45 protein-coding genes and 3 pseudogenes (1 of these 48 only partly in view) are annotated in these 43,090 nt (G+C 69.5%); 10 read left to right on the forward strand and 38 right to left on the reverse strand.

What is annotated here, in order from left to right; translation table 11 throughout:
- The 7 genes from ACFQLX_RS08310 to ACFQLX_RS08340 all read left to right on the forward strand — a co-directional run.
- On the forward strand, window positions 1-499 hold the 3' portion of the coding sequence (locus tag ACFQLX_RS08310) for an ATP-binding protein (protein ID WP_386413456.1). It extends 206 nt beyond the left edge of the window; 499 of the gene's 705 nt are visible here — the last part of the coding sequence; its start codon lies beyond the left edge, outside the window; the stop codon is at window positions 497-499.
- Window positions 500-616: 117 nt separating this feature from the next.
- A complete protein-coding gene (locus ACFQLX_RS08315) occupies window positions 617-1,183 on the forward strand; it encodes a WhiB family transcriptional regulator (protein WP_386413457.1) in 567 nt (188 codons plus the stop codon).
- The gene (locus tag ACFQLX_RS08320) at window positions 1,180-2,247 is read left to right on the forward strand and encodes a DUF2637 domain-containing protein (RefSeq protein WP_386413458.1); all 1,068 of its coding nucleotides are present in this window, start codon (window positions 1,180-1,182) and stop codon (window positions 2,245-2,247) included. The genes ACFQLX_RS08315 and ACFQLX_RS08320 overlap by 4 nt, the downstream gene beginning before the upstream one ends.
- A 102-nt stretch (window positions 2,248-2,349) precedes the next feature.
- Window positions 2,350-2,574 carry a hypothetical protein gene (locus ACFQLX_RS08325; protein WP_386413460.1) on the forward strand — a complete coding sequence of 75 codons (225 nt, stop codon included), beginning with the start codon at window positions 2,350-2,352 and terminating at the stop codon, window positions 2,572-2,574.
- On the forward strand, window positions 2,571-3,236 hold the full coding sequence (locus tag ACFQLX_RS08330) for a MobC family plasmid mobilization relaxosome protein (protein ID WP_386413461.1): 666 nt from the start codon (window positions 2,571-2,573) through the stop codon (window positions 3,234-3,236). Before ACFQLX_RS08325 ends, ACFQLX_RS08330 begins: the two co-directional genes overlap by 4 nt.
- Complete coding sequence (locus tag ACFQLX_RS08335) at window positions 3,236-5,008, forward strand: relaxase/mobilization nuclease domain-containing protein (protein WP_386413462.1); 1,773 nt, start codon at window positions 3,236-3,238, stop codon at window positions 5,006-5,008. Before ACFQLX_RS08330 ends, ACFQLX_RS08335 begins: the two co-directional genes overlap by 1 nt.
- Before the next feature lie 109 nt (window positions 5,009-5,117).
- Complete coding sequence (locus ACFQLX_RS08340) at window positions 5,118-5,522, forward strand: hypothetical protein (protein WP_386413463.1); 405 nt, start codon at window positions 5,118-5,120, stop codon at window positions 5,520-5,522.
- A gap of 128 nt (window positions 5,523-5,650) precedes the next feature.
- Here the strand turns inward: ACFQLX_RS08340 and ACFQLX_RS08345 are convergent, their stop codons facing one another.
- The 5 genes from ACFQLX_RS08345 to ACFQLX_RS08365 all read right to left on the reverse strand — a co-directional run bounded on the left by ACFQLX_RS08345 (window position 5,651) and on the right by ACFQLX_RS08365 (window position 8,599).
- On the reverse strand, window positions 5,651-6,832 hold the full coding sequence (locus tag ACFQLX_RS08345) for a Shedu anti-phage system protein SduA domain-containing protein (RefSeq protein WP_386413465.1): 1,182 nt from the start codon (window positions 6,830-6,832) through the stop codon (window positions 5,651-5,653).
- Window positions 6,833-7,142: 310 nt separating this feature from the next.
- Entirely contained in the window at window positions 7,143-7,379 is a 237-nt protein-coding gene (locus ACFQLX_RS08350; protein WP_386413467.1) for a MarR family transcriptional regulator, read from the reverse strand.
- Window positions 7,380-7,481: 102 nt separating this feature from the next.
- A complete protein-coding gene (locus ACFQLX_RS08355; protein ID WP_386413469.1) occupies window positions 7,482-7,793 on the reverse strand; it encodes an esterase in 312 nt (103 codons plus the stop codon).
- 95 nt (window positions 7,794-7,888) lie between these two features.
- Window positions 7,889-8,101: a hypothetical protein gene (locus tag ACFQLX_RS08360; RefSeq protein ID WP_386413470.1), complete on the reverse strand. Its 213-nt coding sequence runs from the start codon at window positions 8,099-8,101 to the stop codon at window positions 7,889-7,891.
- Between the two features lie 150 nt (window positions 8,102-8,251).
- Complete coding sequence (locus ACFQLX_RS08365; RefSeq protein ID WP_386413472.1) at window positions 8,252-8,599, reverse strand: SPDY domain-containing protein; 348 nt, start codon at window positions 8,597-8,599, stop codon at window positions 8,252-8,254.
- A 218-nt stretch (window positions 8,600-8,817) separates the two neighbouring features.
- Between ACFQLX_RS08365 and ACFQLX_RS08370 the strand changes: the two genes are divergently transcribed.
- Window positions 8,818-9,081, forward strand: coding sequence for a hypothetical protein (locus ACFQLX_RS08370; RefSeq protein ID WP_386413474.1), 264 nt, complete (start codon window positions 8,818-8,820; stop codon window positions 9,079-9,081).
- Window positions 9,082-9,484: 403 nt separating this feature from the next.
- On the opposite strand, the gene ACFQLX_RS08375 is transcribed toward ACFQLX_RS08370, so the two are convergent.
- The 11 genes from ACFQLX_RS08375 to ACFQLX_RS08425 form a co-directional block, all read right to left on the reverse strand.
- Complete coding sequence (locus ACFQLX_RS08375; RefSeq protein ID WP_386413476.1) at window positions 9,485-9,763, reverse strand: hypothetical protein; 279 nt, start codon at window positions 9,761-9,763, stop codon at window positions 9,485-9,487.
- A gap of 242 nt (window positions 9,764-10,005) precedes the next feature.
- Window positions 10,006-12,363, reverse strand: a complete 2,358-nt coding sequence (locus tag ACFQLX_RS08380; protein ID WP_386413477.1) for an nSTAND3 domain-containing NTPase — start codon at window positions 12,361-12,363, stop codon at window positions 10,006-10,008.
- Window positions 12,360-13,196 (reverse strand): hypothetical protein, encoded by an 837-nt coding sequence (locus ACFQLX_RS08385; protein WP_386413479.1) that lies wholly within the window; start codon window positions 13,194-13,196, stop codon window positions 12,360-12,362. The genes ACFQLX_RS08380 and ACFQLX_RS08385 overlap by 4 nt, the downstream gene beginning before the upstream one ends.
- Window positions 13,197-13,368: 172 nt before the next feature.
- Window positions 13,369-13,509 (reverse strand): hypothetical protein, encoded by a 141-nt coding sequence (locus tag ACFQLX_RS08390; RefSeq protein ID WP_386413480.1) that lies wholly within the window; start codon window positions 13,507-13,509, stop codon window positions 13,369-13,371.
- Window positions 13,510-14,039: 530 nt separating this feature from the next.
- Window positions 14,040-14,990 carry an SPDY domain-containing protein gene (locus ACFQLX_RS08395; protein ID WP_386413482.1) on the reverse strand — a complete coding sequence of 317 codons (951 nt, stop codon included), beginning with the start codon at window positions 14,988-14,990 and terminating at the stop codon, window positions 14,040-14,042.
- Between the two features lie 114 nt (window positions 14,991-15,104).
- Window positions 15,105-15,956 (reverse strand): winged helix-turn-helix transcriptional regulator, encoded by an 852-nt coding sequence (locus tag ACFQLX_RS08400; protein WP_386413483.1) that lies wholly within the window; start codon window positions 15,954-15,956, stop codon window positions 15,105-15,107.
- Window positions 15,957-15,980: 24 nt separating this feature from the next.
- Entirely contained in the window at window positions 15,981-16,733 is a 753-nt protein-coding gene (locus tag ACFQLX_RS08405; protein ID WP_386413485.1) for a large ATP-binding protein, read from the reverse strand.
- A 71-nt stretch (window positions 16,734-16,804) separates the two neighbouring features.
- Window positions 16,805-17,470 (reverse strand): hypothetical protein, encoded by a 666-nt coding sequence (locus tag ACFQLX_RS08410; protein WP_386413486.1) that lies wholly within the window; start codon window positions 17,468-17,470, stop codon window positions 16,805-16,807.
- Window positions 17,467-17,943, reverse strand: a complete 477-nt coding sequence (locus ACFQLX_RS08415) for a hypothetical protein (protein WP_386413487.1) — start codon at window positions 17,941-17,943, stop codon at window positions 17,467-17,469. Before ACFQLX_RS08415 ends, ACFQLX_RS08410 begins: the two co-directional genes overlap by 4 nt.
- Window positions 17,940-18,719 carry a glycosyl hydrolase gene (locus tag ACFQLX_RS08420; RefSeq protein ID WP_386413488.1) on the reverse strand — a complete coding sequence of 260 codons (780 nt, stop codon included), beginning with the start codon at window positions 18,717-18,719 and terminating at the stop codon, window positions 17,940-17,942. The genes ACFQLX_RS08415 and ACFQLX_RS08420 overlap by 4 nt, the downstream gene beginning before the upstream one ends.
- Complete coding sequence (locus tag ACFQLX_RS08425) at window positions 18,716-19,315, reverse strand: DUF4913 domain-containing protein (protein ID WP_037882112.1); 600 nt, start codon at window positions 19,313-19,315, stop codon at window positions 18,716-18,718. The genes ACFQLX_RS08420 and ACFQLX_RS08425 overlap by 4 nt, the downstream gene beginning before the upstream one ends.
- A 986-nt stretch (window positions 19,316-20,301) precedes the next feature.
- On the opposite strand from ACFQLX_RS08425, the gene ACFQLX_RS08430 reads away from it, so the two are divergent.
- On the forward strand, window positions 20,302-21,138 hold the full coding sequence (locus ACFQLX_RS08430; RefSeq protein WP_386413489.1) for a hypothetical protein: 837 nt from the start codon (window positions 20,302-20,304) through the stop codon (window positions 21,136-21,138).
- Between the two features lie 143 nt (window positions 21,139-21,281).
- On the opposite strand, the gene ACFQLX_RS08435 is transcribed toward ACFQLX_RS08430, so the two are convergent.
- From ACFQLX_RS08435 to ACFQLX_RS08530, 20 genes and pseudogenes are all read right to left on the reverse strand, one after another.
- Complete coding sequence (locus ACFQLX_RS08435; RefSeq protein WP_386413490.1) at window positions 21,282-22,232, reverse strand: hypothetical protein; 951 nt, start codon at window positions 22,230-22,232, stop codon at window positions 21,282-21,284.
- Between the two features lie 345 nt (window positions 22,233-22,577).
- Complete coding sequence (locus ACFQLX_RS08440) at window positions 22,578-23,933, reverse strand: tyrosine-type recombinase/integrase (protein WP_386413491.1); 1,356 nt, start codon at window positions 23,931-23,933, stop codon at window positions 22,578-22,580.
- 210 nt (window positions 23,934-24,143) lie between these two features.
- Window positions 24,144-24,659, reverse strand: coding sequence for a DNA cytosine methyltransferase (locus tag ACFQLX_RS08445; protein ID WP_386413518.1), 516 nt, complete (start codon window positions 24,657-24,659; stop codon window positions 24,144-24,146).
- A 43-nt stretch (window positions 24,660-24,702) separates the two neighbouring features.
- Window positions 24,703-24,969 (reverse strand): annotated as a pseudogene (locus tag ACFQLX_RS08450) (hypothetical protein); the annotation flags it as partial.
- A pseudogene (locus ACFQLX_RS08455) lies at window positions 24,966-26,138 on the reverse strand (DnaB-like helicase N-terminal domain-containing protein). The pseudogenes ACFQLX_RS08450 and ACFQLX_RS08455, both read right to left, overlap by 4 nt.
- Window positions 26,135-26,365, reverse strand: a complete 231-nt coding sequence (locus ACFQLX_RS08460) for a hypothetical protein (protein ID WP_165684135.1) — start codon at window positions 26,363-26,365, stop codon at window positions 26,135-26,137. The pseudogene ACFQLX_RS08455 and the gene ACFQLX_RS08460 overlap by 4 nt, the downstream one beginning before the upstream one ends.
- Window positions 26,362-28,150 (reverse strand): annotated as a pseudogene (locus tag ACFQLX_RS08465) (type IV secretory system conjugative DNA transfer family protein). Before ACFQLX_RS08465 ends, ACFQLX_RS08460 begins: the two are co-directional and overlap by 4 nt.
- Window positions 28,151-28,245: 95 nt before the next feature.
- Window positions 28,246-28,911: a hypothetical protein gene (locus ACFQLX_RS08470; protein WP_386413492.1), complete on the reverse strand. Its 666-nt coding sequence runs from the start codon at window positions 28,909-28,911 to the stop codon at window positions 28,246-28,248.
- Window positions 28,912-29,002: 91 nt separating this feature from the next.
- A complete protein-coding gene (locus ACFQLX_RS08475; protein ID WP_386413493.1) occupies window positions 29,003-29,728 on the reverse strand; it encodes a hypothetical protein in 726 nt (241 codons plus the stop codon).
- Window positions 29,729-29,886: 158 nt separating this feature from the next.
- Window positions 29,887-30,384: a hypothetical protein gene (locus ACFQLX_RS08480; protein ID WP_361706957.1), complete on the reverse strand. Its 498-nt coding sequence runs from the start codon at window positions 30,382-30,384 to the stop codon at window positions 29,887-29,889.
- A 25-nt stretch (window positions 30,385-30,409) separates the two neighbouring features.
- A complete protein-coding gene (locus ACFQLX_RS08485) occupies window positions 30,410-31,171 on the reverse strand; it encodes a hypothetical protein (protein ID WP_386413494.1) in 762 nt (253 codons plus the stop codon).
- A 97-nt stretch (window positions 31,172-31,268) separates the two neighbouring features.
- A complete protein-coding gene (locus ACFQLX_RS08490) occupies window positions 31,269-31,832 on the reverse strand; it encodes a hypothetical protein (protein WP_386413495.1) in 564 nt (187 codons plus the stop codon).
- Between the two features lie 129 nt (window positions 31,833-31,961).
- Complete coding sequence (locus tag ACFQLX_RS08495; protein ID WP_386413497.1) at window positions 31,962-32,654, reverse strand: hypothetical protein; 693 nt, start codon at window positions 32,652-32,654, stop codon at window positions 31,962-31,964.
- A 32-nt stretch (window positions 32,655-32,686) separates the two neighbouring features.
- Entirely contained in the window at window positions 32,687-34,192 is a 1,506-nt protein-coding gene (locus tag ACFQLX_RS08500) for an ATP-binding protein (RefSeq protein WP_179499989.1), read from the reverse strand.
- Between the two features lie 26 nt (window positions 34,193-34,218).
- Window positions 34,219-34,671, reverse strand: a complete 453-nt coding sequence (locus tag ACFQLX_RS08505; RefSeq protein ID WP_386413499.1) for a DUF6238 family protein — start codon at window positions 34,669-34,671, stop codon at window positions 34,219-34,221.
- 25 nt (window positions 34,672-34,696) lie between these two features.
- The gene (locus ACFQLX_RS08510) at window positions 34,697-36,163 is read right to left on the reverse strand and encodes an SCO6880 family protein (RefSeq protein WP_386413501.1); all 1,467 of its coding nucleotides are present in this window, start codon (window positions 36,161-36,163) and stop codon (window positions 34,697-34,699) included.
- Window positions 36,164-36,297: 134 nt separating this feature from the next.
- A complete protein-coding gene (locus tag ACFQLX_RS08515; RefSeq protein ID WP_386413503.1) occupies window positions 36,298-37,704 on the reverse strand; it encodes an SCO6881 family protein in 1,407 nt (468 codons plus the stop codon).
- 28 nt (window positions 37,705-37,732) lie between these two features.
- Entirely contained in the window at window positions 37,733-38,413 is a 681-nt protein-coding gene (locus tag ACFQLX_RS08520) for a hypothetical protein (RefSeq protein ID WP_386413504.1), read from the reverse strand.
- Window positions 38,413-38,721 carry a DUF6112 family protein gene (locus ACFQLX_RS08525; protein ID WP_011029048.1) on the reverse strand — a complete coding sequence of 103 codons (309 nt, stop codon included), beginning with the start codon at window positions 38,719-38,721 and terminating at the stop codon, window positions 38,413-38,415. Before ACFQLX_RS08525 ends, ACFQLX_RS08520 begins: the two co-directional genes overlap by 1 nt.
- 86 nt (window positions 38,722-38,807) lie before the next feature.
- Window positions 38,808-39,953, reverse strand: coding sequence for a C40 family peptidase (locus ACFQLX_RS08530; protein ID WP_386413507.1), 1,146 nt, complete (start codon window positions 39,951-39,953; stop codon window positions 38,808-38,810).
- A gap of 580 nt (window positions 39,954-40,533) precedes the next feature.
- Between ACFQLX_RS08530 and ACFQLX_RS08535 the strand changes: the two genes are divergently transcribed.
- A complete protein-coding gene (locus ACFQLX_RS08535; RefSeq protein WP_383292434.1) occupies window positions 40,534-41,280 on the forward strand; it encodes a DNA-methyltransferase in 747 nt (248 codons plus the stop codon).
- A gap of 99 nt (window positions 41,281-41,379) precedes the next feature.
- On the opposite strand, the gene ACFQLX_RS08540 is transcribed toward ACFQLX_RS08535, so the two are convergent.
- Window positions 41,380-42,315 carry a DUF5655 domain-containing protein gene (locus ACFQLX_RS08540; RefSeq protein WP_386413519.1) on the reverse strand — a complete coding sequence of 312 codons (936 nt, stop codon included), beginning with the start codon at window positions 42,313-42,315 and terminating at the stop codon, window positions 41,380-41,382.
- A 79-nt stretch (window positions 42,316-42,394) separates the two neighbouring features.
- A partial coding sequence (locus tag ACFQLX_RS08545) for an ISAs1 family transposase (protein WP_386413509.1) occupies window positions 42,395-43,090 on the reverse strand: 696 nt, incomplete at its 5' end.

Here is a 43,090-nt window from a genome sequence, read left to right on the forward strand (position 1 = left end):
GTGGGTCCGGAAGGTCACCGACGCGGCCGTCGCCCCCAGCCGAGGAGTCCGACGACAGGTCACCACCGGCCCTAGCTTGCTGATGGCCGGGGTCGTCGGCGCGGGCAAGACGCACCAGGCGTACGGCGCGGTCCGAGCGCTGGTGCAGAGCGGGGTCGGCGCGCGCTGGCGGGCGACCACCGCCGCCGACCTCTACGCCGATCTCCGCCCCCGGCCCGGGGTGGACAGTGAGCGGGAGCTGGCGGCCGTCAGCCGGTGCCCGCTGCTGATCATCGACGACCTCGGCGCGGCCAAGGCCAGCGAGTGGGTCGAGGAAGTGACGTACCGGCTGATCAACCGGCGGTACAACTACGAACTCCCCACGCTGATCACGACCAACCTGGCGATCAAGGACCTGCGTTCCTACCTCGGGGACCGAGTCGCCAGCAGGCTCGCGCAGATGACCACCCGAGTCGAGTTCGAGGCCGTCGACCGCAGACGCCACAGCGCCGCCGCCTGACCCTCCACAGGCCACCCCGCCGGACCGCGCCCTCGCACCGCCGTCCCCCGGGCACCTACCGCCAGCGCACATCTCCGCCGACGCCCCTGCGCGCGGAGAGCGATCGGAGCACCCCGCATGACCAGCACGATGAACGGCCCCGCCCAGCACCGTCAGCTCGGCGACCAGACCTGGCAGGCCGACGCCGTCTGCCAGAGCACCGAGTACAACTCGGTGGACCCCGAAGTCTTCTTCCCCGAACCCGACGAGACCGCCAAGATCGCCACGGCCAAGGCCCTGTGCGGCCAGTGCCCGGTCCGGCGCACCTGCCTGGACGCCGCTCTCGAAGGGGGTGACACCGACGGAATCCGTGGCGGCCTGACGGAAGAGGAGCGCGGGCCGCTGCACGACAAGCTCGCCAGCCGCCTCGACTACAGCCGCGTCAATGCCACCATCGCCGGACGCGACGTGCACCTCACCCATACGGAGCGCCGCGCGGTCGAGTACGCGGCCTACCGCCACGGGGTGAGCGAGCAGCGCCTGGCCTGGCTTCTGAAGGTCACCGAGGAGCACGCCAAGAAGCGGTACCGCGAGATCCGCCGGGCCGAGCGCAACCGAACCCTGAACCAACCCACCACGAACACCACACCCCCCGAGACCAGCGGCGAGCGCCTGATCCGCGACGACTTCGGGACGGCGGCATGAACATCGCAAGCGCGTCGAAGACGGCGCACATATCCGGGTGGGACCGCGCGGCTGTCGTGGCGCTCGGGGGCGCGGGGTGCGCGCTGTCGTACGACGCCCTGCAGCAGATGGCCGTGGCCATCCACATCCGAGGCTTCCTTACCTACCTGTTCCCCCTGGTGATCGACGGGTTCATCGCCTACGGCATCCGAGCCCTCCTGGTCCTGCGCAACGCACCACTGCGCGCCCGGCTCTACGTCTGGACGCTCTTCGGCACGGCCACCGCCGCCAGCATCTGGGCCAACGCACTCCACGCGGTGCGCATCAACCAGGACACGGTCGCCGGCACCGGCCTCCAACTCGGTGACGCGGTGGTCGCGGTGCTCTCCACCATCGCCCCGCTCGCACTGGCCGGAGCGGTCCACCTCTACATCCTCATTGCCCGGGGCCCGGTCGAGGACTCTGGCCGGCAGAACCTCGGTCAGCCCGGTCACCTCGGTGAGACCGACCGCAGCGACGCTATCGAGGTCACCCGGACCGACCGAGCCGGTCAGCAGCGGTCAGCGGCCGGTCAGGTCAAGTCCGGTCAGTCGGTCACCGCTCTGACCGACCGGCTGCCACTGTCCCCGGCCGACGAGGACACCGCCGCCCGGTCAGTGACCGGAGACTCGACCCCGGCGACCAGCGGCCAGTCGGTCACCGACCACCACAACCGCAGCCACGGTGCCCCTGACCTGCCGGGACAGGCGGACAAGGGCCGGAGGGTCACTGACCGCCCCAGCAGTACGGCCCCGGTCGGTGATGACCAGGACAGCCCGGCGGCGGTCAGTGCCCGGCCGGTCACCTCGCCGCCGGTCACTGACCGGGCCGCTCGGTCGACTGGTGACCGGCGTCCTGACCCGGACACCGAGGAGCTGCTGGCGATCGCCCGGTCGGCGGTCAGGGCCGAGGACAAACTGACCCGCAAGGTGGTCGCCCAGGCGATCCGAGGTCAGCAGATCCCGCTGTCCAGCGACACCCTGACCGCGCTGATGGCTCAGCTGCGCGAGCAGCACCGCCAGCCGGTCACTTCCTCCCGGCCCTGACCGAACCTCCACGGGGTGGGTGACCGAACCGGTCAACCCGGCCGGTCACCCACTCCGCATGTCACCGACACACCCCGCCACAGCAGAAGCGGAGAGCACCCGATGCGCACTCACTCGGCCACGCCCGCCGAAGTCGACTCCTGGCTGACCGTCCTGCACCAGCACGGACACCTCCACCGCGCCCAGTCCGGCCCCGACACCACCTGGATCGTGCAACGCGAGCAGCATGACCGGCCCTGGACCCTGCACCACCCCGTCCTGGCCATGGACTGGATCGAGGAACTCGTCCGCGAAATCCAGCAGCAGAACCCGGAGACGAGCCGGTGAACACCAACGACCCGGTGGCCACCTCCGCTGGACAGCAGCGTGACCCCACCACGGCTCCTGGCGGAGCAAGCTATCGCGTACGACGGTCCTACGGCCCGACGTACGCACTTGCCCCCGCCCAGGAGGGCGGGGGAAGCCCGGCTGGTCCCCGAGCGAGGGCGCACGGGGACCAGCCGGGCAACCGGCACCAGGGGGCGCCGGTCACCGGGGGAGAAGCCGACTGCGACGACCACCGCGAGCAGCCGCGCCCGAGCACGCCCGCCTACCCCGACCGCAAACCGCGCCGCCGCACCCGCAACCCCAGCGAGCGCACCCGCAAGACGACCACCCGCCTCTCCGACACCGAGAAGACCGAGATCGCCGAGGCCGCCACCAAGCGCGGCGTCACCGTCGCCCGCTTCCTCGCCGTCTCCGGCCTGAGCGCCGCCCGCGGATGCGCCGCCGTGCACAGCAACGACCAGCTCGACACCGCCATCGACGAACTCGCCGCTCTGCGCACCGCGCTGGCCCGCATCGGCAACAACATCAACCAGATCGCCTTCGTCCTCAACAGCGGTGGCCAGCCGCGCGCCGGTGAACTCGAACACGCGCTGGGCGCGCTGACCGGACTTCTCGCCCGCGTCGATGACGCGGCGAACGACCTGGTGACCCGGCGGCTGTGATGGTTCCCGACATCGGACGCGGCTCCCGCACCCACGGCCTCCTCGTCTACCTGTACGGCCCCGGACGGCGCGAGGAGCACACCGACGCACACCTCGTCGGCTCCTGGGACGGCTTCGCCCCCGACCCCGGCCGCGACACCGGCCTCGACCCCGATCCGAAGGTCACCCTCGCCCGGCTCACCGCCGCCCTGGACCTGCGGGTCAAGCAGGCCGGCGACCGCGCGCCCGCCAAGCACGTCTGGCACTGCTCGGTCCGCACCGCCCCCGGAGACCGACGGCTCGACGACGGGGAGTGGAACGCCGTCGCCCAGCGCATCGTCCACGCCACCGGCATCGCCCAGGATGGAGACCCCGACGGCTGCCGGTGGATCGCCGTCCGCCACGCGGAGGACCACATCCACATCGTCGCCACCCTCGTACGCGGCGACCTGCGCAATCCGCGCCTGAACTACGACTTCAACAAGGCCCAGGCCGAATGCCGCCGCATCGAGAAGGAGATGGGCCTGCGGCGCCTGAACGCGGGCGACGGAACCGCAGCGAAGAATCCCAGCAGCGCCGAGAAGTTCAAGGCCGAGCGCACCGGCCGCCCGGAGACCTCGCGCGAGACGCTCCGCGAGGCCGTTCGTCGAGCCGTGGCGGGAGCGGATTCGGAAGAGGAGTTCTTCACGCGGCTCCGAGAAGCGGGGGTACGGGTGAAGCTGCGGCACGCACCGTCCGGTGACGCGCTCGGCTACAACGTGGCCCTGCCCGGCGACCGCAACCGCGACGGAGACCCGGTCTGGTACCCCGGCTCCAAACTGGCCCCCGACCTCTCCCTTCCGAAGATCCGACTACGCCTCACCGACGGGGCCGCCGAACCGAGCGCGCCCGCGGTCGGCGCTGACCGGACGAACTGGTCACCGCCCGCCCGTCAACGACGCAACGCCACCCTCATCGCAGAGCGCTCGGCCACGCTCCTGGAACGCGACGACGACGGCGAGGCCGCCCCCCAGCTCGTCGGCGTCGGAGAACTCCTCGACGCAGTGGCCCAGACCTCACCGGTCACCACCCGCACCGAGCTGGCCGCCGCAGCTCGCGCCTTCGAACGGGCAACCCGCAGTCATGTCCGCGCCGAACGCGCCGACACCCGGGCCCTCCGCTCGGCCGCCCGAGGCATTGTCCAGGCCGGCGGGGCGCTCGGCCGAGGCGAGGACGGCGGCACCACCGCCATGCTCGTCTCCACCCTCGTCCTCGTCACCCTCGCCGCCGCCCGCTGGCACTCCGCCCGCGGACACGCCCAGCAGGCCCACGCCTCCCGACAAGCCGCCGCGCATCTACGCACCGCCTACCGCCAGGCCGCCGCCACCCCGATGCGCATGCTGCACGACCAAGGCCGCGCCCTTCCTGACGCCCAGCGCATCATGCACGAGGCCACCCTTCGCGCCGTCCTGCCCGAGAAGGTCGTACGGGCAGGAGGCACGGAAGCGAGGACCGACGCCTTGGTCGCCACCCTCGCCCAGGCAGAGCGGGCAGGCCATGACTCCGAAGCCCTCCTGCGCCAGGCCATCGACATGCGCGAACTCGACAGCGCCGACGACGTGAACGACGTCCTGGTCTGGCGCCTGCGGCGCATCGCCCAGCTCCCGGCACACCCGGGTGACGGTGCCCGTCGTCCGCAGGCCGCCACCCGCCAGGCCATCGCGCCGAGCAGCCGCACCAGTGAACGAAACGCGACGGCGGCCGTACCGCTCGGGACTGCTCAAGACCCCAATCGCCGCTCGCCAAGTCGCTGACCACGTCGAACCGGACGTAGACCACCACCGTCCGAGCGGACGCCGCGAAATGTATGGACAGCCGGTTCCACCGGCTGTTACGGATGAAAATAGGACCGACAACCGGGAGATGACGCTCGTGCTCAGAACCACCACCCGCACCACGGAGCCAGCACCCGTCCTGCCCGTCGTCCCCACTGGTAACGACCCCCTGCTGCAGCTCCAGGCCGAGACTCGGTCGGCCGACGGCCCCGGGGCAATCCGCTGCGTCGGCCACTCACGCGAACTCGCTCTCGGCGGCATCCCCGTGATGTGCTCCGCCTGCCGTGCCCGACGCGACTGGCTGCTCATCAACCACGGGCGCAACGTCTGGGTCCGCTGCCGGTGCGGCAACCAGTGGCTCGAGCCCGAGATCGGCCGCGCCGACTTCGATGCCCTGGTCGGCGGCCCGCACGGGACGACCTACCCGAGTGTCGAGGCGGGCTTGACCGCGCTCGGGTTCGACGGCGTATTCGCCGGCATCTACCTGGAGTAGCAAGCGCTGTTGCAGCGCATACAACGGCAGCATCTGCTTGCCGTCCGCGCTGTTGAGGCGAGGTACGGCTCCATCTTTCTGGGGCGCCCCCGCATCCACGAAGCCTAAAGCGAATGTGGCGGCTGGTGTCACGCGAGCCGGAGGCGCTGGTCGGGGGCGTCTCGACGCAGAGGGTCGGGGGATTCGTTGATGCGCATCAGCCAGTCATAGGTGCGCACCTGGATGTGGGAGCGTCGGGCCTGCAGTTCCCGGATTTCGGAGGCTGCGTCGTCAGAGGTCTCGCGGGCCATGATGATCAAACCTGGGACTTCGGCCGTGATGCCTGGCAGGCCCAGTCCGTCGGCGTCGCGTGCGGAGCGAGCGTAGTGCAGGTTGGTGGACAGCCACCTGCGCCAGTCCTCGATCTGGTCGACCGCGTGCCGCAGAGTGGCTGTCGCCCGCTTGTTGCCGGGGTTAGTCAGGCGACTGACTGGGCTCTCTAGTTCGACCAGCGTCCACCGAACTCCGAGTGAGGTCTGGCCGGCGATCATAAAGTCGGCCATGTAGTGGTTCCCGAGCTGGACCTGTGGCCGGATCCAGGTGTCGTGGGTGCCTACCACGGTACCGGCCAGCAGTGCTGGGTGCTTCTCCAAGAGCCGCTGCATTGCGGCTTCGTCGTCAGCTGTCTCCAGTGCGTCGCGCAGCGCCTCGATCGCCGCTGGGGTCGCCGGAAGGTTGATCCGCCAGCGTTCCAGCTGCGCTTCCTGGGCTCGGGTGATCCGAGCCGGGTTGCTCTGAATGGCAGCGGCGTATTCGCGGGCCAGACGGAGCTGCTCGAGATAGTCAGCCTCACTGGGGCGGGTGAGGCGGGTGACCCGGTGCGGGGCAGTGCCGAGCCCGTGGCCGCCCCGGAAGTACAGTCGGCCATTGGAGCCGACTGATGAAATCTCGCCGTGTACATCCGGCCCCTTGCGCCGGTCGCGAGCGGTGACAACGTCATCGACCGCAGGCTCCAGCCGACGTAGGGCGGCGGCGGACTCGCGGTCACGCGCGACGCGCAACCAGGCGTTGAGCACCTCTCGGCTCCCGAGTTTGTCCATGTCGGGAACTGCCAGATCGGTGCGGCGCGCGAGATCGAGGAGGACGTCGTACTCGTCGTCGCCGAAGTCCCCGGCGAGTGTCAGGTCCAGAGGCGATCGAAGCAGGACTCGCAGCTCAGCGGCAGCGACCAGCGAGGGCGTGGCCTGACCTACGGGTAGAGACAAAGCGCGGGCGACGTCTATTTGTTCGGCTGTCGGCGCCTTGCACTTACGTTCGAGACTCTCGGCCACGACACGCCACCGTAGCTCTGGCACTGACCCTCCTTTGGAACGACCAGCTCACCGTAGCCGCAAGCTGTGACGTGGTGTGACGGTTTCTTCCGGCTGTGGTAATGGACTGCCAGAGAGGTCAAATGTTGGATCTGTCCGCTGCAAGGGCTTGAGATCGTGCTGGATGCCCTCCTTGGTGATGGCTTCACCGCTTCGGACCGATTCGATGGCATTGCTGGCAGAGCGTCGCGGTGTCGGCCGAACGGAACGGCAGGGAGAGGACCTGTGATGCGGGCGTCGTACGCGCACCCCACGGCGACTAGGGCACCGGTCAGTTGGCCTGTGTGTCCTCCGGTCGGGTGGCGCTGCGCAGGTCGCTGCGAAACCCCTGGCCGACCGGCCTCCAGTTATGGAACGTGGACGGTTTCCAGCGGGGACGGTCCGGAACGCTGTCGTCGTCGGGCGAGGGCAGGCTGCTCCGGCTCTTGCGGCTGCGGGTCGCGCCGACGCTGATACCCAGGTGGGCGGCGACCTCCGGGTATCCCCAGAGCCTCTGGTTGTTGGCCATGGTGTCCTCCTTCGTCGGGTCGAGCGTAAGGAACGAACAGGTGGAAGCACGACGAGGCCGCCCCTGCCTGAGCGGCCTGGGGCGGCCTTCGGCGGTCCTCGGTCACACTCCGGAAAGCCGGTTGGAGAGGTCGAGGGCGTCGGCCGCGAAAGAGAGGGCGGCGCACAGGCCGGTCACCTTGTACAGGGTCGGACGGAACAGGCGCGGCCAGTCGTCCGGGGCGGCGGGCCAGGAACCGAGGAGCACCTCGGCCGTGGTCAGCCCCAGGTACGCCGTGACGTCCCAGCCGCTGCGCGAGGCGGGCTCCCAGCGCAGCCGGATTCGCCCGAGGGGAAGTTGGGGAGTTTCGGCAGCGAGCCAGGGGGCCGTCGAGGCGAGTGGAGATGCGCTGGAGGAGCGCGCTGTGCACGCCATACGACATGGGGCGTACGGCGACATCGTGCAGCGCGAGACGAGGCGCGGGGCGCGAGAGGGACGAGATGGAAGCCTCCGTGGTGGTAGGGAAGCGATCAAGCCCAGGTGAGGGCGTCGCGCGCCCCCACCGGGAGGTAGCCCTCTTGACCGTCGTCGGCGATGTACGCCTTGCCGTCGCGGACGACGACCTCGGCTCCCACGAAGTGGGCGAAGGGGAAGTCGGGGTTGACGGCGAGACGGACCGGCAAGTTGGGGTCGAGTTCCTGGAGCTGGCGGAGCAGGTGGTCGACGGTCAGATACTGGGGCAAGGAAACCTCCGAGAGCGATACGGGAGGACGGGGCGGACTGAGGGGGGACCGTCAGGGGGCGTCGAGGCGGAGCGGCCGGTCTGCCGGGACGGGCCGAAACGAGCGCGGTGCACGGGGCGGGCCGTCGTCGGCCCGCCCGTGGTCCGGCGGTCAGCGCGAGGAGTGGGCGACGAGGGCGGCGAGGAATCCGGCGACGGCTTCGGAAGGGGTGTGGACACCGAACTCCTGGACCCGTACCTCGCCGTCGGCGGGCAGCACCTGGACGCGCCAGACGATCTCGCGCGCCCAGGCGGAGGGGTCTTCGGGAAGCCAGCCGACGTAGACGCCGCCTTCTGGGCTGGTCATGTGAATGTTGGCCTCCGGGGTCTTGGTGATCGCCCATCCGAGACAGTCCAAGAGGTCGAGCACTGGAGCGGCGCAGTGGTCGGAGGAGAGCCAGTGGCGGTCTTCCACGGCGGGGCGGACGACGGCGGGCAGGAGGGTGGCAGAGGCGTTCACGGTTGGATAATCCCTTCGTTGACCTGCGGTTTTCCTGACACCCGTACGTTGGCATGCGGCATGTTGAAGTGCGTAGTCGTTTCCCCGGGGATGCCGTCTGCCGTGGGCGAACTGAAGGCCACCAGCGAGCGGTCGCGGGACGGGAATGGATCGGCGACCGCGGTTGTCGTACCTGGGTTGCGGCGACGGACTGCACGACGGTGAAGGGGGAGCTGGGGATGGCCGAGGCGAGCAGACACTGGGACGGCGCCGGACTGGAACGCAAGATCCGCGCTGCCGGACGGCCCTGGACCGTGGGCGACATCGCGATGGTCGCCGACGGCCAGTGGGGAGTCGGCGCACAGCCCGACCAGTGGCCGTACGAGGAGACGGTAGAGCGCCGGGTCGCCGAAGGTCGGCGAGTGGAGCTGACGATGGAGGAGCTGGCCCGCGTAGTGGGCCCCCGGGCCGAAGAGGGCCACCGCGACGAGAATCGGAGCTAAGCGTTCAACATCGGGGCCCCGCTGTGGGCGCCGACGGCCCGACGACAGGCGCCGGAGAGGACGGTTCGGACACAGGTGGAAGCACCGCTGTCACGTGACCGGCCAGCTCGGGCACCAGGACGCGTCGATCTCCTCCATCTGCTCGCGCCCCTCGTCCATTTCGCCGCGGGGCCGGCCACCCTTCGCCTTCCGCCTGCTGGCCGTCGACGGCGGCGGGCACGCGGAACGTGAACGGGACGCGGAGGTCACCGTGCTCGCGGGCGTAGATGACGGCGGCCTTCACGCCGCGCCGCCAGTGCTCGTGTTCCGGGTTGAGGACCCGCAGGTTGATGAGCCGGTGAGGGCGGCCGGGTCCGCGCGGTGTGGAGAAATTCAGAAGGGCCTTGGCAGGGGCGCTGACGCCTCAGGAGATCTCCCCGCTCCCCACGCGCTCTCCCCGCCGCCGTCCTTGCTGACGGGCTTGTAGCGGCTCGGGGCCTGTTGCTCCGCAAGGTTCTCCACGATCCTGGCGTCGTGCGCCCGCAGCCAGCGGCTTGACCAGCCCGCCGAAGGCCCGGGAGGTGAGCATGTTGTCCGCCGTCTCACCCGGCCCGAGCAGCACCGGCACCACGAGCGAGGCGACCTTGCCCTCGCCGGGTTCCATCCGCAGCGCCCGGCCGACGGCCTGGACGAGGTCGGGCATAGAGCCGCGTACGTCGGCCCAGTCACGGAGTCGCAGTTCTTGGTGCCGATTATCTATAGGTGGAGAAGCGTGAGGACGTTTGTCCTGCCGCCGGACGGTAGTGATGGAGTTCCGACGCAGAAACACATGCTATCCGTCGCGCGGCAGTGGCAACTCCGGGCCCTCCCGTGCGCGCGGCGCACACCGGCCAGTTGGCGTCGTCCACTGCCTCTAGTTGGTTCAAGGTGATGGTCGGCAGCTGATCATTGGTCGATGTCGTCGAAGAGGCTGCGTCGGCCTCCAGAACGCTGACGGAGCTGTGACATCCGTTCATGAAGGCTGGAGGTGTTGGGAGCCCAGTCGTTGGCGGTGTCTTCCGACGCTGGGCGGATTTGCTGGTAACTGTCAATTGCCCAGTCGAACCTTAAGGCTGTTTCGGTGTCCTGTCTCTCATGGAACGCCTGCTCATACAACCGCAGGGCGTTCTCGACCGGATCGTCGTCCCCGTCACCGCTGAACTCTGCAGCCCAGTCCTCCACCCTGTCTTGCAGATGGGGGACGAGTTTGCGGAGCACATTCCCGAACATCGCTTCGCGGTCCGTATCGGTGAGGAGGAGGTGCCAGTCGTGGTCTTCAATCCAGGAGGCGTCTGGGCTCGAGACGGCTAGCTCTTTCATGCGGTGAATTGCGCGTTGCCGGAATTCCTCCGGCAGGAGATGAGCCTGATGAAGTCGTGAGAGTACGATCGTCAGCTTGTCATAGCTTGCGGGTGAATCGAATTGGTCAAGTTCTTCGTAGATCTGTGGATCGGCAGCCACGTAAGCGCACAGGAAGCCGTCGCTACTGTCATGCGCCAGGTATGTCTGTACGGCCCATTTCCGTTCGTGGAACTGACGCCAATCCTCCAAAGGGCCGCGGCGCTGTTGACGCAGGGCGGCCAAGCGGTGGGCTACCTCTTCGTAAAGGGATGGCGGGATGCGCAGCAGTGTGCCCTGGCGTTGCGTGCTGCTGGGGGAGAGGCAATCAGTGCGCGACAGCAGGGCCTGATCGCTCATGCCGATGAGGACCATAGGCAGTAGATGGGGTTGAGTGGTCAGCCAGCCGGCGAAGCCTTCCCGGAGGGTGGGGTGGTGGAACGTCCAGTACTCCTGCCCGTTGGAGGAAGTGTTGAGACGGAGGAAGGTGCCGGCGAGCGCGGCCAACGCTTTGCTGACGCCAGCCGGCGTGGAGCCGGCTCGCTCAAGGATGTCGCGGTCGCTGGCATCGAAAAGGACGGGGTTTGGCAGGCCCGGCAGCGCTTTGTCTCGGGCCGTTGCGTAGGCGAGTGCGAGCGCCGCGTGGGCGTGGGCGTCCAACTGGTCGTAGAGATCGTTGAGCAACTGCTGCGACTGGGCCATGAACGTCGTGACGCCCTGTTGGGTCATGGCCAGATTGGCAGTAAACGCCTGAAGCCCAAGGCGGCGTGCGGCCTCGGGGCGGAACGGGATGGCGTCAGATGCTGCTTCCAAGTGAGGCTTCATCTGGGCGCGCAGGTCTTGGGGCTGATCGCCAGCGGCGAGATGGTTGTACAGGATCTGTTGCCGCTCTTCGCGGGTGAGGTCGGCGACGTCTACGGTGACCTGCTGCTCGTGTAGTAGGGGGTACGAATACGGCTTTAGCAGAGGTCGGGCCTCGTTGTAGATGTAGCTGCGCGAGGTCAGCACCACTCGGGCGCCGTTCTTGACCGAGCTCATCACGTGCGGCAGGTCGCGTGCCCAGGCGTGGGTGAGGTGTTCCTCGTGGCGGACCGCGCCGAAGGCGTCGTCGAGCCAGAAGAACTGGTCCTTCTCGTGCGGATTCCAGCGTTGTACGAGTTCCTCGGAGGTCCGGGCCTTGATAGCCAAGCAGTCCCAATTATCAGCCGCGCTGATGGCCAGCATCAGCGCGATGACGGACTTGCCGACGGCCGGGTCGCCCAACAGCAGCACAAAGCCGTGGTCACGCAGCGCGCGGGCGGCCTTGCGGTAGGCGCCGGTGACGACGAACGTAGCCACCTGCTCGGGCGCGGACGCCATGAGTACCGAGGCCTGGGCGTAGGCACGCTCGTCGAGGATCTGCGAGAGATCACCGAGCCCGTAGACGCGGGGGACGAACATTCGCAGCCTGCGGTGCGTGGCGATCATGTCGCTCAGCCACTGACCGTCCAGGACTAGCGGATGCGCGACCCCGCATACGCTCAGCCGACGGCGGATCTCCTCCTCGGAGGTGCCGGTGACCCGCGCGTTTGTCAGCAGTACGTACGTTCCGCACACCCCGCGCTTCACCAGGGCGTTGACCTTGTCGAATTCGTCCTCCAGCTCCGACGGGGCGAGCGTGGCGTCGGCCTTCTTGGTGTGCTTGCACTGCAGCACGAACGACCCTGGCGGAACGTCTCTAACGCCACTGAGGTCGGTCGGCGGCTGCCAGGTGCCGTAGAACGCGCCGTCTCGGCCTCCGTCGTTGGAGTCGGCGAATGCCTGCACCGACTGCCCCCATACCTCCCGCAGGACAGCCGCGCACAGGTCCTGGAAGGCCCGCCAGCCCAAGGTGTGCAGGGTAAACCGGGGAGAGCCGGCAGCCACGACTTCGCCTGCGCTGCTCACGCGCCGTCCCCACAGTCGTGTTCATCGGCGTCGTGGTCGGCGAGTGCGGCCATCGCCTCCCACATGGCCTCATCGTCATAATCCGGCACCACCAGGTCAGGTGTCAGGTCGTTGCTGTCAGGGTCCAGGTTTTCGGACTGGGCCATCACCTCGATCAGGAACCGTCGCGCGGCCTTCAGCAGGCCGGAATCATCCAGCCACAGCCCGAACTCCAAGCTGCGGCGGGAGCTCCCCGTGCCGTTGGCGCTGCCTAGCCACAGTCGGTGCGGCGTGAAGCCGGTGACATCTGCCACGCCTCCCAGAGCGTCCTCGTCATGCCACCACAGCTCTCCTAGCAACAGCATCTTGGTGTGGAGTATCGGGACGAGATGGTTTCCGGCCTTGCGATAGCCCAGGGTGCGTAGCGCCGGGAGCCGGACGCGTTCCTGCGGCGAGCCAGGGCCCAGCACTGGTGTCTTGCCGTCCTGGTGGAAGCACAGCTCCTCTAGCTCGGAGAAAGCCCAGGTTGGGAGGCCAGCCGCGTCTTTCACAGCTTCAGCGACCTTCCGCAACCGCTCTGCGTGGTACTTGCCCCGTGGCTGCTTGCTCACGACCACGCACGCGGCGGGGAACTCGGCGATGCGCTGCAGCAGCTCGGCATCGTCCACCCACAAAAAGGCCCCGAGCATCGCAGGCCCCAGGCTTCTCGAACGCCGCTGCTGTTCGAGATCACGCCGGAACTTGTCAATCCCCCCGATGAGACCTGCCAGCACGTTCGTCCCGAACTGGACAGGACGCTTCCCATCCTCTAGGACTGCCTGCACGTCGAACTGCTTGGAAAACGACGGATCCATGTGCCCCCCTGTGCTGCCAGCATTATGACGCGACACCACAGATTGCCGGGTGCTGAGCGGCAGCGGGGGAGCGTGGTGGCCCGTGATCCCTTCAGTCCTCGCCGACCTGACGCGTAGCTGACCGGCGCCAAGACGTCGGCTGCAGGGGTACGGACGCCCTCGACCAGGACCTTCACCGAGACAGGAAGCAATTCTCCACGACGGTGCCGTCCGTGGCGATCCCGGCCGCGAACTCGCCCAGCAGGCGGCGGCGGTGGAGCAGCTTGTGATCGCCGCACAGCCAGTCCGCCCAGATCGTCTTCGGGTACAGCACGGGGGTCGGATGCGTGCAGCTGCGCGGCAACGTCGGGATGATCGGCCGCGAACGCCTCGGCCTCCTTGACGACGTGGTGGAAGACCAGCGTGCGCCGGAAGTTCTCCTCCGAGGACGCCTTGAGCAGCGCGGTCTGGAGCGCGGCGAGCCGGGCCCCGCGGACCTCGTCCGAGCGGCACTCAGCGCCCAGGACCTCCGCGGCTTGGAGCCGGGTGTCGGTGATGTCCACGCACACAGTCTGGTAGAGGGCACAGATCAGGCACGTATCCATGCCGGGACAGGGCGTGAAGACGGTCCTGGTGAACGGTTACCGCGCTGTCCGTGATGGCCAGGGCCGCGCGGGTGTGCATGGCGCAGCGCAGGAGCGGGTCCTCGCTGGGGCGGCGGACCCCTAGGACCTCAAGAGCTTCGATGGGCTGGCCCCAGGCGTTCTCGATCATGGCCGTGGCCTGGTCGAGCATGGTGGTGGGCATGGTGGAACTCCTGTTGGGCGGGAATGGTCGCGGGTGGAGAGCAGCTTGGGGTGGGAGTCAGCGTCCGCGCCGGGGCGTCGGCGAGCTGGCCGGCAGCCGGGCAGAGGTCGCGGGCGCGGGGTGGCCCGTCCGTTTCTGCGCCGCCCCTGTGGAGCGGCTCTGCGCGGCCATCACCCGGAGGTCGGCTGCTGTGCGTGGTGCCCGCGCGGCACGGTGTACGGCCTGGGTGACCGCGGTGCGGCGTACGTCCAGCGGTGTCGGAGCGCGCGAGACCTGAGTCTCAGCGATCGGCGTGGCCGAAGCGACAGGAGTCATCGTGACCAGGTGCTGCATCCGCCGGTCGACTTGGTGGCGTTCACGGACCACCGGGGTCGACTTCGCCATCACAGTGGCGGTTGCGGCGATCAAATGCGATGGGGTGCGGGCCGTGAACGTCGCTTCGGCACGCGTGCCCCAGCCCAGCGGGCCAGCCCACAGCTCGACGGTCGTGCGGTCGGAGCCGTAGCCGCGCCGATCGATAAGGATGCCCGCTTGGTCGTCAGGAGCGATGATCTCGACGGTGCCGAGTTCAGCAGCTCCGTCAAGGTTCCAGCCGGCATCGGTCAGCGGCCGGACGGTGTCCCTCCAGGGGACGGTTGGTCCTGTCAAGAAGCGGCCGGGGGTGTCGGAGGCGATGGCTTCGTCGTAGTCCTGGACCAGTGCGGCGGTGAGGCCGGCGACCATCTCGGCTGGGGTGACGTGGTTGAACGTCGCCGTCCAGCGAGGCGCCGAGAAGGCGTCCTCGGCTGCGCTGATCTTCCACAGTTCGAAGTCGTCGCCGAACCAGCCGATCCGAATCCGTTGGTCGGGAGAGGTCACGAGGAGCTGGCAGGGGCCCTCATCGAGGTACTGATGGGGCCAGTGGGCGACGGGCGCGAAGCCAGCCTCGCCGGTCCCGTTGGAACCAGCCAGATACATGGGGCTGACCAGTACCTCTTGGTACCGGGTCGGGTCATCAGGGGCGTACATGGTCGAGTCTCCGGAAGCGAAGGAGGAGAACGGATCCGCGTGCGCAGCGGCGGGAGACGCCGGAGCGCACACGGATGCCGTAGTGGCGGCGAGCGGCCTCTAGTTCTCACCCCGTCACCGGCCCCGGCCCGGTGCCGACTGAGCGGTCACGGCCGCCGGCACCCGTGGTTCCGGCTGAGGCGCGTGGCTGAACATGACGTTCGACGCGGCGGCGCTCCGTCGTAGGGCCGCCGCGGTCCGGGCGCTGTCGGCTCCCGCCCCCAGCGGAATGCCGACGTGGGTGCGCGTGGCTGCCGCTGTCGGACGCGGGGCTGCTGTTCCACCTCGCCGCGCGAAGGGCTGGCTCCAGTGCTCGACACTCGCGTAGACGGCCCCCAACGCCTGGCCGGCATCGGTGAGTACGTAAGGGTCTCCGTGCCGGGAGCCCGTCCGCGTGACCAGGCCATCGGCCTGAAGCCGGACAAGTCGCTGCCGTGCGAGGCCGTAGTCCAGACCGGCCGCCTCGGCGATGTGAACGAACCGCATCTGGCCGTCAGCCGAGTCGACGGCCTGAATCGCGGCAGTTGAGTGCCGAAGATGCAGGCGGCGCAGCGCGTCCTCGACACGCTCGGCTTCGGCCATCGGTTCCTGTGTCAGGTGGGTGCGGGACCAGTCCGACACCGTGCGGAGGACGGGCGCCAGAGACGTGCCGAGCGCGCTGAGCCGGTACGGCGCGCCCCGCCGGTCGTCATCGCGGATCACCAATCCGTCAGCGTGCATCGTGGCCAGCCGTTTGCCGACGAACTGCTCACTGACGAAGGGGAGCTGCGCAGCAACGTCGCGGACGCGCACGGGGCCGTTCACCTGGGCCAGGGTCATCGCCGTCCAGGTGGTCCACTTGGGCCCGATCCGGGCGAGAGCCTCCTCGACGCGCAGGGCATCGATGGAAGCGGTGGAGAAGGTGGGGGGCAGGCCGGGGGTAGCCATGGTGGGGTCTTTATCGGGATGAGGTCAGCGTGAGCGGGGGGTCGCGAGGGAGGTCCTGGCGACGGGCACGGCGGCCGAGTCGGAGGGCGCGCCTGACGTGGTCCGCGTGGTGGTGCGGCCGAGGGCGGCGGACACCCGGGAGGTCGTCGCGCGACCATCACGCAGGGCGGCTTCCCCCTGCGCAGTGAGCGAGAGGAGCTGGCCGGGCCGGTACACGTTCTCGGTGATGTCCTGATGCAGTAGCCCGTCGGCGACCAGCCGCTGCACGGTCTGCGGGAAGACCGCCGGGTCCTGCCACTGGGCCTTCTCCCGCGAGATGTACGGGTCCTCGCCGATCGCGTTGCGGCGAAAGCGAACACCTCCGGCCGCAACCGCTTCGAGGGCTACCAGCCCGCGCTCCCCGGCGACGGCCCAGTCGTCGTCCCGGCGGGGCCTCGTCTTCTGGCCCTGCCCGTGGCTCTTGTTGCTCGCGTGTTGAGCAGGCTCGGGCGAGGAAAGAAGCCGGCGGTAGGCGGACAGGGACTTGACGAGCTGGCTGTATGCCCGGTCCTGCTGGGCCAGGCCGTCTCCGAGGTCCGGGAGAGCTGTGTGCAGCAGCGCGTACGAGACCTGGGCTTGGCCGACTTCATGCCGACCAGTGCCTTCGAGCAGCCGCTGAGCGCGCTGGACCGCGTTGAGCACGCTCTCGTGTCGCTCGTCCAGCGCCGCTGCGGCTTCGATGACGCGTGTAGCGGCCTGGTGCAGCGGCTCCTCCGGACCATGTGCGAGGGCGTGCACGCTGACATCCCCGACACCGAGCACTTCGACGACGAGATAAGGCCCAGGGTGTGTGTCTGCGTCGTACGGGTTCACTCCGTCGTCTCCATCCGGGCGAGCAGGGAGCGGACCAGAGCGGGCAGGCTCCCGGGATCGTTGTCGAGCCGAGGGCGGTCGCTCACTTCGCTGAGGAGATCGGCGTCATCGAGCAGGCCGCTGGAGATCTCCATGCAGGCGTCGGTGATCCGGGCGGCGGCGAGCAGCGACTGGGAGAGAACCTCGACGTAGTCGTCCGGCGCGAGGCCGGCGGCCTCGGCTGCGTTACGGACCGCCTCCAACTCAAGTGCGTTGAAGGCGAAGTCGAACTCGTCGTCCCGCTCAGTACCACCGGGCGCGGCGACGATCGGGGCGCGTGGCTCCGTGGGTATGCCCACGCGGGTACAGATCTCATCGACCGAGGAGGTCAGCTCGGCGAACGACTCGGTGAGCCACCCCAGCGCGGAGGCGTAGGAGGCCAGAGCGAACAGGCCCGCCGAACCAGCAGCGCGTGGCTCGGTGGCCACGAAACCCTCGAACCGGTCGTTCAGCTCGGTGATCACACGGGGCCCAGCGGCCAGCGGACCCAAGACGGGATGCAGGTAGGAGCGGGCGGCTGCCGTCGGGTACTCGGCGGCAGGGATGCCGCCGACGTTCTGAGCGGCCTCGGTGAGGAGATCCGCCAGCTCTGAACGGGTGAGCGCAGTACGGTCGTTGGTCATCGCTGGGCGACCTTTCGAGAAGCAGTGGCCGAGGGCGGCGCTGGTGACGGGGCAGCCGCGCGGCCCGTTGTCGGCCGTTCGGTGGTGAGCGTCGAGCGAGACCGGGCGGCCTGCACGCGGGCCTCCATGGCGGAGTCCGGGCCGACCCCTTGCTGGGGCTCGGTCCGTAGGTGGGCCGCGCGGTAGACCGCGTAGTCCTTCCGGCTGCCAGCCGCCACGAGGTAGATCTCGCGCTTGTGGGTCGAGGTCGGTGGCGCTTGGCGGAACTGGATGACCAGCCGGTAAGAGACCTCCGGGTCGACGTACACCTTGTGGAAGCCGGCGAGGCGGCCCTTCAACGGCAAGCAGTCGTCGCTTCCGTGGACCAGGTTCTGCAGCTCCAGCAAGGCCAAATCGCGCATCTCAGAGGGGAGTTCCCGCAGGTCGGCAATGGCGTCAGGGTGCGCGGCGAAGGCGAAGCGGGCGCGGCTCACAGCAGCCTCCCCTGGACCGCGCGCTGGACCGGTACCGCCGCTGACGCGCGGGGCGCGTCGAGCCCGGTCTGCGGTGTCGGAGAGGTTCCGGCGGACCGGGAAAGGGCGATTCGGGCGATGCGGGCCCGGACGACAGCACCGTTGTGGTCGCTGTACTCCGGAGGCTCGGGCAGCGGTTCACTGCGCTCGTCCAGCCAGGTCTGGGCGACGCCGACGTCGGGGAAGGCGCCTTCGCGCATCGTGTACGTGCCGGCGCCGTGGTTCCACTCCTCGTAGAAGAGGCGAACCGGTGCCTGGGTGGCCTGGGAGTCGTTGACGAGTGTCCACGCCTCGCTGGGGTTGTCGTCAGAGGTGTAGGTGTCGAGGACCTCGTAGCGGGTGTCCGACGTCTGGATCTGCTGTTCCACCTGGAGGGTGAGGTCGTCGGCGGGCTTGATGTAGTCGCCACCGTGCAGTGCGATCCGTTCGAGCGGGCAGCCGCGTTCTGCCAGCCAGTTCTGTGCGAAGGACGCCGTGGCGTGGTGACTCGTCTCGAACGTGAACGTGGACTGCCGCAGATCCCGAGCGACCGCGATCGCAACGAGCTGTGGCTCGCCGGGTATCCCCCAGGTGACCGATCGGTCGTGGGCGAGGACGAAGCTGTGCGAACCGTTGGGTGTGGTGTGGTGCTGGGACAGCACCGTCAGGTCGCCAGCCCAGAGAGCCTCCATCGCTTCCTCGGAGTCGTCGTTGACCGGCGATAGATCGGCGAGGCTGAAGTCGAGAATGTCGTTCACGCCGCCACCCCCGCCTGCTCGGGCGCCGGGGTGGCCAGCACACGGTGATTGGGGCGAGTTGCGCTGGTCGTGCAGGCTGCGAACGGTCCGTCGGGCGCACGCAGGTGCGCCAGGGTCTGGTCCAGGTGGTCGCGGTGCCAGGTCGAGGGGCCGGACAGGCCGGCCTCCGTGTCGGTGAACTGCTGCCAGGCGAGCCAGAGTGCGTGGAGCCGGGCGACAGCCTCGGGGTGTTCGTGCCAGTGCGCGCACCAGGGACGGCTCGTGCTGATCTCCCGGCCGTACACCGGCAGGAAGAGGTAGTTCACCCAGTCGCTGAGAGCAGCGAGTTCGACGGCGTACTCCTTGCCGCCCAGGGCGAGGATGAACACCGAGGCGGGGCCGTCGGGCTTCTTCCCGTCAGCCGCCTCGGCTTCCGGAGCGCCGTCCGGCGGCTGGATGGCGCCGGGGTCGGGCTCGGAGCCGAGGCGGTCGAGGATGACGCCGTGCTGCCTGACCTCGGCCATGGTCTTGGCGAGGGTGCTGGCGAGGTCGTCGAGGTCTGCGTCGGGGACGCGGTACGGCTCGGGGCCGGGGGAGGTCGGGCTGGTGTCGGCCATGGGGGTGTGCTCCATCTGTGAGACGGCGACATGCCCGAGAGGATCCGGAGAATCAGCGGTTTGGTCCGGCCGGAAGAACGCGGTAGTGGAGCGCTATCGGTCGGCGCAGCGGGGACAGCGGAGGAAGGGTGGTGCCAGCAACTGCAAGGCACGCTCAGCCTGTTGTGGGACGACGCCGTTGCCGAGCGCGGTGAGCTGCGCTGGACGGCCGAGCCCCGGAGTCGCGGTGACCCAGCCGGCGTCGAGGCCCTGCATCCACTCCACGAAGTCCGCGCGGAGCCGACCGGCCGCGTCCGTGGGAGCCGGGGCCGGGCGGGTGAGGCTCTCCCATCGGGTGATGGCGGATCCGTACGCTCCCCATCGCCGGTCCGCGCCCCCGCCTCCGGCGTCTCCTCCGCCCAGAGAGGCAGGACCACCGCCGACAAGGGAGGCCGCCATCCCTTCCCGGGGCGGCGGCCCGGGGTGCCCGTGTCGCTGGCCCTCGGCGTCGGCAACAGAGACGCAGCCGCACTGGGCAGGGTCATGTCGCCATTGCCGTGCCGCTGGTTCGGCGAACCCTTGATCCCGTGAAGTTCGTGGGTTCAAGATTTCTGAGGGTTCTTCGGCGAGAACCCTGGGCTGTTACCGCGGGCTGCGAGGGGGTCGGTCCTTGGGTTCGGCTTCGTGGTTGGCGGGGGTGAGTGTCCTGTGTAGGTGGCCCTGGCACAGGACAACTTCACCTTTCACCTGACGCTGCACATTCCAGTTGGATCTTGCATACGGCTGCGGTCTCGTACGGCGAGACGGCCGGCAGCCTGGGCATGACCGCTGAAGATGGGGTGCCGGTAAGAACCGTGTCACCAGCCGCTGAGCGAAGGAGAGCAGTGTTCGTGATCCTCAAGCAGGCTCCCGCCGAACGTGCGAGCACGCATCGGTGGTCGCCCATCTCTGGCGGATCTCCGGGAATGGACTGTACGGATGCTGCTGCTACGGCATCCTGATCAACTATGTCGACTCCTGAACCGCTTACGGCCGACGATGAGACGGACAAGAGGCCGTTGTGGAAGCGCTACCAGCACCTATCTAGCCTGATTGCTGGCGCAGTGCTGGCGGGGCTTCTGTACGGCCTGATGCAGATGCGTAAAGACTTCAGTGCGGAGAAAGCGACGGTCCCGGATCGCGCCGCGCAGTGGATCCTGGATCAGGCTGGCTGGATCCTCCTTGCAGCGGTAGTCGTGCTAGCCCTGCGGGCCTGGATGGACGACTCGTACAGCGACAGCCCCGTCATCGAGGAAGGCCGCGAAAGGGTCCGCGTAGCCCAACGCAATCTGGAAAACGTGCTTGAAGGTGAGGACAGGGCGCTCGCCCTGGGGCGGCTGTGGCACCTCACCCACGAGCGCCTGAGCCTTTACCACGACATCGCTACCGGCCAGGCCCGCAAGTCCTTCATGAGCGCGCAACGCGCCATGACCGCCGGCTTTGTACTCCTCGTGGTCTTTGTCGTTGCTGCAGCCCTCGCAGACAGCGTGGCAGTGGCAGCGGTCGCTGGTGGCCTGGGCGCAGTGGCTGCCGCCCTCGCAGCCTTCGTGAGTAAGACCTTCGTGAAGAGCCAGGAGACCGCTGCCGAGCACCTGCGGGCCTACTTCAACCAGCCTCTGGAGTTCTCCCGCTACCTGGCCGCCGAACGCCTTCTGAACGATCCCAGGCTGTCCGATGAGAAGAGGGCCGAAGTCATCGGAACAATCGCTGAAATCATCGCCAACGGTCCGCAAGGTCCGCTGGCGGAAGCTGGCGCCGACTTCCTCGGGAAGTTTCCGCAGCTTCTTGAGGGCGACCAGAAGTAGACCAACTGCCCCGACCTGTCAGGTCCGAGGACTGATCACTGTAGTTTGCGTCTGGTGACACAGTTCTTACGGCACCCCAAGATGCAAGGTAGGTCTGTGTAGCTGTGGCGGCGATCGTGCAGCCGTACTCTTCATCCCGCTGATCACGGCTGTTGACGGATGCAGCCCTCAGCCGCATCGGCAGTAAGGAGTCGGCGGGCGAGGGTTGCGTACTTCACGGCGGTCGTCTCGGAGAGGTTGAAGATCGCGGTCAGGTGCAGGGGGTCGGCTCCGGTTGCGAGGGCCTCACCCAGGACACGGTCGGCGCGAACCCGGTCCAGGCTGACGCCGTGCAGCGTGAGCTGCCGCTTGAGGAAGTAGGCGCTGACCGGGTCGGTGCCGTTGGCGGTCTGTCGGGAGACCAGAACGTGCCGGTTGAGGGTGCGGGGCCAGCGGGTTTGCCGCTCGGCGAGCCAGGCCCGGAGTGCGACGCGGGTGAGGTCGCCCATCGGCTGGAGGTTGCCGTCGATGGTGATGCGGTCCTGGTGGAAGTCCAGGTCGTCCAGCAGCAGAGCCCGGATCGCCTCGCCTCGGGCGGCGTGGACGGCGGCCAGGGCGACGGCCAAGCGGGCGGGCGGCGCCTGGGCGGTCGTCTGGATGTGACTGATCTCGTCGTCGCTCATCGGCATGACCGGGCCCGGCGGGCGGCGGCCGACACGGATGCCCCGCAAGGGGTTGGTGAAGATCCGCCTGTTCCTCTTGGCGTAGCGGAAGAGGGGCCGCAGGGACGCGAGGGCTGCGGTGTACTGGCTGCCGCGGAGGTCGGCGATCGCGTCGGTGACGTCCTGGCGGGTGATCTCCCGCAGTTGGGTCCGGTGCTCGGCCCATTTCTCCACGACGGGGCGGACGGAGCCGAAGTAAGAGTGCAGGGTGCCCAGGGCCCGGGGCCGGGTGCGGGCGTCGCCGTCCAGAAGCCACAGCAGCCAACCCCGCACGTCCGCAGCGAAGCCGTCGGGTAGTTCGGCGGTGCGGCGCTCGATCCACTTCAGGGCGGCCGATGTCCGGTCCTCGTCCAGCAGGTCCAGAGCGGCGAGGATCTCGGCGGTGCGGCGCATCGGCAGGTTCGTCCCAGCGAGTTCCTGGCGCAGTGCGGTGTGGCTGATGTGCCCGCCCGTCTGGCAGGCCGGTCAGGAGGCGACCCAGGGCCTTGTGGACCTGGCGATGCAGGTAGACCGTCCAGCCCCGCTCTTCGCCGAGCCTGATGGCGTACTTCCGGGCAGTGCCCAGCGCCCCCTCTCCTGTGGGCCTGGGGATCTTCAACTCGGTCGGGCGTTGCTGGGACCGAGACCTCCCGGGGTGGCGCTGCCGGTAGGCCCGGCTCCTGCACGCTCCCGAACAGTAGACGCGCTGACGTCTGGGCCCGGGGCAGACCGGGACCGGCTCCGCGCAGACCGGGCAGGTCATCGCGGCGGCAGGGATCGGGCGCCGCGCGAGCGCGGGATGACCGCCGGGGACGGCGCCGAGTGTCCGGCGGTCTTGCCGGCCGGCGTCTCGGTCGCCGTGCTGCGGATGACGTTCTCCGGCTCGGGCGTCATGATCTCGGTGATCTCGCAGCCCAGGGCCACGCAGATGACTTCGAGGTCGGACAGTTTGATGCTGGCCGGGGTGCTCGACCACAAGCCGGACATCTTTCCCGCGCTGATCACCAGGCCGTGGTCGGCGAGGAGGCGCTGGAGCTCGCTCGCCTTCCAGATCCCGCGGTGGGCCGCGGCCAGTCGCAGGTTCCACTTCATCGGGTTAGTCCCTTCCACCGGGACTCGGCGCGCTGGTGGGCGGCCGTCCAGGCGTCTTCGATGTGCGTGCGGTGCACGTGTGATGTAGCGCATCGTCGTGGCGATCCAGGTGTGCCCCAACAACTCCTGGACAGCGATCAGATCCATCCCGGACAGGTAGAGCTGGGAGGCACAAAAGTGCCGCAGGACGTGCGGAGTGAGCTTCCCGGCCCAGGCCGGAAGATGGCGGGCGGTCGCCTCTGCCAGCGCGGTGCGGAACACCTCGGCGCCCGCGCGGCCGGAACCCGTGCGCCGCTCGGACGGGAACAGCGCCGCCCCTGGAATCATGGGGTCGGCACCGAACTGGCCCCAGACGTCCTCGACGTACCAACGTAGGCTGCGGTCCGCGCTGTTGATCAGTGGCACCATCCGCTGCTTCGGGCCAGAACGGTGTGAGCCCTTGCCGAAGCGCACGTTCAGTTTCCCGAACCGCCCCAGGTCCCAGCGGACGTCGTCCAGGTCGAGCATCCGGGCCTCGTTGATCCGCAGCCCGACATCGGCGGACAGGCGGGCAACGGTGTAGTTGCGGGCGACGGGAGCGAACTTGCGGCAGGTCGCGAGATCGTCGCGCCACCCGGTGAAGAGCTGCTCGATCTCATCGCCGCTGGGCGGAATCCGCAGCTGCGGCGTGACGGTCGCCCGCGGGCGGTTCATCTCGTCGAGCGGGCACTCCACCAGCCGCCCCGTCAGCTGATGGAGTGCCGCGCGGTGCCGCATCTCCAGGAAGTCGAAGAAGACACTGATGGCTCCGGCCCGGCCCGCCCGGAGCGAGGGGGACGCGGCACGGATCACCTTGCCGAAATACGCGTCGACGTCCGGAGGCTCCATCTCCCACAGCGGCCGGCCGAACCAGTCGCGCACCTTCTCCAGGTGTCCGATGTCACCCTGGACCGTCCCGTCGGTCAGACCGGCTGACGCACGAGCCAGGACGAAGCCCGCCAACACGTTGGTCTCGAAGTCCTCCAGCTCCTCCGGTGTTGGCACACCGCGCGCCTGCCGGAGGTCTTGGACAACAGCTAGGGCCAACCTGTGCCTCCCCCACTTCAGCGCCGCCGAACGGCGACACGAGGGAATGAAACAGCTTCAAGAATCCCGAAGGACCCTCATCCGGCCCACCTCCACACGATCGGGTGAGGAACACCCTGGCCAGCCCCTGGAGCAACACCTCCGGGAGGAGCACCCTGGGAACGAACATCAGGCTTGTTGCACACCGACGCCTTCGGGGTCGGCAGCAGCAGCCACTCGACCTCGTCGGCCAGGTTCGGACCGTGGCCCCCGCTCTTCCGCTTCGATGGATGCTGGCTGTCGCCGTTCTTCCCGATGTTGCTGGTCGGCGTCTTCAGCAGGGTGCCCGGCGGGCCATGCGGCGAGGAAGGTCCGCTCGCGGCGGTGCGGGGCCCCGACGTCGGAGGCACGAAGCACGAGCCACTTCGCGTCGTACCCGAGGTCGGCCAGGGATCCGAGTACGGCACCGAGTGCCCGCAGAGCAGGCTGACCTGCGGTGTCTCCCAGACACCACGGGCAGGGTTCCACGTCGCCAGGGGAACCGGCGGGGGAGGTGAGGAGGCCACGCACATTCTCGATCACAACCAGGCAGGGTCGGAGGGCTGCGACCGCACGGGCGACGTGCAGCCAGAGCCCGGAGCGGGTCTGGGCGTTGAGTCCGGCCCGGCGGCCGGCGACCGAGACGTCTTTGACAGGGGAAGCCAGCCGTCAGGACGCACACCCGGGGGACGGTGGACCAGTTGACGGCGGTGATATCGCCCAGGTTCGGGACGCCGGGCCAGTGGCGGGCCAGGATGCGTGAGGCGTTCGGGTCGACCTCGGCATGCCAGGCGAGCGTGCCGCCGAGCGCGGACTGCACACCCAGGTCGAGGCCGCCGTACCCCGAGCAGAGAGACCCGATCAACGGGGTGGCGAGGCTCGGGGCCGTGACGCGTAGGTCCGGCGCGGCTGCGGAGATGGGGTAGATCAAGGCGGGTTCCAGGGGCAGAAGAGGCTGGTGGGGAGGGGGCCTCACGGGTGGCCGCGCGAGGGTGGTCGGGCTGCTGACAGCGTGGGGAGACGGCTGGCCGGGGCTGGGGGTGACGCGCCTGGGCGGGGTGTGCTGCGGGCGCGGGCGGCCTTCACTCGGTCGGGCGGCGGCTCGGCCGCCGACGGAGCGGATGCCGTGGTCTTCGGAGCCGGACTGCTGTTCGCGGTGGCCCAACGGGCACGTACCTCGTCGAGCGGACCGAGTTCGTGCAGGGCGTGGTTGATCAGTCGGCCGGGCCCCAGAACCTCGTCCTGGGCCAGGGTCCGGATGGCTCGCGCGGAGGCGGCGGCGGTGCGGGTGACGGAGGAGCGCATCACCCGCTGTCCGAACCAGTCGGCGCTGCCGGGGACCATGCCTTCGCAGACGCCGGTCAGCTGCTCGCTCGACACTGTGCCGTCGGCCAGCAGGCCGCGTCGCTGGGCCTCCCAGAGCAGGGTGATCCGGTCGATGGGTTCGCCTCGGTGGTGCAGCGCGCCCAGGCACCGGTAGAGCTGCCCGTGGGTCGGGTCGGCGAAGTCTCCCGGCCGCAGCCAGGCCACCACCTCGCCCATGGCCCCCGGCTGTTCGGCGAGGACGGCCAGGAGGAACCGCTCGTCCTCGGCGACCTGGCCGCTTTGCGCCGGAGGCGGGATGTCCGTGGCGGCAGAGGGCCCAGCGGTGGGTGGGACCGGTCGAGGGTCGGTTCCCCAGCGTCGTGCAAGGTCGGTGAGTACGCCGGTCAGGACGTCCGCCGTGCGCAAGGCTCCCTCGACCTCGCCCTGGACGGCGTCGGCCCGAGCCGCCTGGTGGAGACGGATCGCGTGCTGGGCGACGGTGCGGTGAATCGCCCCCTCCAGCACCATGCGTCCGTACACCGGGGCGTGCTCTGTTCGGGGACACGCCTAGATCAGGGTGTGGGCGTACGCCGCGGTCAGCCCGCGCACGTGCTGTCCGGCCTCCTCGACCGCGTCGGTCACCCACGACAGCGGCAACGGACCATCGGCCGAGAGCGCGGGATGCCCGTCGTTGCGCAGCTTGCGGAGAGCGTCGAACAGCGCCTGGTGGACCGGCCGATAGAAGTGGTCCGCAGCGAGCCACTCCAGGTGCGTGAGCTGCTCGGGGTCGAGGAGTGCGGCACCGAGCACCGCCTGCTCGGCGCTCATCAGCGGGTTCACCGCCGGCCTCCGGGATCAACGCAGGGCGCCTCGTCTTGCCGGATGAGGAGGTTGGCGACTGCCTGGTCGGCAGCGGCCATCGACAGCGCGAAGTCGTCCAGGACGGCGGTGAAGGCGGGATCGGAGGCGGGAACCGAGCCTGCCCCGCCGTCAAGCCACCACCGGCCACCGCGCAGGACGACCGGAGCGTGGGCCAACCGCCCCTGCTGTGGTGTGGGCGCGCTCATGCCGACAGTCCAAGATCGTCCTGGCCGATGCTCTTCGCGAGGGCACGCTCGGTGATGGCCTTCGTGGCGCGAGCGGAAGCCGGGCCGACCACCTTGGCGGAGGGCTCCTTGTACCAGGGCTTGAGGTTGAGCATGGCGACCCGGATGCCGGTGGCCAGCAGCAGAACCTTGCCCTTGGGCAGGGCGCGGATGGCGTCCGGCGGAAGGATCCGTTCCGTGCGCATGCTCACCGAGGTGGACTTGCCGCCCTCGCTGGTCGACACCGAGGTGGTCTGGACGTCGCGATCGCCGACCTGACGGCTGAGCCGGTCGGCGAAGTCCGCGTCGTCGATGCCAGATCCGATGATCTTGATGGTGGCGGCGGAGTACAGGGCGTCCATACCGGCCTCGCCCCAGCACCGCTGGCCCTGACGGTAGGACTGCAGGATCGTCATCGGGATGACGCCTCGGCTGCCCAGGTGGCTGTAGAGATCAGGGAGGTCCGAGATGCGGCAGACGTTCGCTGCCTCGTCGAGGACGCACAGGGCGGGCGGGTCGAGTCGCCCGCCGGAGCGCTCGGCCACGATCACGGCCGCGCGCATCACGGCGTCGGCCGCTGCAGCGATGATCGCGGACGCGCTGCCGCCGCCGTCCTTGCTCAGCAGGTACAAGGTGTCGCGGGACGTGGCGAAGGCGAACGGCTGGAACTCGGGAAGGTCGTCGTTGGGGGTGACCCAGGCGGCGACGTCCGGGTCGAGCAGGCAGCTCGCGTACTGCCTCGCCGTCTCGTAGATGCCGTCGCGCGTTTCGGTCGCGCCGGAGACGGTGCCCTGGAGCTGGGCGGCGACCGCATGGTGGCCGGCGTCGGTGAGCAGGTCCACCGGGGTGCGGTCGGCCGGCATCGCGAGCCAGGCCAGGACGTCGGTGATCGGCCGCCGGTGGGACGCGGCGGCGAGGAAGAGGGCACCGAGGGTGTTGCTCGCGGCGGTGGACCAGAAGTCGGAGCCGCTGGACTCGTCCACGCTCGCGGTCACGAAGTGCCCCGCCAACCTCTTCGCCCCGGCGAGATCGCGGGCGTCAGCGAGGATGTCCCACCACATCTCGCGCGGGTGGTGGGCGATCTGCTGCGGATCGAGGGTCCAGATCGTGCCGACCTCGGCACGGGCGTCCACCGTGGTGGTGAAGGCGTCGTTCGCGGCTTTGTTACTGGTGAGCAGGACCGGGCCCGGTGCCGAGAGGATCGCGGGGATCGCCAGCCCGGACGTCTTGCCGGAACGCGGGGCCATGATCGCGACGATCACGTCCTCCCAGGACGCGCGGACCTCCGCACGACCGGGATCGAGGGTGCCGAGCAGGATGCCGCGGTCAGCGGGCAGGACCTCTTTTACTCTCCCGGCCGCCCAGGCTCGGGCGCAGGCTCTTCGCCTTGGCGACGATCTCCTTGTCCAGCAGCGGCGCCAGGTCCGCCTTCCGGGCGAGGCCGGACTTGGACCCGGCACGCCACCGCATCCACAGCACGGCAGCGGTGACGACCAGGGCAACGGTGAACAGGGCGGGGACGACGCGGGCGCCAACCATCAGCATGCTGGTGCTCAGGGCTGGCCACAGCACCTCCGGGTGCAGCAGCGCGTCCGTTATGCGGAAGGGGGCCCATGTCCCGCTCCCGACGAAGGTGTTGGTGAGATTTCCGGTCAGCCAGGTCAGGGAGCCGAAGGCCATGGCGGCGCCGAGGATGCCGAACAGGAGGTAGAGGAGCGCGTCTGACCCGGTGGTGGTCGAGGGCGCGCTGGTGCGCGGGGAAGGCACGGCGGTTCCTTGGGTGTGCGAGCGGGCAGGGGCGGGGCGCGCTCGGCTCTCGTGCAGATCATGGGGGTACTCCTAGACGTCTGAGGCGGAACGTTTCAGCGGGGTCGGCCGGCAGAACGAGGCGCGGGCGGAGGTGCTGCGGTGGCCGGCGGACTGCCGGTCGACGGCGATGTTCCGGCGCGCGGCGAGGAGGCGCGGGCCGCCCGCTGCCGGTCTGAATCGACGTTCTGGGCAGCGGACGGCACAGGAGCAGCCTCGGCACCGAGGACGTCGTCCAGCAACTCCCGGCTGCGCAAGACGTTGACCATCTGGTGGTGCCGGGGGTCCGTGCGCTCTGCGGGACAGGCAGCGAGACCGTCCTCGGCGACTTCCAACTGCTCACGGACGTCCTGGAGCATCCCGTACGCAGCTGCCAGTCGGGTCCACGTCTCGAAAGTCGGATTGTGATGCGGGTCGTCGAAGTCGAGACGGGCGCGAGTCCAGTCGGCGGCAGAGGCGACGAGTTCGGTCAGCTCGGGCAGAGCCCCGACCAGTGCGCCGTTGACCTCCTCGATGATGCCCGCCACCTCATCGGGCGAGGCGTCCTCGTGGAGGCGAGAAATCATCCCGCGAACCGAGTACGGATCGGCGGAAGCGCTGGGCAGGTGCCTGACCTGCAGCGGCTTGTCGGAGCCCGGTGCCACGCTGCGGTGGGCGAGCCGGATGTTGTGCTGCATAGCCGCACCGACGGCCTCGCCGATGCTGGAGTAGTACTCGGGCACGTTTGCCTCTTCGGGTGAGTGGTCCTTGACGGGTGAGTCGAGCGGAGGCGCGCGACGTACTGGAGGCCGACGGCGGAGAGGGCGGCCGGGGTCAGCGTCGGGGGGTTGAGGCGCGCGGTGGGTGACCCGTCGCAGAGCAAGGCGCCGTCTGGGAACTGGACGCCGAGGAGACCTTGGCCTGGTTCGCAGCAGGAGAAGTGGCGAGAGCGGCACCACGGTGATCACGGACGGTCCGTGCTGGGGAGTAGCTCGTCGAAGCGTCGCCGACGCGGCGTAGCTCGGCCTCGGAGTCGACGAGTTCGGACTGGGCCGAGCTGACGAACTCCGAGGCGAAGCCGAACCGGTCCGCGAGCGCATACGCGTCGTCGTCCAGGTCGTTGACCTGTTCTCCCGCTGCTTCCAGCGCCTCCCGGACACGCTCCAGCGCACCGTGCTCGGGGTGAAGGAGGTGGTCGACTGCCCGCTGAAGGCTGGCTCCGTCTTCGGCCGCACGGATCTGGTCCGTGATGCTGAGGAGTTCAGCTCCGGCGGCGTAGGGCCCCAGCGCATGCACCGGAGGGCTCATCCGGGCCGTGTCGAGGGACGGTGGAAGGGTGACGTCATAGCGAGCGGCCCGAAGCATCTCGGCCGCATGGCTGGCGACGGCGACCTGGTCGGCGAGCGGAGTGGTGGTGGGCAGGCGATGGCGTCGGCCGTGCCAGTCGTCGATCTGCTTGAAACCGGCGTGACGGAGGAGCTGCGCGGAGAGGTCATCAGTAGCGCCCTTGGCAACGACGCTGCCGCTGAACTCGGACGTGATGGTGATCGAGGTAGGCACGGAAGTCTCCGGGGCAGAGGGAGCGAAGGACCCGTTGGAGGTGGGCCAGTGGGCAGAGCGTCCGGCAAATCCGGGGTTTGGTCCGGCCGAGAATCGCTGGTAGAGGCCGCACGGCGGCGGTCAGCCGGGCGCCCCGCCGCAGCAGGGCACCCGGTCGTTCAGAAGAAGGGATTCTCTGTCGGCCGGTCGGCCCCGGTGGCGGCCATGAGCAGTTCGGCGAGGTCCTCGGGCTCGGACGACCTCTGGTCTATCCACCACCCGGCACGGGTCACCGTACGAGCGTTCTCCTCGATCTCCGCCCACTCCGCTTCGCTGGTCGTGCCTTCGGTGACCAGCGCGGTGTAGGCGTTGGTCAGGATCTGGTGACGACAGCGCACGCCCCAGGGAACGGCCCGCTCGGTCCCCTCCAGGGGAGGCATCCGGTACTGCTCGGACCAGGCTTCGGACGCCGTCTGCTCCTCGGCGCGCTTCGCCTTGAGCCAGGCGGCCTTGTCCTGCTCGTCGCCCTCGTTCGAGGCGCGCCAGCAGTCCGTGCACTCCTGCCTGGCGAGCCACTCGGCGAAGCCGGCGCGGCGGTCGGCCGGTCGGTCGGACAAGTCGCGGTCGGCATGGTGACCGCAGGGGTGGTCGATGGGCCAGATCGTCTTCACGGCCATGGAAGGACCTCCTTGAGGAGTTGGATCAGCGGTCGCGGGAGTACGCGACGCGGGGGTCAACCGGCCGGACCGCCGGTGTGGTGACGGCGGCGGGGACCGGCGCCCTGCCCGGGATACCGGCACGGGCCGGGCTGGCGGCGAGCGCGGCGGCGCTCAACGGAGACGCGCGGGCGGGACCACGACCGCGCTCACGGCCGGCGGTCGGCGTGGCAGCAGGGCGGGGCCGAGCCGTCACCTCTTGAGCGAGGCGGGGCTGCACTGCGACCTGGAGCCCCGAACGGTGCAGGGCCACCGTGGCGGCGGCGACTTTCCCCAGCGCCTCGACGCGATCGGTGGTCGCGGGGAGCGTGTAGATGTCCAGGCTCGAGTTGTGCCGCCAGCCGTCCTCCACCAGCGCCAGCCCGCTGAGGCCGGAGACACGGTCGTCGAAGGCGGCGACGATGCCGAGGTGCGGGTGATCGGCGAAGGCGACGTCTGGTTCACCGAGCGGGCCGCGGTCGCGTACCTGTGCCGTGCCGGGCGCCGGTGCAGGGTCAAGTGCGACGTCCACATCGACCTGGTAGCCGGCCTTGCGCAGTAGCTCGATGGCCCGGCTCGTACGGCCGTGTCCGTCACGGTTCTGGTCGGCCAGTGCGTACAACGTCGGCTGGTCTGGGACGGGATGGAAGTCGAATCCCCTGAGCATCCAGGTGCTGGCCGCGAGGTTCTTTGGGTTCGCGGCGACGATGCCGTGGACGGGGTGGTGGCCGAAGGCCAGGTCGGGCAGCACGTCGTAGTGGCTGGGCATGGCAGATCCATCCGAGGCGGGTGCGGTTACAGGTGCGGGCGACGGGCGGATCAGTTCTGAGGGTGCGGTGCACGGAGGACTCCTGGATCGCGGTCGGTCAGAGCCGGGGAGCTGATGAGGAACTGGCCGGTGGCGGCGCGGTCCGCGCGGAAGACTCCGGCGGCGGACCGGTCGGGAGCACGCGCTGGCCGACCGACGGCGAAGAGGCGAGAGCGACCGTCGCCCGGGATGGAGCGGAGTCGGGCGGGAGCACGGTGGCGGCGCGCGCCTCGCCGGAACGTTCCTGCTCCTGGCGTGTCGGTACGCCAAGCTGGTCCAGGCGGGCGTCGACAGCGAAGAGGAGATCCGGCACGCTGCCGCCGTGACGCGCATGCGGACCGTCCGGCTCGGAGTCGTAGATCACCTCGTAGACGGCGGGCTCGGCGGACCGGTGGCGGGTGACCATCCAGCTTTCCGGGGTCTCGGGGTGCTCGGAGGGTGGCTCCTGCGGGGGCGAGATGATCAGCGAACTGCCGTCGGGAAGCTCGGCGTGGACGATGTAGTCGCTGAGGCCGTACTCGACGGTGCCCTCCAGGCCGCGCTGCCCGAGCGCGGAGCAGAGGGCGGCTTGAAGGTGACGCGGATTGGATGCGGCGGTCGGGGGCGGGGTTTCGTGGTGCATGGAGTTCTCCGTTGCGAACGTCCCGCCGTACGGCGGGAGCCGACGGGGCGTGGAGCTTGAAGGAGCGCGGTGGTCCATGAGGATCTGGTGATCGGGCAGTTTGGCGCTGCCGTGACTGCGTGCTAGGGATCACCGCGAGCGACCGGGAGCCGGCGGTTGCGATGCCGGCGGGACCTGGGGCGAAGCAGGTGATACGGCAGGGGTGTTGTGCGTCGAGCGGGTCAGGGCGACGCGAGCCCGCTCGGTCTGCGCTGGCCGTTCGGTGTCCGCTCGGTGCGCGAGGTATTCGCCGACGCGCACCAACGCCGGTCCCTTGGAGCCGAGTTCGTGTGAGTAGTGCCAGCCTTCGGTGTTGCGGTGCTCCTCGGCACGCTCCTGGTAGAGGTGGAGCACGCTCGGCTGCGAACCGTCCATAAGCGCCATGACGCCGTCCCATTCGTGCCGCAGTTCCTCCGCCCGGATCAGGATGTTGTCGATCCCGCGTATCCGACGGAGGTCGTCACTGATCGGCCCCTCGACGTAGTCGGGGCCGGCGGCGGCGCGGACCCCGGCCAGCACCTCGGGTCCGTGGTCGAGGAACACCTCGGCGTGCTTCCACGCTTCGGCGTCCCGCTTGACCTTCCCGTCCCCGTAGACCTTGTCGTTCAGCGGCCAGCCGTCCGCGTCGCAGAGGGAGTCCGAAACCGCGTCCCAGGCGTCGCACGCCTCGTTGATCCCGGCGGCGGCCGAGGCGAGTGCCGGGAGGTGCCGTCGCCACGCCAAAGGGTCTGTGGCCTGCGACGGCTGCTTGTCACCGGAGGAAGGAGTGGAAGAAGCAGACATGATCGATTCCCGTTGCTGTGCTGGTCGTTGGGCTAGGCGGCCATGCGGGCGTCTGTGTCGAACAGCTCCCGCTCGGCCGGGTGGAGGATGTGCTGGGTGATGAACGAGCGGCCGGCGACCTTCCACAGACCTCGGCCCTTGGTCAGGGCGGACACCGCCTGGGTCTCGACGCCGGTCAGGCCGAGCAGAGATGCAGCGGCGGCGAGCTGGTCGGGCTCTTGGCGGTAGATGATGCGCGTGCTGCAGTCCGCGAGGAGCCCCTCGGCAAGGACTCGGCCGCGTGAACCGGCGTCGCCCGCCGAGAGCAAGTCGCTGAGCCGGTGGATCACCATGAGGTTCGCGATGCCCAGCCCTCGGGAGAGCTTCCACTGGCTCTGCATCCGCTCCAGCAGCCCGACGTGCCGCATCAGCCGCCACGCCTCGTCGTAGATCACCCAGCGTCGACCGCCATCGGGATCACTGAGGGCTGACTCCATCCACGCGCTCGCGCACGTCATCGCGAGCACCAGTGCCGTGTCGTCACCGGAGCCGCCGAGACGGGAGAGGTCGATGGACAGCATCGGTGTGGTCGGGTCGAACGACACGGTGCTCGGCGCGTCGAACATGCCGCTCAAGTCGCCGTGCACGAGACGTCGCAGGGCGTGGGCGAGGTCCTGGGCGGCTGAACCGAGGTGCCCCGCCTGGTGGCCGAGGGCGTGGTCGAGGCGTTCGGGGGAGCCGAGTACGTGCGCGATCTCGCCGAGCAGCGGCACCGTGCCCCGGGCGGCGGCGTCAGCGACGACCAGATCCAGGGCCAGGTCGAGGGCGGTGTGCTCCATCGGCAGCAGGTCGCGCTTCAGCACGGTGCGGGCGAGGCTGGCTAGCAGCAGCAGACGGCGCTTGCGAACCTCCGTGAACCAGTCCTCCTCGCTCACGGAGGCGGGGCGGGCCGGGGCGTCCAGCGGGTTCAACCGTCCAGGGAGCCCCGGGCCCAGGGCGATGCTGTATCCGCCGAGGGCCTGCGAGACACCGGTCCACTCTCCCTTGGGATCGCAGGGGATGTAGATCCGGTAGCCGTGGGCGATCGACCGGGTGGCGATCGACTTCGCCAGCGCCGACTTGCCCATGCCGATGATCCCGGCCAGGACCGCGTTGGGGTTGGTGAAGCCCTCCACCCTGCCGCTGTTGTAGAGCGAGAACGGGTCGAAGCAGAAGGCCGCCTCCGCGTGCACATCGCGGCCGATGAACACTCCTTCGGCGCCCAGGCCGCCCTCGGCCACGAACGGGTAGGCGCCGCTGGCTGTGGCGGTGGTCATCCGGTGGGCGGGCAGGGCGAGCTTGCCGCCGCGGGCGGAGGCCGGACCGGGGCGACCGGCGGGCGGGTAGGTGGGCCGCAGATCCGGGTCGAGGGTCTGCTCGGCGCGGTGCTTGGGCGGGTTTCCGGCGAGGCGTGCCTGGCGGCGGGCTTCGGTGAAACCGGCTCGGGCGGCTCGCTGTTCGGCGCGGGTCGTCTTACGGGGCACGAACAGGGGGGAGGCGCTGGCGCGGGTACGGGGCATGAGCGTTTCTCCAGGTGAGGGGTGGGTCAGCGGCGGACGAGGCCGGTGAACGGGGCGTGCAGGTCGGCCGGGGTGGTGCGCCGCCGGACGAGATGAGCGGTGCGCTGGTGGCGCTGGCAGATGGTCAGGCCCGGCGCTCCCTCCGGAAGGCCGGCCTGGCACGCCTCCGGTGCGGGGATCTCGCCAGAGTCCGGCCGGGGCGCCGCGTGGTAGGCGGCGTGGAGGTGCTCGGCGGCCTGCCAGATGCGGGTGCGGGCGGTACGGAGCTGGTCGCCCTCGACCGCGACGAGCTGCCCGGTGCGACCGGTGTGGGCGTCGAGCAGCCCGTAAAGCGCGACGAGGTGGGCGTGCAGGGCGTCCAGCTCGGCCCGGGTGGTGACCAGCGGGCCGCCCGGGATGTTGAGCGCCCGGTGGAAGTCGAGCGCGGCGGTGGCGAAGGGCACGAAGTCCTGCGCGGTAGGGCTGGCGGTGCGGGACATGAGGGTGCTCTTTCGAAGGGAGGGGTCAGGCAGCGAGCGCGAGCGGCAGCGCGGCGGCGGTGAACGCCTCGGTCTGCTGCCAGGTCAGCGGCCGGAGATCGAGCTGGGCGCCGACAGCGGCGGTCTCCACGACGGCGCAGGCGGTGCGCAGCTCGTCCTCGGTGTCGGCCGAGACGGTCAGCAGACCGGTCAGGGCGACGTCGGCGTGCCCGGCGACGAGCTGGCGTTCGCGGGACTTGATGTCCTGGTACTCGATCGAGTCCGCCTCGGAGTCGACCTGGCCGCGCCGGGCCCGTTCGGCGGCGTCGGCGATCACGCTGGACTTCTTGCGCTGCACGTCGCGCAGGGCGGCGTCGAGGTTCTTCGGCTCGTAGGAGAGCGACAGCGTGCGCCGCACCCCGCCGGTGAACAGGAGCTGGTGCAGGAAGCCGGCGCTGGTTTCGGTGCGCGGCCAGTTCTCCACCCAGTAGGTGGCGTGCACGGCGGAGTCGGTGGCGATGTGGTCCGCCTTCTCGACGACCACGACGGGGCCGGCGGCGGCGGGCTCGGCCTCGGGGCGACCGGCCGTGGACCAGCGGTCGAGTGTCGCCAGCGCCTTCGGATCGTAGGAGGTGCGCACCACGGCGGCGATCTCGCGGGCGGTGAGCCAGCCCGTCGGGGTGAGACCGGCGGTCCGCGCCGCCTGGTCGAACGTGGAGGTGAGCTGGGCGAGGACGCTGAAGGCACCGGTGAGACCGCCGCCAGCCTGGTTGATCAGCCGACGGGCCGCCTTGGTGTCCAGGGACACCGCGACGTACGCCTCGTGCGGGGCGGCTGCGGGACCGGCGCTCTGGATCAGCTCGTTGTAGATCGCGCCGGCCATCGGGGTGTCGGGGCGGCCGTGCTCTTCCCAGTAGCGGCGCAGCGCGTCGCCGGAGTCGGGGATGGTGCGCTCGATCACCTGGATGCGGGCGATTTGCCCGGTACGGGCGAGAGCTGCCAGCGCGCGTCCCCAGCCGCCGACGTTGGCCTGCTGGGTGCCGGGGTCGAGCAGGACGTAGGCGCGGGAGGAGACCTTGACCACTGCGGTCAGCGTCCCGGTGTGCGGGTTGTGGACGGCGCCGTACTTGCCGTCGGGAGCAGTGGTCACGCGCAGGCTGGCAGCGGTGCCGGGAAGGTGGAGCAGGCCCTCGCGGGTCGGCCGGCGAGAGGGCCGGGTGAGCCAGACGAGCTGGCCTCGCATCCGGCGCAGCGCGTACCGGACGACGATCGGGGCCCAGTCCGCCAGAGCACGGCCTCGGTGGCGGACGAAGACGAGCAGGGCGATCACGGCCCACAGCGGGATGAGCTGGAGGGCGCCGACCACACCGCGGGCGAGGATCACGGCGAGAAGGAGAAGGCCGGTGAGCCCGGCGACGACCAACTGCGGGACGGACAGGCCGAGCAGGACGCCGCGCCTGCTGCGGTGCGGGAACTTCACGGTGGGCGTGGAGGACTGGTGCTTGCCGGACATGGTGGTTCCAGACGGTGGGAGCGGGCGGAGGACGGGGCGCGCGGCGCTCTTCTGGACGTCATGGCGAAACCTTCCTGCTGGTGGGAGGCGGGGGCGGGCCGTGGAGTGCGGCCCGCCCCCCGGGGGGATGTGGGTCAGGAACCCGACGGCGGCTGGGTGGGATACACCCAGTTCGTCGGCGTCGCGGAGCCGGTGGCCGACGGTCCGGCGGACGCCGGAGCGCCCGAGGCCGAAGGTCCGGGGTCGGCTGGCGGCATGGAGGTCATGTCGCCGCCCGGAGCCGATGCGGCTGCGAGGTGACCGGAGCCGCCCGCAACGCCTTGGGCAGCCGATTCGGACCCTTCCGGTTCGTCCTCGCCAGGACGTGTGATCAGCGGCGGGATCCCGGGGCGCTGGATCAGAGCCCGGCCCTTGTCGCCGCTCGCATCCGGGTCTTCGCCGTACCGGAAGCGGGTCTGCTGCTTGGGCGGCCCGGCGTCGATGCCCTCCTTGCTGAGGTTGCCGCCGGAGGGGTTGATGCCGGAGGCGACTCCGTCGGTGCCCGCGCCGGGGACCTGGTTCGGACCCTGCGGAGCGGGGGCGCCGGTACCGGCCCGCAGCGCGAGGCTGCCTGCGGTCTTCGCGGCTCCTGCGGCGACCGCCATGCCGGCGACACCGGTGCGGTGCATGTCGTCGTGGCCGCCGCCGTCGCTGGCCCAGTGGACGAACTTGTACGTCGCGTAGGGGCAGAGCAACACCAGGACCATCACGACGATGCCGGCCATCGCGTCGGACAGGGCCGCCATTCCGTCGCTGGCGTCGGTCTTGCCCATGGCGGAGACGCCGATGAGGAAGACCACGGTCATCAACAGCTTGGAGACGATCAGGGTGCCGGTGGCCTCGATCCAGCCGCGCCGCCACCGTTTGGCGACTTCCCAGCCGCCGCCCGCCCCGGCGAACACCGCGAGCGCGACCATGATCAGGACGCCGACCTTGCGGGCCACCATCACGCCCCAGTAGAGGAAGGCGCCGATCGCGCACCCGAAGGCCACCAGCGCGGGCACACCCCAGCCGAGGCCGTACATGGCCCCCATCTGATCAACCTTGATCACACGACGGATCGCGTCGTCGATCGAGGTGTTGGCGGCTTTGAAGAGGCCGTCGGACAGCGCGTCCACCACGGTGATGGCGACGGTCGTGAAAGCGATGGCGGAGAAGCTGAACAGGACTCCGGTCATGGTGCCGAACGCCGCCTTGGCGAGGGCACGTTCGTCTCGACGCCAGGCAGCGGTCATGAGCTGGATGCAGAAGATGCCGACGGTCAGGGCGAGGCCGATGGGCAGCAGCAGCTCGTAGTTGTCGCGGAACCACCCGGCGTTGAGGTCGATGGCCGTCGTCTTGTTGACGGCCTTGGCGGCCAGGTCGGCCGCGCTGGACGCCAGCTCGCCCGCCGACTTCGCGATCCACGCGCCGAGACCGTCGGTGACGGTGCCGGCGGGGTTGGTGGCGAAGTCGACAGCGCCGCAAACCTTGTCCATCAGCGGGAAGTCGCAGACTCCCATGGGTCGTACCTCCGTTCTGGGGCGAGGGTCAGGGCGCGACGGACGGCATGACGCCGACCAGGGCGCAGGAGCGGTTGGGTCGGCACTGGACCGCGAGGGTGGTGGACCGGCTCTCCGCGCCGCCGGCAGCCGAGCCCTTCCAGCGAATCGACTGCTTGCCGGAGACCGTGACGGCGTAGACGTACGCCTGGGTGATCGCCCCGGGGTCGTCCTGGAGGGCCTGCGTAAAGGCATGCGGGAAGTGGCCCTCGTTGATCTTGGCGGTGGCGACCTGCTTGTTGGCCGCCATCTCCTTCCACAGCACGGCCGAGGGGACTGCCTGGTCGACGGAGGCCGGGTCGGCGTACTTCGACTCCGTGGTCAGCCAGCCGCGCAGCGCCTTGCGCAGCTCTGGCTGCGAGTACGCGCGGGTGTCGTACGACCACAGCGCTGCGGCGGCGGCCTTCCCGTACGTGATCGGGTCGTGGGTTTTCGGCGGAACGGGCAGAGCGCGGTGCCGGGTGTGCGGCCCGGACGGTGCCGCGGGCGACGAGGACGCCGTGGGCGAACTCGGCGGTGGGGAAGCGGTATCGGAGGGGCTTCGGCCCTCGCGGGTGAGGTAGGCGGCCAGGCCGGCGAGGGCGACGAGCGCCGCCAGGACGGCAGTGCCGAGCAGCGCCCGGCGGCGCACGCGAGATGCGCCGCCGGGGTGGGTGGAGTGCTGAGCCATCAGTGGACCTGCGTCCCGAGCGTCGAGAAGAACGCCACTACACCGTTGGCCGCACCGAGAAGAAGGGCCGCGCCCGCGCTTACCAGCACGCCCTTCTTCCCGTTCGCCTCGGCCTGGTGACCACCGGAGTGGTGACCCCAGGCCCACACGCCCGCACTGACGGCGAGGGCTCCGACCACGGCGATGAGCCCGAACAAGTTGATCGAGCCCATTACCTGCTTGAGGACGTTGAGGCCAGGGAGCCCGCCCTCGTTGGGCTTGATTCCGGGGTCGTAGGCGAGCTGTATGACCTGTTCAGCGAGATACACGGGAACTCCAGTTCGGATGAGCGCACGCCAAAGCCCGGTGAGGCGAACCAGCGGTGCGAGGGAGGTGAGGAGGGGAGGAGCGCCGGTCAGACGACTCGGCGGGCCGCGAGAATCCGCGATTTCCAGGACGCGACGGTGGTGATCCGTGCGACGTCACCGGTGTGCGGGGCGTGGACGATCAGGCCCTGCCCGATCGCCATCCCGACGTGTTCCGGTACGGAGGCCGTCCCCTCGGTGAAGAGGAGATCGCCCGGCTTGAGGGCATCGACCGAGACGGCCTTGCCGTCCTTGACCTGCGTGTACGTGGTCCGCGTCAGGGTGACCCCGGCGGCTTTGTACGCGCCCTGCATCAGGGAGGAGCAGTCGCAGCGGCCCATCGGGTTTTTGCCGTGGGAGTCGGTGCACGTGCCGCCCCACTGATACGGGGTGCCGAGCTGGCCGAGCGCCCACCGGATCGCCGTCTGTACCTTCGGTGGCGCGGAGGCGGGAATCTTGTACTCCTTCGGCAGTGCACCCGCCGGGATGGTGCCGAAGTCCGTCCCGTCGCCGTCCGCCGAACAACCCCCCGCGGAATCGGGAGAGGGGCTGCCGGTGTCGGCAGAGCCTGACGGCGACGGGCTCGGCGATGCACCGCCGGTCTTCTGCAGCAGGGGCTCGATGGCCTTCTGCAGGGCGGTGGCCAGCGGCTCCCATTTGGCATACGCCTCCGGGAAGCCCGACTTCTGTACCGCCTGGGCGGCCTGGGTGACAGAGAGGGACTGCCAGCCGGAGACCTTCTTGAGCCCTTCGTAGAACTTCGTCGAGGCGTGCACCGGGTCGAGGATCTGGCTGGCCGTACCCCAGCCCATCGACGGCCGCTGCTGGAAGAGACCCAGCGAATCGCGGTCGCCGTAGGTCAGGTTCCGCAGGCCGCTCTCCTGCAGCGCGGTCGCCAGGGCGACGACCTGCCCTCGGGCGGGGATGTTCATCGCGACGCCCGTGGCCTGGATCGTCTTGGCGTTGGGCACTTGGTCGGCAGGCGCGTCCAGGCCCGGCACGGAGACCGAGCCCTTGTCGCCGCCGTCCAGGATGGCCTTCACCTGCTTGGCGACGGCGGAGGCGTCCACACCCTGTGCACCGTCGGTCGAGCACGAAGCCGAGGCGGTCCCGGCACCTATGCCAAGGATCGGCAGTGCCAGCAGGAGTGGTCCGGTGGCGCACAGACCGACGAGGGCTCCCGTCGTCTTCTTCACGGCCGCCGCCGTTCAGCGCGACGGTGGTGCGGACCGGTCGAGGGAGGTGGGTCGGGGCGCGGGTGTGTCATGGCATGCTGCATCGCAGCGGCTCCTCGGTGTTCGAAGGAGACGCGGTGCCGACTTCTCGTGCAAAGCCGTCGGCACCGCGCCGATGTGCATCCGCCTCTCGGCGGGCCCGGGTCAGAGGAGTTGGTAGCTCCAGGACGCCGGTTTCAGATCACGCGCGGCAGCCAGCCGCGCTCGTAATCTCAGGCAGTGCACATGGGCCTCCTCACGGCGCTCGTGGGCAGATGGGCAACATGTCTCCGACGCCGCCCGATTGGACGAGACAGCACGGATAAGCACAGCTCAACGGGGGTGGAGCAGCGCTCCTTCCCGGTGACACGGCGAGACAGTAGACCGGGATTCCGGCCGCACCAAACGACTGCCATCCAGGGGCCCGAAGCAGGGAGCCACCTCGTTGGGCGCAGCCGGAATTCGCCGTTAACCTCCGCTGCAACCTCGCACCGGATGCACGCCGTTGAGCGCTGTCCGGAGCAGGTCCTGAGTCCGCCGCACCCGAAGAGAGGCCCTCCCCATGAGTTACACGCTGCACCGAGGCGATGCCCTGATCGTCCTGAAGTCCCTCCCGGACGAGAGCGTCCAGGCGGTGATCACCGATCCGCCGTACAACTCTGGGGGCCGCACCAGCTCCGACCGGACCGGCCGTACCGCACGTGCCAAGTACGTCACGAGCAACTCGGCGCACGACCTCGCCAACTTCCCGGGTGAGAACCGTGACCAGCGCTCCTACCGCTCCTGGCTCACCGAACTGCTCACCGAGGCGTACCGGGCCTCGACCGAGCACGCGGTCGCCATGGTCTTCACCGACTGGCGGCAGGAGCCGACCACCTCCGACGCCCTTCAGATGGCGGGATGGACCTGGAGCGGCACGATCCCGTGGATCAAGCCGTCCAGCCGACCCCGCAAGGGCGGGCCGAAGCAGGACTCGGAGTTCATCATCTGGGGCGTCAAGGGCTCCCTCGACAACACCCGCGACCTCTACCTGCCGGGGCACTACATCGCCTCCCAGCCCCGCAAGGGCCGAGTTCACATCACCCAGAAGCCCGTCGAGGTCATGCAGCAGCTCGTCCAGGTCTGCCCCGAGGGCGGCACTGTCCTCGACCCGTTCACCGGCAGCGGCTCCACCGGGGTCGCGGCCCTGCGCGAGGGACGCCGCTTCGTAGGCGTCGAGCTGTCCGCGCACTACGCCGACGTCGCTGAGGAGCGGCTGCGGGCCGAACTGACGAAGGACGACTTCGAGCTGGCCGGACCGGAGGCATGATCGTGAGAGCGAAGAGAGGCCAGGGCCGGCAGCCCACAGACGCCAGAGGGGCGGCTGGTGCATCGACTAACCGATGCACCAGCCGCCCCTCCTGTTACGTCAGGCCGCCTCGAACGCCCGCCGGATCAGCGGCGCCGCCTTCTCCAAGTCGGCTGCCGAGGCGACGCGGACCTCCAGGTCGCCGGTCCCGAGGTGTCCGATACCGCGCATGTCCCGGGTGAAGCCCTCCTCCAGCTCGACCGTGTCCGGGTCGAGTCTGAGGTACACCAGGATCGCCTCGTGCTTCGGACGGAAGATCACCGACGCCACGTTCACCAACCGCCGGTAGGCGATGTAGTGCCGCAGGGACGCCACCTCCACCTCGCCCCATGCCGTGAGCGCCTCGTCCAGTTCCGCGTACAGGTCCCGCAGGCACTCCGGCACCGCTCCTCCACCCGCAGGCGGAGAGACCGCCGAAGCCGTCGGCACGCTGTCCGCCACGGGTGCCCGCTCCCGGCCCCGGCGAGACGAGGCAGCGCTCGGGCTGCTGGTCGCGGAGTCCACGAGCAGCAGCCCCAGCAGGCCACCGTCGAAGATCCGGTAGCGCACCAGGTCGATCCGCTCGGGCAACCTCTGCACCGCCACCCGGTCGTGGTGCGAGAAGCCCGCCGCGATGCAGATCATCCGCGGACGACGCCAGTCGACGGACTCGGCGGCCTCCGCCCCCAGCACCTTCCGCACGAGCGCCTCGAACTCGTGGTGCGCCGACTCCAGCCAGGACAGGTAGGAGACAGCCTGGGACATCACCCCGCTGTCCGAGCCCTTCTTGAACTCGATCACCACCGGACTGCCGTTCTCATCGAGTCCCAGGGTGTCGATCCGCCCCCGGTGCCAAGGCCCGGTCGGATACTCCGAGGCCAGGAAACGGACGCCCAGCATCTGCTCCAGGCCGGCCTCGACCCGCCGCTGCAGCTCCACCTCCAGCGCAACCGTCGAGCCGGCCAGCTCGACATCCCGTCCGTTCGCGTCCTGCCGGAACATCATCAGCTCGGCCACCAGCGCCCCCTCCCGCGATCTCTGCAAGGAAGCCAATCGAACGAACGCCCTGGTTATTCCACCTCTAGCCAGGGCTTGATCAAGTTCCGTTGAGGTCGGGCTTGTAGGTGATGCCCAGGATGGGGAGGGCTCGTTCTGGTTGGTCGCGGATGGCGCGGGTGGTCTTGGCGATGTTGGTCGCTCCGAGGGTTTTGAGGGTGCCGATCGCGAGGTTGCGGAAGGCGGCCATGGCGCGGGGTGCGTTGCCGGCGTGGACGGTGGAGGCGTCTTCGGCGAAGGTGCGGTCGCGGATGTGGTGCTGGGCTTCCACGGTCCAGTGTTGCCGCAGGTGGGAGGCGAGTTCGGCGGGTGTTGCCTGGTGGGCGTCGAGGCTGGTGACCGCGTAGACGGTCTCGCGGGTTTCCTTCCTGCCGGTTGCTTTGCGGCGGCGGTGGACGCGGATGGCGAGCTTGGCGTGGGGGAAGGCGATGCCGCCGAGGTTGTCGGCGATGGCGAGGGTCTTGATGGAGCGGGACTCGCGACGGCCGTGTCCCTTGTTCGAGGCGGTGTGCTGGATAGCCACCGCATGCCAGTCCAGATCGTCCAGTTGGGCCCAGGCCGTCGGCTGGTTGGGCTTGATCACGGCCACGTAGTGCGCCTTCTTCGTCTCCACCAGCCAGGTGACGTTGGCTTTCACGGAGTGCAGCGCGTCGAAGGTGACCACGTTTGCGTCCAGGTCGAGGGGGGTGCCCCTATGTGTTTGGTCAAGGTCGAGGACCAGTAGGTTCGTGCGATC

The sequence above is a fragment of the Streptomyces polyrhachis genome (assembly GCF_042663125.1).
GTDB lineage: Bacteria > Actinomycetota > Actinomycetes > Streptomycetales > Streptomycetaceae > Streptomyces > Streptomyces polyrhachii.

What these genes read in the sequence shown, in the direction of transcription:
- ACFQLX_RS08435 (WP_386413490.1), bottom strand. Translation starts at nt 22,232, where the DNA reads ATGCGCCGCACCGCCGAGATCCTCGCCGCTCTGGACCTGCTGGACGAG.
- ACFQLX_RS08485 (WP_386413494.1), bottom strand. Translation starts at nt 31,171, where the DNA reads ATGCCCAGCCACTACGACGTGCTGCCCGACCTGGCCTTCGGCCACCAC.
- ACFQLX_RS08325 (WP_386413460.1), top strand. Translation starts at nt 2,350, where the DNA reads ATGCGCACTCACTCGGCCACGCCCGCCGAAGTCGACTCCTGGCTGACC.
- ACFQLX_RS08495 (WP_386413497.1), bottom strand. Translation starts at nt 32,654, where the DNA reads ATGTCTGCTTCTTCCACTCCTTCCTCCGGTGACAAGCAGCCGTCGCAG.
- ACFQLX_RS08350 (WP_386413467.1), bottom strand. Translation starts at nt 7,379, where the DNA reads ATGGCCAACAACCAGAGGCTCTGGGGATACCCGGAGGTCGCCGCCCAC.
- ACFQLX_RS08520 (WP_386413504.1), bottom strand. Translation starts at nt 38,413, where the DNA reads ATGGCTCAGCACTCCACCCACCCCGGCGGCGCATCTCGCGTGCGCCGC.
- ACFQLX_RS08430 (WP_386413489.1), top strand. Translation starts at nt 20,302, where the DNA reads ATGTCGACTCCTGAACCGCTTACGGCCGACGATGAGACGGACAAGAGG.
- ACFQLX_RS08515 (WP_386413503.1), bottom strand. Translation starts at nt 37,704, where the DNA reads ATGGGAGTCTGCGACTTCCCGCTGATGGACAAGGTTTGCGGCGCTGTC.
- ACFQLX_RS08425 (WP_037882112.1), bottom strand. Translation starts at nt 19,315, where the DNA reads ATGGCCGACACCAGCCCGACCTCCCCCGGCCCCGAGCCGTACCGCGTC.
- ACFQLX_RS08340 (WP_386413463.1), top strand. Translation starts at nt 5,118, where the DNA reads ATGACGCTCGTGCTCAGAACCACCACCCGCACCACGGAGCCAGCACCC.
- ACFQLX_RS08355 (WP_386413469.1), bottom strand. Translation starts at nt 7,793, where the DNA reads ATGGCGTGCACAGCGCGCTCCTCCAGCGCATCTCCACTCGCCTCGACG.
- ACFQLX_RS08375 (WP_386413476.1), bottom strand. Translation starts at nt 9,763, where the DNA reads ATGCCCGACCTCGTCCAGGCCGTCGGCCGGGCGCTGCGGATGGAACCC.
- ACFQLX_RS08335 (WP_386413462.1), top strand. Translation starts at nt 3,236, where the DNA reads ATGGTTCCCGACATCGGACGCGGCTCCCGCACCCACGGCCTCCTCGTC.
- ACFQLX_RS08480 (WP_361706957.1), bottom strand. Translation starts at nt 30,384, where the DNA reads ATGGCCGTGAAGACGATCTGGCCCATCGACCACCCCTGCGGTCACCAT.
- ACFQLX_RS08410 (WP_386413486.1), bottom strand. Translation starts at nt 17,470, where the DNA reads ATGACCAACGACCGTACTGCGCTCACCCGTTCAGAGCTGGCGGATCTC.
- ACFQLX_RS08460 (WP_165684135.1), bottom strand. Translation starts at nt 26,365, where the DNA reads ATGAGCGCGCCCACACCACAGCAGGGGCGGTTGGCCCACGCTCCGGTC.
- ACFQLX_RS08510 (WP_386413501.1), bottom strand. Translation starts at nt 36,163, where the DNA reads ATGTCCGGCAAGCACCAGTCCTCCACGCCCACCGTGAAGTTCCCGCAC.
- ACFQLX_RS08370 (WP_386413474.1), top strand. Translation starts at nt 8,818, where the DNA reads ATGGCCGAGGCGAGCAGACACTGGGACGGCGCCGGACTGGAACGCAAG.
- ACFQLX_RS08320 (WP_386413458.1), top strand. Translation starts at nt 1,180, where the DNA reads ATGAACATCGCAAGCGCGTCGAAGACGGCGCACATATCCGGGTGGGAC.
- ACFQLX_RS08490 (WP_386413495.1), bottom strand. Translation starts at nt 31,832, where the DNA reads ATGCACCACGAAACCCCGCCCCCGACCGCCGCATCCAATCCGCGTCAC.
- ACFQLX_RS08315 (WP_386413457.1), top strand. Translation starts at nt 617, where the DNA reads ATGACCAGCACGATGAACGGCCCCGCCCAGCACCGTCAGCTCGGCGAC.
- ACFQLX_RS08400 (WP_386413483.1), bottom strand. Translation starts at nt 15,956, where the DNA reads ATGGCTACCCCCGGCCTGCCCCCCACCTTCTCCACCGCTTCCATCGAT.
- ACFQLX_RS08500 (WP_179499989.1), bottom strand. Translation starts at nt 34,192, where the DNA reads ATGCCCCGTACCCGCGCCAGCGCCTCCCCCCTGTTCGTGCCCCGTAAG.
- ACFQLX_RS08535 (WP_383292434.1), top strand. Translation starts at nt 40,534, where the DNA reads ATGAGTTACACGCTGCACCGAGGCGATGCCCTGATCGTCCTGAAGTCC.
- ACFQLX_RS08385 (WP_386413479.1), bottom strand. Translation starts at nt 13,196, where the DNA reads ATGGATCCGTCGTTTTCCAAGCAGTTCGACGTGCAGGCAGTCCTAGAG.
- ACFQLX_RS08505 (WP_386413499.1), bottom strand. Translation starts at nt 34,671, where the DNA reads ATGTCCCGCACCGCCAGCCCTACCGCGCAGGACTTCGTGCCCTTCGCC.
- ACFQLX_RS08395 (WP_386413482.1), bottom strand. Translation starts at nt 14,990, where the DNA reads ATGTACGCCCCTGATGACCCGACCCGGTACCAAGAGGTACTGGTCAGC.